47 protein-coding genes and 1 pseudogene are annotated in these 44,498 nt (G+C 68.3%); 10 read left to right on the top strand and 38 right to left on the bottom strand.

The window, feature by feature from the left end; all coding sequences use genetic code 11:
- From ACFWVC_RS32360 to ACFWVC_RS32345, 4 genes are all read right to left on the bottom strand, one after another.
- On the bottom strand, nucleotides 1-554 hold a 554-nt coding region (locus ACFWVC_RS32360), incomplete at its 3' end, for a hypothetical protein (RefSeq protein WP_384295881.1).
- Between the two features lie 64 nt (nucleotides 555-618).
- Nucleotides 619-1,764, bottom strand: a complete 1,146-nt coding sequence (locus tag ACFWVC_RS32355; RefSeq protein WP_384295878.1) for a hypothetical protein — start codon at nucleotides 1,762-1,764, stop codon at nucleotides 619-621.
- A gap of 61 nt (nucleotides 1,765-1,825) precedes the next feature.
- Entirely contained in the window at nucleotides 1,826-3,013 is a 1,188-nt protein-coding gene (locus tag ACFWVC_RS32350; RefSeq protein ID WP_384295876.1) for an AAA family ATPase, read from the bottom strand.
- A gap of 590 nt (nucleotides 3,014-3,603) precedes the next feature.
- Nucleotides 3,604-4,164: a hypothetical protein gene (locus tag ACFWVC_RS32345; protein WP_384295873.1), complete on the bottom strand. Its 561-nt coding sequence runs from the start codon at nucleotides 4,162-4,164 to the stop codon at nucleotides 3,604-3,606.
- A 417-nt stretch (nucleotides 4,165-4,581) separates the two neighbouring features.
- On the opposite strand from ACFWVC_RS32345, the gene ACFWVC_RS32340 reads away from it, so the two are divergent.
- Nucleotides 4,582-4,965 (top strand): hypothetical protein, encoded by a 384-nt coding sequence (locus ACFWVC_RS32340; RefSeq protein ID WP_384295870.1) that lies wholly within the window; start codon nucleotides 4,582-4,584, stop codon nucleotides 4,963-4,965.
- A gap of 115 nt (nucleotides 4,966-5,080) precedes the next feature.
- Here ACFWVC_RS32340 and ACFWVC_RS32335 read toward each other — a convergent pair whose 3' ends face one another.
- On the bottom strand, nucleotides 5,081-5,482 hold the full coding sequence (locus ACFWVC_RS32335; RefSeq protein ID WP_384295867.1) for a hypothetical protein: 402 nt from the start codon (nucleotides 5,480-5,482) through the stop codon (nucleotides 5,081-5,083).
- Nucleotides 5,483-5,758: 276 nt separating this feature from the next.
- On the opposite strand from ACFWVC_RS32335, the gene ACFWVC_RS32330 reads away from it, so the two are divergent.
- Entirely contained in the window at nucleotides 5,759-6,997 is a 1,239-nt protein-coding gene (locus ACFWVC_RS32330; RefSeq protein ID WP_384295885.1) for an IS701 family transposase, read from the top strand.
- 512 nt (nucleotides 6,998-7,509) lie between these two features.
- On the opposite strand, the gene ACFWVC_RS32325 is transcribed toward ACFWVC_RS32330, so the two are convergent.
- Together ACFWVC_RS32325 and ACFWVC_RS32320 are read right to left on the bottom strand one after the other, a co-directional pair.
- Complete coding sequence (locus tag ACFWVC_RS32325; protein ID WP_384295865.1) at nucleotides 7,510-9,474, bottom strand: RHS repeat-associated core domain-containing protein; 1,965 nt, start codon at nucleotides 9,472-9,474, stop codon at nucleotides 7,510-7,512.
- A gap of 113 nt (nucleotides 9,475-9,587) precedes the next feature.
- Nucleotides 9,588-9,806 (bottom strand): hypothetical protein, encoded by a 219-nt coding sequence (locus ACFWVC_RS32320; RefSeq protein ID WP_384295861.1) that lies wholly within the window; start codon nucleotides 9,804-9,806, stop codon nucleotides 9,588-9,590.
- A gap of 133 nt (nucleotides 9,807-9,939) precedes the next feature.
- On the opposite strand from ACFWVC_RS32320, the gene ACFWVC_RS32315 reads away from it, so the two are divergent.
- Together ACFWVC_RS32315 and ACFWVC_RS32310 are read left to right on the top strand one after the other, a co-directional pair.
- Nucleotides 9,940-10,122, top strand: coding sequence for a hypothetical protein (locus ACFWVC_RS32315; RefSeq protein ID WP_384295858.1), 183 nt, complete (start codon nucleotides 9,940-9,942; stop codon nucleotides 10,120-10,122).
- A 403-nt stretch (nucleotides 10,123-10,525) separates the two neighbouring features.
- Nucleotides 10,526-10,729, top strand: a complete 204-nt coding sequence (locus ACFWVC_RS32310) for a hypothetical protein (RefSeq protein WP_384295855.1) — start codon at nucleotides 10,526-10,528, stop codon at nucleotides 10,727-10,729.
- Between the two features lie 79 nt (nucleotides 10,730-10,808).
- On the opposite strand, the gene ACFWVC_RS32305 is transcribed toward ACFWVC_RS32310, so the two are convergent.
- A complete protein-coding gene (locus ACFWVC_RS32305; protein WP_384295852.1) occupies nucleotides 10,809-10,976 on the bottom strand; it encodes a hypothetical protein in 168 nt (55 codons plus the stop codon).
- Nucleotides 10,977-11,144: 168 nt separating this feature from the next.
- Here ACFWVC_RS32305 and ACFWVC_RS32300 point away from each other — a divergent pair, with 168 nt between their 5' ends.
- Nucleotides 11,145-12,092 carry a hypothetical protein gene (locus tag ACFWVC_RS32300; RefSeq protein WP_384295849.1) on the top strand — a complete coding sequence of 316 codons (948 nt, stop codon included), beginning with the start codon at nucleotides 11,145-11,147 and terminating at the stop codon, nucleotides 12,090-12,092.
- Nucleotides 12,093-13,902: 1,810 nt separating this feature from the next.
- Here the strand turns inward: ACFWVC_RS32300 and istB are convergent.
- Together istB and istA are read right to left on the bottom strand one after the other, a co-directional pair.
- Nucleotides 13,903-14,694, bottom strand: a complete 792-nt coding sequence (istB, locus tag ACFWVC_RS32295; protein WP_375822209.1) for an IS21-like element helper ATPase IstB — start codon at nucleotides 14,692-14,694, stop codon at nucleotides 13,903-13,905.
- On the bottom strand, nucleotides 14,694-16,199 hold the full coding sequence (gene istA, locus ACFWVC_RS32290) for an IS21 family transposase (protein ID WP_384295846.1): 1,506 nt from the start codon (nucleotides 16,197-16,199) through the stop codon (nucleotides 14,694-14,696). Before istA ends, istB begins: the two co-directional genes overlap by 1 nt.
- A 176-nt stretch (nucleotides 16,200-16,375) precedes the next feature.
- Here istA and ACFWVC_RS32285 point away from each other — a divergent pair, with 176 nt between their 5' ends.
- Nucleotides 16,376-16,807: a hypothetical protein gene (locus tag ACFWVC_RS32285; RefSeq protein WP_384295843.1), complete on the top strand. Its 432-nt coding sequence runs from the start codon at nucleotides 16,376-16,378 to the stop codon at nucleotides 16,805-16,807.
- A 204-nt stretch (nucleotides 16,808-17,011) separates the two neighbouring features.
- Here ACFWVC_RS32285 and ACFWVC_RS32280 read toward each other — a convergent pair whose 3' ends face one another.
- From ACFWVC_RS32280 to ACFWVC_RS32200, 17 genes are all read right to left on the bottom strand, one after another.
- Nucleotides 17,012-17,269, bottom strand: coding sequence for a hypothetical protein (locus ACFWVC_RS32280; RefSeq protein ID WP_384295840.1), 258 nt, complete (start codon nucleotides 17,267-17,269; stop codon nucleotides 17,012-17,014).
- Nucleotides 17,270-17,484: 215 nt separating this feature from the next.
- Nucleotides 17,485-17,721 carry a hypothetical protein gene (locus ACFWVC_RS32275; protein WP_384295838.1) on the bottom strand — a complete coding sequence of 79 codons (237 nt, stop codon included), beginning with the start codon at nucleotides 17,719-17,721 and terminating at the stop codon, nucleotides 17,485-17,487.
- A complete protein-coding gene (locus ACFWVC_RS32270) occupies nucleotides 17,721-17,942 on the bottom strand; it encodes a hypothetical protein (protein WP_384295836.1) in 222 nt (73 codons plus the stop codon). The genes ACFWVC_RS32275 and ACFWVC_RS32270 overlap by 1 nt, the downstream gene beginning before the upstream one ends.
- Nucleotides 17,939-18,829, bottom strand: coding sequence for a GH25 family lysozyme (locus ACFWVC_RS32265; protein WP_384295833.1), 891 nt, complete (start codon nucleotides 18,827-18,829; stop codon nucleotides 17,939-17,941). Before ACFWVC_RS32265 ends, ACFWVC_RS32270 begins: the two co-directional genes overlap by 4 nt.
- Nucleotides 18,830-18,888: 59 nt before the next feature.
- Nucleotides 18,889-19,251: a hypothetical protein gene (locus tag ACFWVC_RS32260; protein ID WP_384295830.1), complete on the bottom strand. Its 363-nt coding sequence runs from the start codon at nucleotides 19,249-19,251 to the stop codon at nucleotides 18,889-18,891.
- Nucleotides 19,252-19,349: 98 nt separating this feature from the next.
- The gene (locus ACFWVC_RS32255) at nucleotides 19,350-19,556 is read right to left on the bottom strand and encodes a hypothetical protein (protein ID WP_384295826.1); all 207 of its coding nucleotides are present in this window, start codon (nucleotides 19,554-19,556) and stop codon (nucleotides 19,350-19,352) included.
- Nucleotides 19,553-21,766, bottom strand: a complete 2,214-nt coding sequence (locus ACFWVC_RS32250; protein WP_384295822.1) for a hypothetical protein — start codon at nucleotides 21,764-21,766, stop codon at nucleotides 19,553-19,555. Before ACFWVC_RS32250 ends, ACFWVC_RS32255 begins: the two co-directional genes overlap by 4 nt.
- 6 nt (nucleotides 21,767-21,772) lie before the next feature.
- A complete protein-coding gene (locus ACFWVC_RS32245; RefSeq protein WP_384295820.1) occupies nucleotides 21,773-22,861 on the bottom strand; it encodes a hypothetical protein in 1,089 nt (362 codons plus the stop codon).
- A 2-nt stretch (nucleotides 22,862-22,863) separates the two neighbouring features.
- On the bottom strand, nucleotides 22,864-23,805 hold the full coding sequence (locus tag ACFWVC_RS32240) for a hypothetical protein (protein ID WP_384295818.1): 942 nt from the start codon (nucleotides 23,803-23,805) through the stop codon (nucleotides 22,864-22,866).
- 10 nt (nucleotides 23,806-23,815) lie between these two features.
- Complete coding sequence (locus tag ACFWVC_RS32235; RefSeq protein ID WP_384295816.1) at nucleotides 23,816-24,715, bottom strand: phage distal tail protein; 900 nt, start codon at nucleotides 24,713-24,715, stop codon at nucleotides 23,816-23,818.
- On the bottom strand, nucleotides 24,715-29,529 hold the full coding sequence (locus tag ACFWVC_RS32230; RefSeq protein ID WP_384295815.1) for a phage tail tape measure protein: 4,815 nt from the start codon (nucleotides 29,527-29,529) through the stop codon (nucleotides 24,715-24,717). The genes ACFWVC_RS32235 and ACFWVC_RS32230 overlap by 1 nt, the downstream gene beginning before the upstream one ends.
- Entirely contained in the window at nucleotides 29,530-29,835 is a 306-nt protein-coding gene (locus tag ACFWVC_RS32225) for a hypothetical protein (RefSeq protein ID WP_384295813.1), read from the bottom strand.
- Between the two features lie 26 nt (nucleotides 29,836-29,861).
- Nucleotides 29,862-30,473 (bottom strand): hypothetical protein, encoded by a 612-nt coding sequence (locus ACFWVC_RS32220; protein WP_384295809.1) that lies wholly within the window; start codon nucleotides 30,471-30,473, stop codon nucleotides 29,862-29,864.
- 16 nt (nucleotides 30,474-30,489) lie between these two features.
- Nucleotides 30,490-30,975, bottom strand: a complete 486-nt coding sequence (locus tag ACFWVC_RS32215; protein ID WP_384295804.1) for a hypothetical protein — start codon at nucleotides 30,973-30,975, stop codon at nucleotides 30,490-30,492.
- 145 nt (nucleotides 30,976-31,120) lie between these two features.
- Nucleotides 31,121-31,564 (bottom strand): hypothetical protein, encoded by a 444-nt coding sequence (locus tag ACFWVC_RS32210; protein ID WP_384295797.1) that lies wholly within the window; start codon nucleotides 31,562-31,564, stop codon nucleotides 31,121-31,123.
- A 23-nt stretch (nucleotides 31,565-31,587) separates the two neighbouring features.
- Nucleotides 31,588-31,992: an HK97 gp10 family phage protein gene (locus tag ACFWVC_RS32205; RefSeq protein ID WP_384295790.1), complete on the bottom strand. Its 405-nt coding sequence runs from the start codon at nucleotides 31,990-31,992 to the stop codon at nucleotides 31,588-31,590.
- Complete coding sequence (locus tag ACFWVC_RS32200) at nucleotides 31,992-32,375, bottom strand: hypothetical protein (RefSeq protein WP_384295784.1); 384 nt, start codon at nucleotides 32,373-32,375, stop codon at nucleotides 31,992-31,994. The genes ACFWVC_RS32205 and ACFWVC_RS32200 overlap by 1 nt, the downstream gene beginning before the upstream one ends.
- 337 nt (nucleotides 32,376-32,712) lie before the next feature.
- Between ACFWVC_RS32200 and ACFWVC_RS32195 the strand changes: the two genes are divergently transcribed.
- On the top strand, nucleotides 32,713-34,668 hold the full coding sequence (locus ACFWVC_RS32195; RefSeq protein WP_384295779.1) for a WD40 repeat domain-containing protein: 1,956 nt from the start codon (nucleotides 32,713-32,715) through the stop codon (nucleotides 34,666-34,668).
- Between the two features lie 195 nt (nucleotides 34,669-34,863).
- On the opposite strand, the gene ACFWVC_RS32190 is transcribed toward ACFWVC_RS32195, so the two are convergent.
- From ACFWVC_RS32190 to ACFWVC_RS32145, 10 genes are all read right to left on the bottom strand, one after another.
- Complete coding sequence (locus ACFWVC_RS32190; RefSeq protein WP_384295773.1) at nucleotides 34,864-35,283, bottom strand: DUF6093 family protein; 420 nt, start codon at nucleotides 35,281-35,283, stop codon at nucleotides 34,864-34,866.
- A complete protein-coding gene (locus tag ACFWVC_RS32185; protein ID WP_384295767.1) occupies nucleotides 35,283-35,723 on the bottom strand; it encodes a DUF6093 family protein in 441 nt (146 codons plus the stop codon). Before ACFWVC_RS32185 ends, ACFWVC_RS32190 begins: the two co-directional genes overlap by 1 nt.
- 37 nt (nucleotides 35,724-35,760) lie before the next feature.
- A complete protein-coding gene (locus tag ACFWVC_RS32180) occupies nucleotides 35,761-36,198 on the bottom strand; it encodes a hypothetical protein (protein ID WP_384295762.1) in 438 nt (145 codons plus the stop codon).
- A 46-nt stretch (nucleotides 36,199-36,244) separates the two neighbouring features.
- Nucleotides 36,245-37,069, bottom strand: a complete 825-nt coding sequence (locus ACFWVC_RS32175; protein ID WP_384295756.1) for a hypothetical protein — start codon at nucleotides 37,067-37,069, stop codon at nucleotides 36,245-36,247.
- Between the two features lie 76 nt (nucleotides 37,070-37,145).
- Nucleotides 37,146-37,277: a hypothetical protein gene (locus ACFWVC_RS32170; RefSeq protein WP_384295752.1), complete on the bottom strand. Its 132-nt coding sequence runs from the start codon at nucleotides 37,275-37,277 to the stop codon at nucleotides 37,146-37,148.
- A gap of 125 nt (nucleotides 37,278-37,402) precedes the next feature.
- Nucleotides 37,403-37,618, bottom strand: coding sequence for a hypothetical protein (locus tag ACFWVC_RS32165; protein WP_384295749.1), 216 nt, complete (start codon nucleotides 37,616-37,618; stop codon nucleotides 37,403-37,405).
- 68 nt (nucleotides 37,619-37,686) lie between these two features.
- On the bottom strand, nucleotides 37,687-38,505 hold the full coding sequence (locus tag ACFWVC_RS32160; protein WP_384295744.1) for an aminoglycoside phosphotransferase: 819 nt from the start codon (nucleotides 38,503-38,505) through the stop codon (nucleotides 37,687-37,689).
- An 81-nt stretch (nucleotides 38,506-38,586) separates the two neighbouring features.
- Nucleotides 38,587-38,781 carry a hypothetical protein gene (locus ACFWVC_RS32155; protein ID WP_384295740.1) on the bottom strand — a complete coding sequence of 65 codons (195 nt, stop codon included), beginning with the start codon at nucleotides 38,779-38,781 and terminating at the stop codon, nucleotides 38,587-38,589.
- Nucleotides 38,782-38,784: 3 nt separating this feature from the next.
- On the bottom strand, nucleotides 38,785-39,888 hold the full coding sequence (locus tag ACFWVC_RS32150) for a radical SAM protein (protein ID WP_384295738.1): 1,104 nt from the start codon (nucleotides 39,886-39,888) through the stop codon (nucleotides 38,785-38,787).
- A 264-nt stretch (nucleotides 39,889-40,152) separates the two neighbouring features.
- On the bottom strand, nucleotides 40,153-40,566 hold the full coding sequence (locus ACFWVC_RS32145; RefSeq protein ID WP_384295733.1) for an ATP-binding protein: 414 nt from the start codon (nucleotides 40,564-40,566) through the stop codon (nucleotides 40,153-40,155).
- A gap of 197 nt (nucleotides 40,567-40,763) precedes the next feature.
- Here ACFWVC_RS32145 and ACFWVC_RS32140 point away from each other — a divergent pair, with 197 nt between their 5' ends.
- Nucleotides 40,764-42,068 carry a hypothetical protein gene (locus ACFWVC_RS32140; protein WP_384295728.1) on the top strand — a complete coding sequence of 435 codons (1,305 nt, stop codon included), beginning with the start codon at nucleotides 40,764-40,766 and terminating at the stop codon, nucleotides 42,066-42,068.
- Here the strand turns inward: ACFWVC_RS32140 and ACFWVC_RS32135 are convergent.
- On the bottom strand, nucleotides 42,065-42,601 hold the full coding sequence (locus ACFWVC_RS32135; protein WP_384295723.1) for an NUDIX hydrolase: 537 nt from the start codon (nucleotides 42,599-42,601) through the stop codon (nucleotides 42,065-42,067). The two genes, ACFWVC_RS32140 and ACFWVC_RS32135, sit on opposite strands and share 4 nt — an antisense overlap.
- A gap of 343 nt (nucleotides 42,602-42,944) precedes the next feature.
- Here ACFWVC_RS32135 and ACFWVC_RS32130 point away from each other — a divergent pair.
- Nucleotides 42,945-43,283, top strand: a pseudogene (locus tag ACFWVC_RS32130) (aquaporin family protein); the annotation flags it as partial.
- A gap of 426 nt (nucleotides 43,284-43,709) precedes the next feature.
- A partial coding sequence (locus tag ACFWVC_RS32125; RefSeq protein ID WP_384295718.1) for a histone protein occupies nucleotides 43,710-44,498 on the top strand: 789 nt, incomplete at its 3' end.

Raw genomic sequence — 44,498 nt, 5'->3', positions numbered from 1 at the left:
CCCTTGGGGTTCCCCCCGTGGAACCCTTTGGGTTCCACCGGTGGAACCCTGCCCTCGTCGTCACCAGGGTTCCACGGGTGGAACCCTGGCCGCTTCACACCCTCGCCAGCGGCCAGCGCCTGCACGTCGAGGTCGTCCCGCGCGGAGAAGTCCTCACGTGTCATCGCGGGCCTGGACGGTGCCGCACGCGTGACGCCAGAACGGGCCTTGCGCGGGTTCTTCGGCGCGGCGTCAGCGGCCTGGAGGCGGGCGTCCAGCTCGTCGTTGGACGGGATCGACGGCACCCCCAGCGGGAAGACCCGGTAGGTCGCCCGGCGCCCGAGCATGCCGACCTCCACACGCTCGATCAGGCCCTTGGCGACCAGCTCGGTAACGATGGTCGTGCACCGCTTCTCTCCCACGCCGACCCACGCGCGGACACGCCGCATGCCCGGCCTGGAGATACCCGACTCGTCGTCGGCCGAGTCGCATATCTTCATCAAAGCCAGCTTCTGGCCCTGGTTCACGACGTCGTCCGGCAGGTACGCAGCGACGAGCATCAGGTGAATGGACAACGCACTTTCCTTCCTGCCGACCGCTGCCGCCCACCCGAACAAGGGGCGGGCGGCAGCGGTCCGATCAGGCCTTGTAGGCCCGCACGTTGATGGTCCTGGGCGTGGTCTGGGCGCTGCGCTTCTCCGGGACGGCCAGGCCAGCCGCCTTCAAGTTGGCGACCATCCGCTTCTCGTCGGGGACCATCGGCACCGTGATGCCCGCCTCCTCGTGCACGTCGACCATCGCCTGCACGTCGAGGTCCCACTTGGCGTTGCCGCCGCCCCACACCAGCTCGTTGGCGCCGTAGACACCCGCCGGCGAGGCGTCGATCTTCTTGCGCGCCAGGGTCTTGATGCGGTTGCCCTCGGTTGCCAGCTCGTGGCCGCGCACGTAGTCGGCGAGGGTCTGGGTGCGGTCGGCGTCGTTGTGGATGAGGACGGTCTGCACGGGCGTTCCGGGGGACTCGGGCAGGCCCCAGCAGGCCGTGACGAACGGGCAGTAGTCGCACATGGCGTCCACGCCCGGCCCGTCGAAGTCGCGGCGCCCCTCCTCCGGGCTGTTCAGCTCCCGTACCCGCTGGACCCACCAGCGGGCGCGGATGGCCTCCATCGGGTCGAACGCGAACTCCTCGATGTGCTCTTCGCCGTTGTCGCGGTTGACGAAGCGGAAGCGGATCCGGGCGACCTCCAGCGGGCCAAGCTTGGCCAGGTAGCGCTGGCCGCGCACGTCCTCGAAGCCGACCGTGCGCAGCAGATCCGCGTACAGGTACACCTGGCGCAGCTCGGCCGCGGTCGGCCCGTAGCGGCGCACCTTGTCCCACAGGAACGTCGTCTTCGTCTTGACGTCCTCCACCGTCACCCCGCCGGCGGCCGCCACCTTGGGGCGATGGCGGGAGGCGACGCGGGCGGAGGTCTCGGCGTCCAGCTGCACGGCATCGATGTGGCCTCGGATGGTGTCGTCGCCGACGGTGCGCTCCACCAGCCAGCCGTACTCGGTTCGCGCCGCGCCCAGCAGGCCTTCGTGGATGTACGTGCCGAGGATCGCGGCACGCTTGTCGGACTGATCGGTCGGGGCGGCCCCGGCCACGATGTAGGCGGCGCGGCGCTCGCACACCGTGTCCGAGGCGCCGAGCTGCCGCTGCAGGGAACGGGGCCGTCGGGCGTCGACATCGTGCGCGGCTGTCCACAGGGACGGTGTGGATACTGTGGATTCCGCAGGCTGAGCGGTCATCAGGTACTCCCAAGGTCGTGGGGCGGGCCGGGCCGCAGGGGGCCCGGCCCGCGGGGGCAGGTCAGCTCCGGGCGGCGGCCGGCTTGGCCGCGCGCTTGGCGGGGCTGCGCTTGGCGGCCGCGCGCTTGGCGGGGGCCTTGCGGACGGGGCGACGGTCCGGGTCGGGTTCGTCGTCGGGCTCCTCGCCGTCGTCCTCGTCCCGGCGCTCGACGGCGGCCCGCAGCCGCTCGGCGTCACTGACCGGGCCCTGGCCCATGTCAGTGGGCGGGTTCTCGATCTCGGCGACCATCCGCTCGATCGTGGCGCGGATCGAGACGACCTCGCCGCGACTCAGCCCGGTGTCGTCCTTGGCCGCGTCCCACCACAGCTCACGCAGCTTCTCGACGTCCCGCAGGTCCTCCACGTCGTGCTCGTCCAGCCACGCCTGCACCCGGTCGCCGACGAGGGCGGGCATCTGGCGGGGCTGGGACTCCAGCGAGCAGCCGAGCCGGTTGAACACCAGGTCCTCGATCGTGAAGTCCGGCAGTTCCAGCGGCTTGCCGTCCTCCACGCGCAGCTGCAGCGAGCGGGCCTTGATGACCTGCGGGACCCGGCCGCGGCGCATCCGCACCCACACCGAGCAGTCGAACGCCAGGTCCTTCTGCGCCTGGACCTTCCACTCCCGCAGCACGCGGCCGCGGTTGTCCTTGACCGGGTTGCCGCCCTCGTCGATGGCGGTGATCTGCTTGCCGCGGGCGGTGATGATCGCGATACCAGGGAAGGTCTGCAGGAGGTGGATGACTTCCATCCACCGCTCGGTGGCGTCGTTCCACAGGTTCATGCCGACGTCGATCGCGGCGTCCGGGTCCTCCTGCAGCCGCTGCGCATTGCTCCTGCCGCGCCGGGCCCGCTCGCTGGTCCAGGTTCTGAGCATCCGCCACAGCGAGCTGCCCGAGTCGACGGACAGAACCACCGGCGGTTCGCCGGCGGCCGCTACGCGGCGGGCTTCGAGGTACACCGCCCGGATCTGCTCCAGGATGTCGCGGTAGGTGCCGTCGTGGTCGATGATCTCGTAGTCGGCACCGGGGATCGCCGCGTACTCGTCGGCGCTGCCCTCCGCCAGGTCAACCCAGTACATCTGGCCGATGCGCTTCGAGGCGGAGAACTCGGCGGCGGAGTAAGTCTTTCCGCTGCCCTCTTCCCCTTCGATGAGGATCAGGGGCCAGGGGACGATGCCGGTGGGTCTGCGGGTCTTCAGCTTGATGGCCATTCGGGACTCCTCCAAGAAGTCGGTGTTCTCATGCGGTGCGCAGGGCTCTGCTCTCGAACAGCGGCGCCCACTCGGGGTGCTGTTCGGTCAGGAGCCGCACGTACCGGCTGAGGAAGTCGTTGTGAGCCGGAAGGCGACGCCTCGGGTGGCTTGTCCGTAGCGCCGGCCCAGGAGCTCGGAGAGCATCCCGGTGCCGACGCGGGGAGGGCCTCGGCGACGCAGTCGGTGGTCAGCGCCTCCAGGTGCCGCAGCACCCATGGGTTGAGGTGGTGGAACGCCTGGAACCGCTGCTGGATGGACTGGCCCGGGTGGCTGGAGGGCAGCTGCACGGGCTGGATGTCGTCCAGGCCGGGCAGCTGGTCCTGCTGGGCGGGCACGGAACCCCCGAAAGTGCGCTCACTCTTGAATGGTGTGGCACATCTTTACGGAAGGGCGTCGCGTGATCAACCCGTGAGCCGCCTCCGGGCCCACGACGGCGGGTCGGCGAACGGATCGCACCGGCGGTGGCGTGCATGTATTCCTCCCAAGAGCAAGACCGGCGCCGCTCCCTGCGGCGCTGGTCTTATTCTATTCGATTCGGGGAGGTGCGTCTAGCCGTTTGCGCTGCTCAGAGCACGTTTCGCGGCCAGTCCGCGCGGGACGATGACGGAGCCAGGGCCGGTGTACCGCTTCTGCCGGAACGCCGCCTCCACCTGCGGGTCGACCGCCCACGACACGGTGCGGGCCCTCGCCTGCATCATCGGCGCCGCGACATCGACCAGGGTGTCCAGCAGCCAGATCGGGGACCCCGACAGCGAGTAGTCCGGCGGCACGAACCCGCCCTTGCGGAACACCGCCGACATGTTCTGCTGGCTGCTCAGGCCGAACAGTTGCGTCGTCTCCTGCAGGCCCAGAAGCGGAGGCACCTCGGCGACGCTGGTCGCCCACTCGCCGGGCTCCTGCTCGGCGAGGATCTGCTGCACCACCCTGTCGTCCGTCTGCTTGGGCCGCGGCATCCTCTTCCCAAAGTCCCGCACGAACGACATCAGCCAGTACGGAGACCCCGACACGATCACCGCATGGTCGTAGTTCATGACCCCACGGCCCAGCCACTGCGTGATCTGGGTCCCCTTGACCCCGTACACGGCAGCGAACTCCTGCCTGCCGGCCAAGAACGGCTTCTTCGGCATCGCCGGCCCCCTCATCCCTTCCACGCTTGCCCTTAGATTCTAACCAGCGTGGTCGGGCGCCCCCGGGGCCAAGCTCTCCATCTGGGACGACGGAACGGGGCTGGGAAGAGACGTCTGAAGTGTCGCTTCGACGACGCTCGCCGGCTCCCAGGTGCACCGCTCGATGCCGTCGTTCCATTCGTAGAGAGCACCTTGGCCGTCGCGGAACCTCCTGTGCGCCCTCCCTGCCGCAAGGCAGCGCCATCACCGCTGTTCCCCGTGACTCCCCGCTCGGCACCGCCTCACATTGCACGACTGTGACACTCAGGACGAAGTTCGGCTCCGCCGGGCACGGCTCGTGACCAGCGGGGATTCAAGGGCGGGGCATACACCGTTTCGAGCGGCCGCTAAGCTCTCGGCGTGACGAGAAAGCAAGGCCCCGAAACGTGGGGCGTGGTCCTCTCCGTCGCCTTGCGCGCTCTGCTCGGCCTTGCTGTCTGGGGAGTCGTAACTCTGGCGCTTTGGCACTTCGAAGACCACGGGATCTACAGGACACTCACCCTCGCGGTCGCGGTGTTCGCCGCTGCCCCGATGCTCGGGCTCTACATCACCGAGCCACCGCGCCGGCGCGTTGGATGCGCCATCGCTCTCGCAGCCGTGCCCGTGATGGCGGTGATCGGCTTTGCAGTGCAGCTGTGGCTCCGCCCCACGCTCGATGTGGGATTCCCGGTAGGCGAGATTGTGGGGGTACCCGTTGGGGCAGCCCTGTTCGCTTTGATCGTCACCCGGGCAAAGGCTGCCTGAGCGTTCACCCGGGCTGCACCTGCCCGCAAAGCCTGCGGGCGCGCGGTCGCGGACGGCGCGCCAACTCCGCCGAGCTCGGTCGGCGCGACACTGCCGGGTCTCCGTGCCGGGTGCCCTAGTGCAGCGAGTGACGCTGGTAGCGCGACTCCGGTGGCCCGAAGGTCAGCTCATTCTCGTCGAGGGCGTTGGCGATGGTCAGTTGGCTGTGGGGAAAGCGGAAGCTGACGGCGACTGCTCCCTGGGCCATGTCGCTCCCGGTCCACTCGAGGAGCTCTACGTCCTGAAGGATCTGGCCCTGGAGGGCGTGCAGTTCGGCGCGCATGGCGTGGCGCCACTGGAGATCGAAGTCGGGCCACAGGACCGGCTCGTGGGGGTCCACCGTGTTCCAGGTGATCGAGAGGTCGTTGAACTTCTGGTGGTTGATCTCCACCTGTTCGCCGGTGAAGTCAAGCAGGACCGGGCAGTCGGAGAACCACTCGTTGTCCTGAACGTCCCAGACCAGCCAGACATGGGTCAACGGACGGCCGATGAGCGCATGCAGTTGCTGGCCGTGGCCTACCACGACCGCGGAGCGACCGTTAAGCCAATCGGGCCGGTAGCTTTCGATCCCGAAGTTGAACACGCCAGGATTCTCTCAGAACCAGACATCACGCGCTGTTGCCGAGGCTCCGGGGCCGGTCCGGGAATGGGTGCGGCCACCGGTGATCATCGGTGTGTGAAGACAGAAGATCAGACGGTGGCCGCAGGTCACAGCATAGATCTTGCCCGGTGGCAGGACAGGTTCGAGGTCCTGATGGGCCGCATCGCGGGGCGGTTCGCCCGGGTAGAACCGCGGCGCCGGGCGAGGGCGCTGGTGCTCGGTTTGCTGTCGGACCTGCCACGCAAGAATTGCTGGACGCTCGCCGAGTACGCCGGGGACACGACCCCGGACGGTATGCAGCACCTGCTGTCCAGGGCCAGGTGGGACGCCGACGCCGTCCGCGACGACATCCGCGGCTTCGTCGTCGAGCAGCTGCACCACCATGACGCGGTGCTGGTCGTAGATGAGACCGGCGACCTGAAGAAGGGCACCGCCACGGTGGGCGTACAACGTCAATACACCAGCACCGCCGGACGCATCGAGAACAGTCAGGTGGCCGTCTACCTCGCCTACTCGACCCCGAGAGGGCACGCGGCGATCGACCGGGAACTGTACGTTCCGCGTTCCTGGACCCAGGACACGACCCGCTGCCGCGTGGCAGGGATCCCTGACAACGTCGGCTTCGCCTCGAAGCCCGCGCTCGCCGCACGCATGATCGGCCGTGCGCTGGACGCCGGCGTCCCCGCCTCCTGGGTAGCCGGAGACGAGGTCTACGGAGGCAACCCCCATCTACGGACCGCGCTGGAGGGACGGCAGGTCGGCTATGTGCTCGCCGTTGCCTGCGACCACCAGATCACTACCCGCGCGGGCAAGTTCCGCACCGACGTCCTGGTCAAGAAGCTGCCGAAGCGGGCCTGGCAGAAGCTCTCCGTCGGCGCCGGAGCCAAAGGGCACCGGTTCTACGACTGGGCCCTGGCCGACATCGCCGACGACCGGCCCGGCCGCCGCCACCTACTCGTCCGCCGCAACCGGCGCACCGTAGAACTCGCCTTCTACCGCTGCTACTCGGCGGCGCGAGTGCCGCTGTCCACCCTGGTGAGAGTGGCAGGACGCAGATGGACAGTCGAGGAGACCTTCCAGTCCAGCAAGGGCCTGGCTGGGCTCGACGAACACCAGGTCAGGCGCTGGACGTCCTGGCACCGCCGGGTCACCCTCACGATGCTCGCCCACACCTTCCTCGCCGCAGCCACCGCCGATGAACATGCGCAGGAGCCAACTCCGGACGAGTTGACCCCGCTGACCTGCAACGAGATCCAGCACCTGTTCAGCGCACTCGTCGCCCAGACCGTCCACACAGTCATCCACAGGCTCCGTTGGTCCGAGTGGCGACGACGCCACCAGGCCCGGGCCCGTGCCTGCCACTACCAGCGGCGGACCGCCCAACAACCATAAAGATCACGATCTACGGCTGGAGTACTAGAATCTTGAGATGTCTTGGCGGACTCCCGAGGTATACCAGAGATCCCCTCGCCTCACGCCAGGATCTTCAAGGCCCTTTTGACCTGCACCGACAAGCCTTAACTACGCGGCCTTGCACCGAACCCGGAACGGTTCACACAGCCGAGTGGTCCTTTCGAGTACACCGGTCTCCGACGATTCACGGCATCCCGTTATGAGCGCTTGCGTAGGCGCTCAATTTTGACTGCGATCATCACACAAATAGACGCTCCGAGGAGCGTGACTCCCTGAAGAATGGACGAGAGCAAGTCGCGCCGCACCCCTCGGAACATCAGCAATACGAAAAGTGTGAGCGTGAGGGTTGTAGAAATAAATCCGGCAGTCCGTAGTTTCTTCGGTGTCTCGTTCATATTGCCTGGTCCAGTCGGGTGATAGATGTAGGCTGAGCCGATTCTGCCGTTAAGGGCGGCCAGGCCTTGCAACGCCCAGCCGCCCCCATATGCCTGCTATTGATGCCAGGTGTAGCTGTAGTGGGTGACCCGCATGATCTTTATATACGTTCCCTTGGTTGGATAGTACTTAAGAAGCCATGTGAGAGCTTGGACAACCGCATAGGAGATCGCGGCCAACACGATAAGCAGGACAGCTGCCCACCCTGCGGAAACCACAGAAGCCCAGACCCCTACACCCAAGGCGGTGGCAAGCATCCCCTTCGTAATGGATGCCGCATTGAGAACGTCGATGAGCATATTGGTACGCCTGCGGCTCATCTTGAGCGTACAGCTGAAATAGCCACAGCCGAATGAGTTTTTATTGTGCTTTTTGTCGATCGCTAGGCCGTTCAGATCGAAATGATTGACTGGATCGGCGGGGTAGCTATAGGGGTTGGCATTGCCTCCGTACACCGGGTCGGGGCTGAGAAAGCGGCCTGTTGTGGGATCATAGAGGCGCGCTCCCATCAAGGTCACACCACTCAAGGTCTGCGCGGAACGCTGGTAGCCGCCGAGGGATCCATATGGAGTGGGTGCCGTCTGGTCGGACAGGCCGCCGAATTCATCATAGTGCTGAACGGTGACTGACTGCGTGGTGTCCGTGGGATACTGCACGGTGATGTCACCGTGCAGGTTGCTCAGTTGAAGAACTGTACCGCCGGTTGCTGCGGTGGTAGCAGTGAGCGTTCCGGTCAGGTCGATGACATTTCGGCTGATGCCGCCAGTGTTCGTCTTCGTCCAGCTGGGGCTATCGCAGTCACACGCGTAGTGGTTAGTGGTGATGTTGTTCGTGCTCCAAGTGCCATTGACCTGAGTCTCAGAAGTGCGCACGGCAAGCCGTCCGGCGGCATCGAGAGTCCAACTGTTGCGGCTCGTTCCGAGTGTCTCGGACGCAACATAGTCGTTGACGTAGTAGGTGAAGGCTGCAGCATTGTTGCCGTTGGTGGTCGTTCGCCCCAGGGCATCGTAGGTGTAGCCGGCACCCACAAGTCGGTCGGCGCTGTCGTAGGTACGGGAGGTGGTCACCTTCTGGATGTCTTCTGTACTGCTGTCGCAGTCATCCAGAGACGTGGTCTGCACAGTGCGGTTGCTGTTGGCGTCAAGGGTGTACGCACGTGTGATGCAGCCGTTGGGGGTCGAGTCCACGGCTTGCGTGAGCTGTCCGTCATCGTAGGTGTAATCGGACTGCGTGGTTGTCCCGGTCGTCTCGGTATGTCCAGCGATTTTGCCGCGGATCGTGTAGCTGGCCGCGTCGGCGGCAAGGGGAGTGCCGTCGGCGGCTGAGTAGTTCCGACTGCTCTGCTGCCCGGCAGGATCGATGGTCAGAGACAGAGTGGTGTTGCCCGGCAGGGTTTCCGTCACCAGTCGGCCGTTTGCGTCATAGGTGCCGGTGAAGGTACCTGCGATCGAGTCTGTCGTGGACTTGAGGTTGCCAGCGGTGTCATAGGCGAAGGTGACGGTCGACGGAGCAGAGTCTGTGATTTTCACCGTACGGTCGTTCTCGTCGTACGCGGTAGAGACGGTGTTGCCGGCTCCGTCGTCGTAAGAAAACCGTCGTCCGAGGTTGTCGTAGGTGTATGCGACGGTCTTCCCGTTAGACGCGCGACTCGCAATCTGTCCGTTACCGGGGTTGTAGGTGATGGTGGTTGCAGGAATGGCCTGTCCCGAACCGCCGGTGATCGTAGATTTGGTAGGTCGTCCAGCCGTGTCGAACACGTATGTGCTCGTTCGTGTGACGCCATTGGCGGTCTCAGCCTTGGTGGCCACCTGACCCCAGCGGTTGTAGGTGTCGACGGTGGTGATGCCTTCGGTGGGGTTCCCCAGGCCACCGGCTATTGCGCCGGCGGGAGTCGCCTTGCAAAGCAGTCCGGCCCATTCAGGGCGGACACCACAAGTGCCGGAACCATCGGCGGTGTAATAGGTGTAGTGCAACGTTCCCGCGTCAGTACCGGAGGAACCGGCAGTACGGGTGGCGACCACACGGCCGGAGGCGTCATATGTCGTTACGGCTGCTTGTTGTCGTAGGGGCCGTTGACCGCGTCGATGAGGAAGATGCCCTGTGGTCCGGGCGGGAGGGGGCGTGCGTCCGGGGGTCAGGGCTGCTCGCGTCGCGCGAACAGGGGCCGGAGGAGCATCTGCCAGTTGACGGCGGCGCCGCCCAGCGCGACGGTGCCGATCGCGAGGTAGCCGAGCTGGGCCATCCCATGGACTTCGGTGATCTCCAAGGCGATGGTCCGGATACCGATAACTGTAAAGACCACGGCCAGGATGAGCCGTGAGAGCGTCGTGACGAACCGCTGGACCCATGTCATGCCCGCATGATGCCCATGTCGGGAGAGGCTCACTGCACCGTGAGTGCAAGCGCGATGCCGACTGCACGCTGCCCGGGTACCCGAACATCATCGTCACCCCTCGCTGCGGCTGCTCCTGCCACGGAGGTGCGCGATGATCCCTCGCGAGCACGAGCGGATCGCCGGCACCTGTGCCCGCTGCCAGAAGTACACCGAGAACGGCGTCTCGTACCTGGTGGAGACCGGGTCCGGCCCCGGCGGCATCATCGTCGTCTGCGCCGACGCGGCCGCGTGTGTCAGCCGGGCTCCGGCGCCCCGCTGGACCGCGCCCAGCTGAGACTGTCGGCTGCCTCCGTCGGCGAAGCTTCACGGGAGGCAGGCGGCACGGGCCCCCATCGCTTTGACAGGCGGTGGGGGCCCTCCTCTGTGTCGGACAGACCTCGGCCCCCGCCGCTTACCGTGGCGGGGGCCGATCCAATGGCGCGAGGTCCTGGCGGGTTCCGGACCGGCCCTCGGGCTCGCACCCCCAGCCTGCCCCGCCTTTCCCGCAGTCGCACGCGGAGCACGCTCTAGGAGTGATGGGAGAGTCCGACGCGTCCCCGCCGTGGAGGACAGAAGGCCGCGCCGGACCGCTTCTCCGGGCGACCCCGCTGCGCGGGCAAGGACTACTTGCTGGGGTGTTGCGAGCGGGGCCGCACCTCCAGGATGCGACCCCTCATGCTCCGGGGCATCCTGGGCGAATGGACCACCGCGTGATCGTCATGCCGGTCTCGCCGAGCGGCGGCCGGCAGGTGCGCGTGGACGAGGAGATCCTCGGCGTCGCCTTCAACGCGAGCGACCTGCTGGAGTTCCTTCGGCGCGCAGGCCTCGACCCGGACACGGTCGACGTCACCGACCCCGAGCTCATCGACTGGCGCGGCAACGGACCCGAGGCGTGGGAATGACGAAGGCCGGCGCCTGTAGCGAGCGTCAGCCTCAGACGACACGAGGCCCCCACCACGCAAACAGGCGGTGGGGGCCTCGTCATGTCTTGGACCCGCTCGACGCAACTTGGGTGCCGGTAAGAACCGCGTCACCAGCCACAAACAGCGGTTGGCTGTTACAGGCGTCCCGTCTTGCCACCGGGAGAGCCTTGAAGTGCTCGAACTCCTCGTCGCTGAGACGGCCGTTTTCATTGGCTATTTCAGTCATGGTTGCAGAAGGTACCGCGCGGTCGGTGGAGCCGCTTTGGGTTGGAGTTTCACTGAGCCCTTTCCAAGCTGAGCCGAGCTGGATCGGACGGCTCGTCGTCAAGGGCCGACTGCCGTTGAGCTAGGATGCGCGCAGGATGGCGGCTGCAGGGCCTTTGGAGACAGCACGATGGTGAATACGACGCCGCGTCGGCGCGCGTTGCTCCTAAACGAGTACCCGGAACTGGCCGACTACGCACGGACGGCTCTGCGCTTGCATCCGCGCCGCGGTATGCCCACGGCACATCACAGCTCCGTGGGCGGACCCCTGCTGTGGCCTCTCGACGAGCCCTGGCCGCTCTGCCATGAGAAGCACTACGGCGACGGCCCCACTGGGCCGGCAGAGGGTGTCGTCCTGGCCTCGGTCTTCCAGCTCTTTCGACACGACCTGCCGGACGGTCTGCTGAGCGCGCCAGAGTGGATGTTTCCCGATGACAGCGACGTGCTTCAGGTGCTGTGGTGCCCGAACCCCCACGTGGACACTGACGACCCGAAGGCGACCCTTCGCTGGCGACAGCAAAGCCAGCTGACAGAAGTCAGGTCCAGCAACCCCGCTCTCAACGTGTTCACCCCAGACGATGCCGACAACCTCGTTCCGCGCACCTGCGTCGTCCACCCTGAGCTGGTCCAGGAGTATCCGCCCATCAGCATCGAGGAGCCCCAGGAAAGCGGCTTCGCCGAAACGATGCTGGGCATCCTGCCGCCCCACCTTGAGCTCGCCTGTGCCTTGTGGACCGCCACAGGCCGCCCGCGCGAGAACTTCGACCAGCACGACTACCTCGACCACTGCCGTGTCCCAGGATGGAAACTGGGCGGCTGGGAGCCTAAGGTCGGCTTCTGGCCTACACCCGCCAAACACTGTGAGTGCGGCGCTCCCACCTTTCTGCTCCTGGGAGCCACCTCAGAAGATCTCTTCGGTCCGTGGCAACCGGTGGATCCCCCCGGCTTCCGCTGGGGCGACCCGGATGACTGGGACGACAACCGACCAACCGACATCTGGCCCGGACGCAACGGCCTCCTGTGGCTCCTGGGATGCGAGGCAGATCCCACGCACCCTGTCCTTGTCTACGCCGAGTAGACACATGACGGCCTTTCCAACCTCAGGTTGAGGTGGAGTGTGAGGACGGCCTGCACGAGGGCGGTGATGCGGGTGGTGCTGCACCGCAGCTTGCGCAGGAGCCGCCAGGTCGGGATAGAGGTTGGGGTCCATCCCCGTAGTCTGACGTCACAGCACCATCAAGGAAACGCGCTCATGCACGCTGGCGACCTCAGCGATCAGTTCTTCCTCAACTGACCTTCGGGGATGAGCACCTGCGCCGATGTTCGGAGCACCGCCCCTGAGCAGGGGAAGGGGAGTCGGCGACCGTCGTCATCTGACGTCGTTGGCCTCCGTCGGACGGCCCAGCGACGGCCCGAAAGCGATCACTCGGCAGACCACGTCCACTCGTCGCCTGTCTTGCTCCGTATCACGCCGTGCAAGCCAGCATGGTGCAGCATGCGCGACCGTCCCGCGCGCCACCGTGTCCCACGCCGCATCAGCGCGGAGTAGGCACCTTTGACTTTCCTTTAGAGATCTTTTGCGCTTAGATGGCAGGGCATGCCCCAAGACGTAAGGGGCCTTGGGGCAATTTGGGGAGGGAATCGTGATTCCCTATCGGGATCACTCAATAGCACTGTCAGCGCGTTTGCGATCCAGACGGGCCCATCGGATTTCTGGCACTCTGATTTTGGCGCTTGCGCTGCACGCCGCAGCGATAGTAGAAATGCCGAAGTCAGCGTTCCTCTGGGTCGTCAAGAACGGCAAACTGGCACAGGGAACTGCGGGATGAGAAGACTCCTTTTTCTTACTGCCTCCGTGCTGGTGGCATTCGAGGCAGTAGCAGGGCTCTGGTTCATATGGCCGGCTATCGGCGTTGGCCAGGTGCTGTGCAAGGGAGAAGCGGTCGAGACACACGCAGACTGCTCGACCACGCCGTACCAGTACGGGTTGTACGCCACAGCCGCGATAACCGCTCTACTCATGTTGGGCGCCGCCGTTGTCTTGGGCTTCCCGCGCATTGAGGCCCGCACGCCTCGCTGGATGACTGTGGCGCTCCCGGCGATCGTGGCCGCCCTGAACGTCTGTTACCTGGCGACCTGGTCTATTGCCACACCGTATGACAGCACGCTGCAAGACACAGCAAGCCGCATCGTTGCTGTGTTCATCGGGGTGGCATGTCTCGCAGCAATGCGACGTCGCGTCGACGTCATGGCCACCCGCCGAGGGCAAGCAACGTAGTCCTGCGTCCTTCCTGATTCTTGCCATGCCTGAGTTCCCAGCGTCTGCGACAGCCGCTTTTCGAGTTGCTGGACGCGGGCCGCCAGGCACCCGTGGATACCGTTCCCCTGGGTTCCCGACGATGTCGAAGGGGAGTGGATCGAGTAATCCGGTGGTGGGTGCCAGAAATCACGCGCTGCTGTTGGTGGCACCAGTTTGGAAGACTGAGGCTCCGGATAGCCCCTGAGCTGCACCGACGTGGAGCTGGACGAACGCCGGATTCTGTCCGTGGTTCCCCGCCGCTCCGCTCGGCCTCGTCGTGTCTGGCACGGCTGTGGCACGTCGATGCGAACCGGCACCCGTCTGACGCGCAGCGCCCCGGCAGATTGCCCGCGAAACGCGTCATGCATCATTCTTCGGGCGGCGCTGGACGGCGCTGCGGAACGAAGGACCAGAACATGCCCGATCGACTCGGACCCCTTGCGTTCACCGACGGGGAGTGGGTGATCGGTGATCCCGCTTGTCAACGGCCATTCAATTCTCCCCGGAGGCGGCCAGTAATTCTCCCCACTGGCGGCCAGTGAATCTTCCCCAACCGCGGCCAGATATCTCCCCGCTGTTGGTGGCTGGGTCAGCGCAAGGGGATCACCCCCTGACCGCTGGTGGCCTGGTTGAGCCGGAATGAATCACCCTGGGTGACCACGACGTGAGCGTGGTGGAGGAGCCTGTCGACGGTGGCCGTGGCCAGGGTCTTGGGCATGATCTCGTCGAATCCTGACGGGTGGAGGTTGCTCGAGACGGCCAGCGCCCGCCGTTCGTATGCGGCATCGACCAGCCGGTAGAAGCCCTCGGCGGCGTCCGGGGAGACGGGCAGGAGCCCGATGTCGTCGACGATGATCAGGTCCGTCCGGATCAGCCGGGACATCGCCCTCGCCAGGGAGTCATCGGCCCGGTGGCGGCGGACGAGGGCTCCGAGGTCCTCGATGGTGAACCAGGCGACCGTCATCCCGGCCTCGATCGCGGCCTGGCCGAGGGCCTCGGTGAAGTGACTCTTGCCCGTGCCCGAGGGCCCGCAGATGCAGAGATTCTCCTTGCGGGTCACCCACTCGAGCATCTTCAGCGAGTCCTGGGTCGGCCGCGGGATCGACGAGGCCGTCTCGTCCCAGTCGCCGAAGGTCTTGCCCGCCGGGAAGCCGGCCCGCTTGCGTCGAGTACGGAGATTCGCGGCGTCCCGGCCCGCGGCCTCCTCGGAAAGCAGGACGCGGACGACCTCGGCAGGATCCCATCGCTGGGCCTTCGCGGTGGGGATCAGATCGGTCAACGCCCGCCGGATGTGGGGGAGTTTAAGCCGCTTGGTCAGCTCGATGGCTTCGGCCAACGGGTCGCCGTGGGTGCCGGAGACGGTGCGGATCGGGGTGGCCATCAGTGCTCTTCCTTCTCATCGGCGATGCCGAACTTCGACCAGGCGGAGGTGCCCGGCTGCAGGCTGTGATCTTCGGAAGCCCGGGTGGGCTCGACCGTCTCGAGGCCGGACTGGTAGGTGAGGATGCGGATCAGGTCGTTCTCCGCGAACCGCCCGGCGATCGCCGCGGTCCCAAGAGCCCGGTCGACGTCGGCGACGGAGTGGAGCTTGGCCAGGGCAACGGCCTCGGCCATCTTCGGCTTGATCCTGCGGGCCCCGGCGGCCCCGGCCTCGATCAGCCAGGACGCCGCCCCGGGTCCGAGGGCGAGGAAGGCCGCCTCCTCGGCGGAGTTCGCCCGCGGGGTCCGGTCCGCTTCCTTGTTCTCCCGGGGCGGGTAGTGCTCGTCCTTGATCGCGGGGTTCCCCGGGGTCGAGCGGTCATGGCGGGCGACCTCGGCCGGCCCGTCCTCACCGACCGCAGTGACGATCAGCTCGTCGCCGTTGAAGCGGGCCCAGACACGGGTGTCGACCAGCTGGTGCGGAACCGAATACCGAACTCCTTCGACCGAGATCGTCGCGTCCCAGTTCACCCGCCTCGTCGTCCCGAACGCGACCGCGAACGGCTCCTTCGGCAACGGGTGCAGCCGCTGCCGTTCCTCCGCGAGGACCTCGACGGGCTTGCGCCGGGTGGCCCGGTGGACCCGGTTGTTGACCTCATTGCAGAAGTCGCGGCAGGCCGCCTCGAGGTGTCCGAAGGTCGGGTACTGCTCGAGGAGATTGGCGTCGGTGGGAACCAGATCGGCCTTCGCAATCCGCACCGTCGCCTCCGATCCGCCCTTGGTTTCCGGGTCTGCCGGCAGGCAAGTACGGATCGTCAGCCCGTAGCGCCGGGCAACCTCAACGATCTCCGGGTTGCGGACCGCGATGTTCGCGACGTGCGTCGTGGTGACCGTCTTCTCGTTGTCGGTCAACGCATAGGCCGGCACCCCTCCTATTCGACGCAACGTGGCATCGAGGCAGGCCACGATCGTCGGCAGCGTCTTGTCGAACACCGGAATGACGATCCGAAAGCGGGACCAGGCCAACCACGCGCACCACAGCTGCGTCTGTCGCCCGCCGATCTTCGGACCATGGCCCCAGTCCCACTGCAGCCACAGACCCGGCTCGGTGATCCACGGCCGATAGACCCGCCGCGAACCCGCCCGCAGACTCGCTTTCACCTCCGCGACGACCCGCCGGGTGGTCCTCTCTCCGCCCGTGAAGCCCATCGCCGTGATCCGCCGGTGCACCACATCGGCCCGGATCCGTCCGTGGGAGTTCACCACCAGTTCCTCGATCTTCGACAGGTACTCGTCGATCGGACGGGCCCGGTGCTGCCTCGCCGTCGGGCTCGCGCCCTCGGCCCGCATCTGCACATACCGGGCCACCGTGTGGTGGTCGCAGCCGGCCAGCTCGGCCGCCGCTCGGTAACTCCCCGTGAGGTCGTATGCCTCCAGGATCTCCATGATCTCCCTGCTGTTCTTCACACCGGCCAGCTTTGCCGACCGGCATCGGTCCAGGTCCGGGGAGATATCTGGCCGTCCGTGGGGAAACCATTGGCCATGAGTGGGGCGCTAAGTGGCCGCCTACGGGGAGTATCTACTGACCGCCGTCACCCGCTGGGGACCATGTAAGGCTGAGGGGGGACGGTTTCTCGCAATGGGTGGAGGGTGTCGAGGCTCAGCAGATTCCGTGGGCGCGCGTGATGGACATCGCGCTCGACGTCCAGCCTCACCGGCGCGACCACTCGAAGAGGCTGCGGAAGGTTGCGGTGATCCTGTCTTGGCTTGGCCAGCCGACCGAGCACGTGGGGCTCCCCGCTTCCATCGGGGGGCTTGCGCGCTGTCCCTATGAAGAGTGGAGCGCGAACTTCACCCACCATGCCTACCGGTACCCCCGGCGTGAGATCACCGCAGCTTGCAAGCTACTCGACGAGGTATCGACCAGCGGCCGAGTCGCGCAGCTCGGCGACCCCGAGTGGCTCACCGCAGTCATCCAAAACCTGAGCGGCCACCGGTACGGCTCACGCGCACTCTTCCCCCGCAAGCGAGCAATCCGAGAGGTCCTGGAAGCCGGCCCGGACCGCCGCCTGTGACCGTCATTTGCTCGCAGCCCCTACGGCCGGCACCCGGCAGACCTCCTTCGGACCGCCCGGAGGTCATCCACCAGTCAGTTCTTCTGGAAGTGATACGGCCGCCCGCTGACCAGCACACACGACAGCGGCCGGCTCCCTGACCTGCGGCCGCTGTCGTCTCCTGTCACCGTTGGCCGCTCTGGCACGGCCCCACGGCGGCCCCAGTCAGATGAACCGAAAGACTTCGTCGTCCTCGTCGAGCATCTCGCCCCACTGGATCTTTACGTAGGCCACGTGTCCCGTGTCCGTCTTGACCTTCCATGCCGCCCACTGGTCGAGGTCGTGTGCACAGAAGCGGCGCAGGAGAGCCTTGAAGTGCTCGAACTCCTCGTCGCTGAGACGGCCGTTTTCATTGGCTATTTCGCTCATGGTCGCAGAAGATACCGCGCGGTCGGCGTAGCGGCTTTGGGCTGGAGCTGCCATGGGGCGAGAGGGTCGCGGGCCCGTAGGCTGCTGCGACTCGGGCGGTCTGTGGACCTGCCAGGCATACGACGGCCTCTTACTGGCGGGAAATTCGCTGTCGGGGAGCCTCTTCATGACCCGGGAATACGAGTTCTCCGGGTGCCAGTCTGGTGCTTCAAGAGATCGAGACCCCCACCGCGTGCGGTGGGGGTCTCGATCATTCCGCGCCGGCCGGACTACGCGGCCAGGTCGTACTTCGGCGGCCGGGCGTAGCCCAGGAGCCACCCGAACTTCGGCGACACATGCTGCTCCGCCAGGCGGAACACCGCGTAGTAGCAGAATGCGGCCAGCGGGCTCAGGACGCCGGCCAGGGCCTCCGCGTCCAGGTCGAGGCCGCGGCGGGCGGCCAGCGCGACCAGCCAGCCCACCAGCGCCGGGACGCCGGTGCGGATCAGGGACAGGAACAGGTTCATCAGGACTCCTTGGGTTGGCGGGCAACTGCGGCGTCGGCCCAGAACATGACCTCTTCGAGGCGGAAGAGGGCGGCTTGCTTCTCGGCGCCGGCGGGCAGCAGCTGGTCCAGCGTCAGCGCCGTTTCCAGGCACACCGACCCGACGTCCTCGTGGGCCTGGCGGTGCTGCGAGGTGCCGGTCGGGCGGGACGTGAACCGGTGGATGATCTCGTCGGCACTCACTTGCGGCCGTAGGCGAGGTTGTGCAGGTAGGCCCAGCCCTTCGGCCCGATCGCCGAGTCGTTCGGCTTGCCCTTGGCACGGAACTGCGGGTGGGCGGCGAAGAACTTGCGCACGCCGCCCTCGGTTCGCGTCCCGTAGTGGTCGGACAGGTCCGCGTCGGTGATCGTCAGGAACTTGGCCGCGCGCAGGGCCCTCTGCAGACCCTTCGCCGACGGCCGCGACTTGCCCGGCGCGAGGCCTGCGGGGAACGCCGGCGGCACGTACGGCTTGGACGTGGGCGGCTTCGGCGTCGACGGCGGCTTGGGGGTGCCCGGCGGCTTGGGCGCCGCGAGCCCGGCCGCCCACGTCTTCCAGTCGGCGACCGTGGTGAAGTGGCAGACGTTGACGTCGGTGTGGTTGTGGATCCCGTACTGGTGGATCACCCACGAGTGCTGGATGCGCGGGTGTCCGGCCGGGGCGTTCGGGTCGGCGATCCACAGGCCGTCGCCGCACTTCCCGGTGGTGTCGCGGTTCTTCCAGTAGTCGAGGTTGCAATAAAGGATCACCCGCAGGTGCGGGCGCAGCTTCTTCACCGCGGCGATGAACGCGTCCTTGTCCGCGCACGACGGGCGGGTCCCCGAGGTGGTGGTCTCCCAGTCGCAGGCCAGGACTTCACCGTCCTTGGGGTTCGCGCAGCGGATGAACCACTCAGCCTGGGCCTGGATGTTCCCGGGCCACAGGAAGTGGTACCAGCCGAGCGGCTTGCCCTTGGCGCGCACGGCCTTGGCCTGCTGGGCGCGCTCGGGGTTCGCGTAGGTGCGGCCCTCGGACGCCTTGATGAGGACGACGTCGACGCTGTCCAGGTCCGGGTGGGGCTGCAGAGAGCTGATGTCGATGGCCTTGAGCATGTTGTTGCCCGGTGCTTCTCCCCCGCGCCGGACGGATGGTGCTGTGACGGCCCAGGCCCTTACGGGCCTGCGCCGAGCCTGCTGGTGACCCACAGCTGCACCAGGCCCAGCAGGAACGGGGCGACGAACACGGCCACCAGCCACTTGCGGGTGTTGACGGCCTGCTGCTGGTCGCTCTCGCGCTGCCGGACCGCAGCCGCCTGCGCCTCCTCGATCGCCACCAGTCGCTGGTGCACCAGGCGTTGATCGGCCTGATAGACGTCCTTGGTGACCATCTGCTCGAAACGGGTGTTCATCCCGGCAAGGTCGGCACGCAGGTCATCCCGCAACTGCTTGATGCCGTCGTTCTGGTCCTCGCGCATCTGCTGCAGTGCGCGATGCAGCTCCCACAAGGTGGGCTCGGCGCTCGGCGGCTGTGTCACCGCGCACTCCTAGGTTGGCGTGCCCCGCGCCGTACTAGATCTTACGGGCACGAGGCGACGCCGCGTCAGTCAGCGATCACCGAGGCTGGACAGCAGGGTCACGACATCTCGGGCTGCGGGTCCATGAGGGTCGCCGAAAGGACCTCCATGCGGTGCTGGCACAAGCCGCACTCGATGCCGGGCGTCCCGCCGTTGGAGTACAGCTCGGTGACGTCGATGGCCTTGAGGTAGTTCTCGCACATCTCGGTGAGGCACTGGACCACCGCGTCGTAGAACCGGCTCGGCTCGAAAGCAATGCCACTCATGCTCCAACCACCAGCCAGTAGACCGTCGTGGGGTTCGTGCCGACACGGTTGAGCCACACCGTCAGGCCGGCGCTGCTGACATTGCTGACGGTCACACCGGTGACGCCGCCCGATCCGGGAAAGCCGCTGAACACGGTGACGAAGGCGCGGAAGGTCTTCCCGGCGACGTGCAGGCCGGTGACCGTGACGCTCGTCGGGGTGTTGGAGGCGCTCGGGGTGATGGTCACGGACCCCAGCACGATGTTGTTCGCGGTCAGGACTCCCAGCGCGTCGACCGCGTCCGCGTTGAGGTCGATCGCGGAGTTGCCCGCCGCTGGCGCCGTCTCGGAGTACAGGTTGACCTGGGCGGACGAGCTCCCCAGGTCACATCCGCTCGACAGAAGCAGCTCGTACAGGCCTCCGCCCAGGGACGAGTACGAGATGCCCGCCTCTTCCTGCGGGGCGGTCTGTCCGACGATGCCGAAGCGCACATCGCCGGCGGTCAGGGCGCCGTAGAAGTTGTCGCCGAGGCGGGTGTCGTACGTGCGGAACGCGCTGCGCCCGGTGCCGTCGTCGGGCACGAACTCGGCGAGGACTTTGCCGCTGTTGTCGACGGCATAGAGGTGGTTGCCGGACAGCAGCAGCCGGGGACCGGACTTGGCGGTCTGGACGGTGGCACCGGTGATGGTCTTGCCGTCGATGGCGTCTGCCGCCAGCAGGGCTGCGGTGATCGCCTGTGCCTTGATGTGGGTGGCGTCGATGGAGCCCGCCACGATCTTCGACGCGGTCACGGAGTTCACGGCAAGCCGGTCGGCAGTGATGCCCAAGGCCTCGATCTGCGCCGCGGTGATGCTGGCGGCCGCGATGCGGTCGGCGGCCACGGAGCCGACCGCGAGCCGGTCGCCGTTGATCGATCCAGCGACGATCTTCGGTGTGGTGATCGCCCCGTCGGCGATCATCACGCCCGGTAGGACCGGGCGGACTGCGGCGTTGTCCCACCACACGGTGCCCGCGGTGCTGTTGAAGGTCTCCACGATGATGGCAGCCCGCAGGGCCCCCGGCGGCGCCGTGACGGTACCCGCCAGGCGCTGCCACGTCGGGCCGAGGACGGGCGGCTGCGCCACCACCGTGCCCCAGGAGAACATCGCGCCGCTGGCGTCGATCCAGCCGGCGTAGAACTTCAGCGACTGCCCGACCCAGTTCGAGGAGGCCATGTAGTCGACGGCCAGGTACAGCTGGTCACCCGGCAGCACCGCGAACGACGTCAGGGTCAGGTTCCTGGCGATCGGCGTTGCCGAGGTGGCATCGACCTTGAGCGACTTCGCCGACCCGTTGCCGATGGCGTCGACCGACCACCCCGGGCGGGCGGCGGCAGCCGCCGCGGTGACCGGCCCCTCGAAGCTCGGGTCGGGCAGGATGTTGGAACTGCCGACCACGGTCAGCTTGTCGGCCGTGACCGCACCCGCCGCGAGCTCCACCGCGGTGACCGCACCGGCGGCAAGCTCCCTGGTGGTCACAGCGTCGGCGGCGATCTTCCCCGACCTCACCGCGCCGTCGGCCAGCTTGCCCGTCGCAACGGCCGCGTCGTGCAGGTGCTCCTGCAGCACGGCATTGTCGGCCAGAGCGACGCTGCCGACCGCTCCCGCCTCGATCTTCGCGGCGCTGACCGCCCCGTCGGCGAGGGCGAGTTCGGTGATGATCCCGTCCAGCACGGCCTGAGCGACCACGGGGCGAGGCCCGGCCGGTCCCGCCACGGCGGACGGCTCAGACGTCACGCCCGAGGTGGACACACACACCAGGCGTACCCACACCGGCCCGTCAGCGGGCACGACCAGGGTCCCGCCGACGGGGGAGTAGAACGCGGAGTGCAGCGTGCCCTCGTCGGTGAAGTCCTCAGAGGCGGAGAAGCGCACCTCGACGTAGGCGAAGTCGGCGAGGGCCTGGCTGCCGTCGGCGAAGGCGCCGTTCCAGCCGACGGCGACACCGCCGAGGACGGAGACGATGGTGGGCGCGGACGGTACGGGCGGGGTGGGGCCGTTGACGGCCGCGACCGCCAGCGTGCCGTCCGGCTGCAGTCCGATGCTGCCGCGCACGGTGCCGGCGTTGTCGTACACGGCGATGGCGCCGTTCTCGATCGAGGAGTTCGCCAGGCGGCTGGTGCGGGACAGGTCCCGCACCAGCCGTTCCAGATTGGCGATCCGGGACGCAAGGACAGCGAGGGTGTCAGCCAATGGGGTTCATCCTCCGTAGATGAAGGAGTCGGCGCGCGCGAGGCTCACCGTCATCCGTTCCTGCTGGTCCCCCTGCGCCGGCGTGAGCGTCCATCCGGTCACTCGCGCCCAACCGTCGTAGTCGGTCCACTGGTCGTGGACCTGCACCCGCACGTCGTCGCCCACCTGGAAGGAACCGAAGCGGGCCGCGGGGTGGTCGATGATGTCGACCTGGTCGACCGAGCCGCGGGCCTGCCCGGCGACACGCCCGGTGCGGGCCTTCGCCGCAAGCTGGTCCTGGCCCTTGATCGTGGGCAGGTCCAGCACGCCTTCCAGGCGCAGCCGCCCATCCCGTACGGCGTCGATGGCACGCAGCCGGGCCTGTCCCTCTCCCGATCCGAAAGCGACCATGACCTGCGCGTACGCATCGCCGTCGTAGACCACTTGCTGGCTGGTGGCGATGTTCACGCCGCTGGTGAACGACACGTCGGTGCGACGCGTCCCCAGGCGGGGCCAGCCGAGGCGGATACGGCGCTCGGGCAGCCCGTCCACCCACGCCACCTGCTCGGTCCACTCCGGGCCGCCGAACACGTTCACCGCGTCGTCGACGAGCTCGGCGAGGGTGCGGGACTCCCACCAGGCCGACGCGTACGGCTCCGCCGGCGTGCCGATCGTCGCCTTCGACGTGGTGCCGTCGACGACGACACCCAGGTTGCCGTCCGGCTGGGCCTGGCAGTACGCCCACACGTCCCGGATCAGCTTGCACGGGTCGCCGTACGTGTAGGGGCCGCGCCCGTCGAGGTTGCCGTGCACGTCGTGCCGGCGGGTCAGGTAGGAGCTGAACCCGGCCGCCTCGATGGGGTACTTGCCGCCCTCCGGTTCGGCCCGCCAGATCAGGCCGCCCCACATCAGCTTGGAGTCCCGCTCGGCGAAGATCAGCGTGTTGCCGGGGTCGACCATCGAGCCCAGGACGTGCGCGAGGTGCGGTTCCAGCGTGGCCTGCAGCGCCCCGGACCCGTTGCGTTCCGGGCCGTACGTGACGTCCGACAGCGGCAGGTCCCACGCCAGGACCTGCCCCGTCAGGGCGCTGCACGTCAGGTAGCGGTAGGAGTGCACCGTTAGAACACGCCTTCCTCGAACTCCACGTCGGCGATCGCGGTCGTGGCCCCGTCCGCCTGGAGCGTTCCGGCGAGCGAGCTGTCCAGGGAGGCCAGGGACTGCAGGAGCTGCGTGGTGCCGCGCATCGCCGCCGGGATGCTGATCGTGTCGGCGCAGATCAGGTTCGCGCGCTGCGAGCGGTCACCGGTGGTGAAGGGGCCGGTGTCGTAGTTGACGCCCTGGCCCTGGACGGTGCCCAGCTTGAACGCGGCGTGCCCCCACGTAGCGCCCGACAGGATCTCCGCCGCGGCGATGGTGAGGGTGATGCGGGCCCGCACCGCCCACACGGGCACGGCGATGTTCCAGCGGGCCGCCGCCGGCCACGACACGTACGTGCCGTCCTTGTTGCCCGCCCAGTTCTGTTCGCCGCTCGCGGAGGCGGTGTAGAGCTGCCGGTCCCGGCGCGGGTTGGCGATACCCCGCAGGTCGGTGATCATCGCGTTGGTGATGGTCGCGGTGTTCGGCGGGATGGTGATCCGGGCCAGCGGGATCGCGGTCATGCCCGCCGGCGGCTGGGTAGCGGTGCCGCTGACGTTGGAGACGACGTGGAAGTAGCCGATGTCGTCGATGGCCGGGTTCAGGTCGCCCTCGTACTCCGGGTCCAGGACGCGCAGCACCACCATGTCGGTGCGGCCGGTGGCCCCAGTGGGGGCGATGTCCACGGGCGCCGTGCCGACGTTGTACTGCGTGTAGGAGCCCTGGCCCGGCGCCGCGCCCCGCACCACACCGGAGCCGTCGGCGACCTGCACGCCCGCACCGGGCGTGGACTGCTGGGAGACCTTGAGGTCGTTGAACTCGGTCACGCCCTGCGACCCGCGGGACAGGTCGCGGATCATCATGCGCATGGTGCGGGCGGGGTGGATACCGCCGTTGACCATCATCGGGGGCTGGAGCAGCGTCATTGAAGTGTCCTCACAGGGCGGTGTAGGCGTCGCGCCACGACAGGGTCAGGCGGCAGGTGTTCGTGTAGTCGGTCGCGGTCCAGCGGATCTCGCTCCTCTTGGGCGGGATCTGGAACAGGTCCATGCGGCTTCCCGAGGTCAGTGCCGTGGCCGCGTTGCCGGACCCGTTGCGCAGCACCCAGCGCGTGCCGGGCCGGGTGTCGATGTCGATCCACTCGCCGGCGCCGAGGGTGATCTGCAGCTGCAGGTACCGGCCGGTCTCCACCACCCACACCTTCGGGTTGGTGACGGGCCCGTCGATCCGCACGGACGGCCAGCCCGCCTTGTCGCCGTTATTGACGACCCAGCCGGGCCGCTCGTCGGGGTTCGACACCCCCGTGGTGATCGGGGCCGTGACGGGGGCGGTGAAGCCCTCGTCGTCGTTGGAGATGTCCAGCGGCAGCACGAGGGCCTGCGAGTCGTCGGCGTGCCAGCGCGGGTCCAGCGCCGCGAAGTCCAGCGTCAGCGGAATCCACCCGTAGACGGCCTGCGCCATCGTCACGGCCTCCACGCGCCGCCACCGACCGTACAGGCGCTTCACGTCCCGCCCGGGCCACTTCACGCGCAGCACCGCCAGAGCACCCGCGGTCCTGCGGATGCCGTCGACGTCGGTGACCTGCTGCAGGCGGGCGAGCAGGTCGAGCGCGGCCGCCGGATCGTCCGGGGTGCGGATACCGGCCTCGATCGTCACCGCCCGCGTCCCGTACAGGTCCACGCCCGGGAAGCCGCCGTCGTCGGTGGGATTGTCCACGTCGGCCGTGCGCAGCTCGGGCGCGCCGAAACCGGTGACCTCGCCGACCGGCAGCAGCGTGCCCGAGCCGATCACCAGGCCCCCGCCGACGTCGAACTGGTAGTCCTCAAGGGCCGTCATCAGAGCTTGCCTCCTCGCTGCGCGGCACGAAGGCGCCGCATCACCTCCGCGCCCATCTCCTGCGCCACGCCGTGGCCGCCCGCGCCGCCGGTGACCGTCACCGGCATTTCGCCGATCAGCGGCGCGGCCGACTCCTTGACCACCACGACCTGCACGCCGCCGGCGGGACGCGCGTCGACGGGCATCGGGCCGGTCACGCCCTGCGCGGTGAGGGCGTAGCCGAACCGCTGCGCGACGTCCTCGAGTACCGCCGTCGCCGAACCCCGCTTGGACTGGCCGAGCGGGATGTAGGCCTCGCCCCCGGTGGAGGGCTCCGCGAACCTGACCAGGCCGTTGCTCGTCGCGTACAGGCCGGGCGTCAGGACACCGCCCCCCGCGTACGACAGGCCCTTGTTGGCCCGCCCCAGGTCCGCCAGGAACTTCGCGGCCCGCGACCCGAGGGCCTTCTGCAGCTGGGCCTTGCCGGCGTTGGCGACCTCGATAATGCGGTCCTCGCCGAGCTCGGTGGCGGCCGCGACCTGGTGGATGCCCGTCTTGCTGGTCTTGACCGCGCCGATGATCGCCAGCAGGTCGGCCAGGTCCTCATCGGACAGCGTTGCCGACGCGGCCTTCGACGCCTTGTTGGCCTTCGCCGCGGCGCTCTTGCTCTTAACGGCCTGCGCCGCGAGGTCCTGCGCGGCCTGGTCGCCCTGCGCGGCGAGCCGCGCCGCCAGGTCCCCGTAGCCGGAGGCCGCTAGCTTCGCAAGGTTCTGCTGGAACGCCGACGTCTGCTTGGCGGCGCCGCCGAGCTGGCTGGTGAAGTCCGACAGCGACGCCTTCGCGGTCGCGGCCAGCCTCTTCAGGTCGCCGGCCATGCTCTTGACGTACTTCGAGGTGCCGGTGGCCATCTTGTGGGTCAGGTCGATGCCGTCGGCGCCCATCGCCTCCAGGGCGTCGGCGACGTCCTGCCCGGCGCGGCGGGCCACCGTTGCCAGATCGCGGCGCCACCGCTGCGCCAGCGCCACGGAGTGGTGCAGGTTCTTGCTGAACTTGCCCAGGTCCAGGGCGGTGCCGTTCTTGTTCATGGAGTCCGACGCGATGCCGGACAGGGAGAACAGGCCCTCCATGCCCCCGGCCGCCGTGTACGACCAGCCCGACAGGCCGCCCTCGGCGTGGTACGTGACGCTCGCGCCGAACCGGTGCGCCACCTCGTCGAGGATCTGCTTGGAGCGGTTCCTCTTGGACGGGGCCAGCGGAATGTACGCCTCTCCCGGGTACGTCTCGGGCTCGGCCCACACCCGCCACGACCCCGCCGGCGCGATCTGCGCCACATGGTTCTCCCGGCGCACACCGCCGTCGGCGTAGAACGACAGCAGACCGCCGTCGGCCTGCGGCTGCGGCTTGTTCGCCCACGGCACGTTCGACCCGGGCGCGATGCGCGGAATGACCGTCACCGACACCGGCGCGGGCGGGTCGACGGTGACGGAGATGTTCTTGGAGCCGGGGATCTCCCGCACGCTCGCGCCGATCAGGTCCAGCTGGGCCTGCACGGCCTTCATGTCGCCCGACAGCAGCGCCGACGTCAGGGACTGCGCCGCGGCGGCGCCCTTGGTCTTGGACACCTGGGCGATCAGGTCGAGCATGCCCGTCCACTCGACCTTGGCCTGCCCGCCGACGGTCTCGAAAGCCCGCACGACGCCTTGCAGGTCCTGCGCGCTGATCGGCAGGTCCGCACCCCAGATGTTCTGCAGCTGGGTCATCGCGTCAGTCACGTTCCCCGACAGCAGGGCCTGCTGCAGCGCGGTTGCCGCTCCTGCGCCGCCCTCCCGCGCGACCTGCGCCAGCAGGCCCATGCCGCGCTGCAGCTCCTTCTTCGCCGAGGCGCTGCCCTTCTTCACCGCGCGGGACAGGTCGGTGACAGCCATCTCCTGCATGACCTGCGCGAACTTGCCCGGGTCGTTGGTCGCGGCGGCCTCCGCCCACTTCTGGGCGGTCTTCTTGCCGTACCTGCTGGCGATCGCCGGCAGCTGCTCCAGACCGGCCCGGAACGTCTCCTTGGAGCGGGACGAGGACTCCGAGATGATCGACTGCAGTTCCTCGGCGACCTTCGTCTCGCCCTTGCCGAGCTGCTTCACGAGCTCGTCGAGGATCGGCGCCGAGGACACGCCGAGCTCGGCGAAGTGGTCGGTCAGGCCGGTGTAGCCGGACATGGCCAGAGTCGACAGGTTCTTCTGGAAGTTCCGCTGCGCCTTCAGCTGCGACTGCAGCTGGTCCATGTAGTCCTTGAGGGACGCCTTGGCGTTCTTGTTGGCCTTGGTGACCTTGTCCTGCGCGTCCTGCCACGCCTTCGCCGGGTTCACGATGTCGCCGAGGGCCTGCGCCATCGCCTTCATCTCGTCCGTGTACTGCGGCAGGCCGTCCTTCCCGATCGGCAGCAGCTGGTCCAGGCTGAACAGGTCGCCAACCTTGACGCGGGAAGAGGAGATTCTCGCGTTGACGATGGCCAACTGGGCGGCCAGCGACGCCTCGTCCTTGACCGCCTTGGACCAGATGCCGTGCTGCTTGTCGAGGACCTTCTTCGCCGCGTCCCACCGCGTGTCGTGCGTGACGACCGGCGAGCCGGGCGTCGTGAAGAACGACGCGTCGCGGCCCTCCTTGAGCTTCGCGTACAGCTCGTCGAGCTTGGTCCCGCCGGCGGTGATCGCATCGATGGCGGTGGTGGTGGAGACCCCCAGCTCTTCCAGCTTCTTCATGTCCTCGCTGTTGGTCAGCTGCTCGGTCAGCTTGCGGACACCGGCGCCCGCGTCGCCCTCCTCGCGTTCGGCCCGCAGCGCCTCCACCAGGTCCGCCGTTGCGGCCTTCGCCCTCTCCTTCGACGCCGAGTACGCCGCGTACGCGGTCACGCCGATCAACAGCACCGCCGACAGGGCGGAGACGGCCAGACCCGCGCCGCTCAGCACGGCAGGAAGCAGGGCCCCTCCCGCCCTGAACTCGACCATCGCCAGGCGGAACGCCGCGATCTGCACGCTCATCTGGCCGATCCCGGCCCGCAGCAGCAGCGTCGCGGCCAGAAGACCCAGCAGGGCCCCGCCGGCCGACTTCACCGACGAGGGAAGGTCGCCGATCGCACCCGCGAACACCGACAGCGCCTCACCGACGGCCTGCAGCGCCGGCAGCAGAGCCCGGCCCAGGTCGACGCCCACCGCCTGCACCCGGTTGGAGAACATCGCCCACTGCCCCGAGGTGGTGTTCATCTGCAGCTCGAACGCCTTCTGGGTGGCCCCGGCGCGCTCCACCTGGTTGGCGATGCCCTGGTAGGTGTCGGCGAAGTTCTGGCCGTCGTTGGCGGCCAGCGACAGCACACCCCGGACGGCCCGCACGTCGACGAACAGCTTGCTCATCGCCTCGGACGAGCCGCCCGTGGCCTTCGTGACCTTGTTGACGACCACGAACAGGCCGTCCTGCTGCAACGCGGACGCCGCCGACTCGTACCCGAGCATGTGCATCACGTTGGTCAGCGCGGTGGTGGGCGCCATCATGCGCGTCATCACCTGGTTCAGCGAGGTCGCGGACTCCGCTGCCGGAACACCGGACAGGGTGATCGCCGCGAACGCCGCCGACAGGTCATCGAACTTCACGCCGGCGGCCGCCGCCATCGGCACCACGTCACCAAGGTTCTGCGCCAGCTCCTCGAAGGAGATGACGCCCTTGTTGACGGTCTGGAACATGACGTCCATGACGTCGCCGGCGTCGCCGGCGGTCAGGCCGTACGCCTTGAGGACGCCCAGCAGGGCCCGCGCGGACGTCTCGGTGGTCGTCAGGCCCGCGCTGGCGCCCTTGGATGCGGCCTGCAGGATCTGCATGGCCTCCGCGCCGTCGAAGCCCGTGGACACGATCTGGTACAGGCCCTCGGCGAGCTGCGTCGACGACTGCGTCAGGCCCGTCGACATGCGCACGATCTGGTCGGTGAAGCCGCTCACCGAACCGGCGTTGATCTCCTTGGAGATGGTCATGACGTTCGCCATGCGCTTCTCCAGCTCCACGGCCTGCAGCACGCCGGCACCGAGGACCGCCGACAGGATCACCCCCGACCGCAGGTAGCCGCTGTTGCGGGCCTGCGTCGCAGCGCGGGTCTCGGCAGCGGCCGCCGCCTCGGCCTGCCGCACCGCGGCCGCGTTCGCCGCCGCACGCTGAGCGGCAGCACCCTCCACCTGGGACTGGGCGGCAACCGCCTGCAGCGCCCGCCCGTCGGCCACCTCCCGCGCCCGCACCGCCCGCGTGGCCACGCCCTGCGCGCGAGCCGACGCGGCCGCCGCGGCGGCCGCACGCTGCTCCTGCAGAGCCTGCGCCTGCGCGGCCCGGGTCGCCGCAGTGGCGGCAGCGTTCGCGGTGGCCTGCGCTGCCGCGGCGCCCCGCCCCGTGGCAGCCGCCGCGCGGGTGGCCATGCTCTGGGCGAGGGCCTGGGCGCGCAGCGCCCGCTCCCCGGCCGTGACCGCAGCCGTCCGCTCGACCTCCGCCCGGGCCGCCAGGTTCGCGGCCAACGCCGCAGCCCGGCCACTGCGTTCGGCCGCCGCCCCGGCAGCCGTCTGCGCGGCCGCCGTGCGCTCCACAGCCGCCGTGACCCGGGTCTGGGCCACGACGGCGTCAGCCGAGGCGGAGGCCTGCAACCGGGCCAGGCGCTGCGTCGCCGTCCCAGTCTCCATCAGCGTGCGGTTGACCTGCTGCAGCTGCCCGTCGAACTGGCGGAGCTGCGTGGCACCGGTTCGCAGACCGCTGGTCAGTCCGGCCGTCGTCGCCTGCAGGTTGACGTACAGGTTGTAGCCACTGGCGGCCACCTACTGCTCCCGTCTGGGCTTGAGCCCGATCTTGACCCCGCGCCCATCCGGTCCGTCCGGAACCTGCTCCCGTTCCATCTCCACCAGCTCGCACCCCGGGCATGTGTGCGAGTCCGGCACGTACGCGAACCGGTCCCCGCCCAGCTCCGGCCGCCACTCGTCCATCCGCGTGCCGCAGCCCGTGCACACCGCCCGGGAGTACGCCAGCCACGCCAGCGCCTTCGACCGGTCCAGCGCAGTCCAGCGGCCCTCCCCGGCCCCCGTGAACTGCGAGTGCGGAATGCCGTACGTGTGGCACAGCTCCATCTCCGCCCGGAAGCCGGGGTCGGAGATCAGCCTTTTCCCAGGTCCGCTCGGAGCGTCTGGTTGATGACGAGGGCGGCCGTGAACAGGGCCTTCGCGTCGCCGTCCGACCAGGTGTCCAGCAGCTCCTGCGCGTCGGACCCGCTCATGCTGTCGACCTCGGCGCCGCCGGCGTCACGCTCGACGTGGCACGCCTCGATCAGCGCGGCGGGGAAGGTGTCGACGTTGTACTCCATGCCCTGGTCGGCCTGCGCCTCGGTGGGCGCGTGGTCGCGCAGCAGCTGCTCCCACACCGGCCGGGGCAGCGCCCGGAAGGTCAGGGTCAGTGTCGCCTCGGCCAGGGCGTCCTGCGCGGCCGTCAGGCCCGCATCGGCGGTGAGGACCTGCGGGTTGGACGCCACGAAGGCGTCGCGCTGATCCTCGCGGATGCCCTGCTCGGTGCACTCGGCCAGCGCCGCGGCGCGGGCCTTCGCCAACGTCACCGCCGCGTCGGTCACAGCGGTCTTGACGTCCTGGTCGTCGCAGATCGACACGGTGCGCTCGGCCAGCTTGCGGGCCCGCAGCCGGGACATCTTCGCCGCCCAGTGGGCGTCCTTGGCGACGGCAGTCGCCGGCGGCTCGGTGGTGGTGCTCGTGGTCATGCGGATCCCCCCAGGATCAGACGGCGGCCGGGACGGCGGCGTCGAGCGTCGGCTCGTCGGACACCGCGAACGTCACGGTGAACTTGGCCGGGTCGGAGCCGGCGGAGTAGGCCGGGGCGCGCGAGGCCACACGCACCGGGAAGACGTCCATGGACTTCGACTGCGGGACGTCGCCCTTGCGGAGGATGACGACGTAGCCCTCCTCGCCCTTGGTGAGCAGCGTCTCGACGGTGTCGCCGGCCTTGTCCTCGTAGAACGTCAGCGTCGAGGCGTCGGCCTTGTCCTCACCGGGGATCGACGTGGTCAGCGTCGAGCCCAGGTCGGGGGTGTCGATGGGGGAGTTGCCGAGCGACCAGCCCGCGATGTCGGAGATCGCACCGGACAGGTCGGTGCCGGCGGCCAGCTCCTGGCGGGTCGGGGTGTTCGTCACCGCGGCGATGGTCGACAGGAAGTAGAACTTCGTGACGCCGCGGCGCATGAACCTCTGCTGGGTGGAACCCATGAGGGTGTCTCGCTCTCCGGGGACCCCGGCCCCCGGAACACGGAGGCCCGTCCCCAACAGGTCGCAAATGCGAGCCAAGGGGTCAGCCCGTGCCATGTGGCCGGACGTCCGCGAGTGGGCCTCCGCGGTGAGGTGCGATCAGGCGTCAGCTGTTCGGTGTCGAGACCGTCAGGACGAATCGCTGCACGTAAGTGTAGGTGGAGTTCACGACACTGGTCCCTTCCTCCCGGTCCAGCTCCCGGCCGATCACGGTCCCGCCAGACACGTTGATCGGGTTGAGGTACTGGCCGCTGCCCGGCACCCGGGCCAGAAACGCCTGGCGGGCCTTGTCGGCCTGCAGGCTCGCCTGCTCGGCCGTGGTGCCCACCGACGACACCTGCAGCAGCACCCGCGCATCGGCGTCGCTGTCACCGAACGCGGGCCCCAGGCCGGCGACCTGCCCCAGCTCGTACAGCACGCAGTACGGGATGGTGACGCCTGTGGGCAGCGACGCCGCAGTGGGCGCCGTCCCGTACCCGCACGAGCGGCCCGTGGCCGTCTGCAGCATCGCCTGCGACGCGAGCGCCACTTGGCGCCCCGACACGCTCATCTACTTCTCCTCGTTGTCGTTGCTCACGGCCTGTCCCCCTCGGCGACCCGGCCCAGGGCGGCCACGAACAGCGGGCCCACCCTCTCCACGGCCGGGCCGACGTGCGCGTACGGCGGCTGGTTGAACACGCGGCCCAAGCTGTCCGGACCGACGTACCCGTACTCCAGGCGCGCGGCCTGCGGCTTGTTGGTGCCGACGACCGCGGTCACCCCATCGAGGCCGATGTGCACCTCGTGCGTCCACGACCGGCGGTAGTCGCCCGTCGGCGCGTTCGGGCCGGGCCTGCCCGACGCGTTGGCCTTGATCTGCGTCTCCAACAGCATCGCGTAGTGCCGTACCACCGACACCGTCGACGGCAGGACCGTCACGGCGCGGGCCTGCAACTGCGCGGCGACCTGAATGCCGTTGCTGTAGGCGCCCGCAACCACTAGCCGCTCACCTCCGGCTGCCACAACCCGGACGCCCACTCCTGCAGCAGCCGCAGCATCGCCCGCGTCAGCTCATGCGGCCCGCCATCCATCAGGTCATGCCGGGCCAGGGCGTACCGCTCCAGTTCGCCGGCGTCGATCGCCGACAAGAACGCCGCGGCGGCCGGTCCCGGGTCCGGGTCGACACCGACAACGACGCGGGCCAGACCGTCGAACTCGTCCTTCACCAGCGGGGACAGGCGCAGCATCAGCTCCGCTGCCTGCCCGGCGCGCTGGCGAAGCTCGTAGCCGGACACGTGGCGAGAGATGTCGAGGCCGTCGAGAGCCACCGACCCGGTGGCGTGTTCAGCGGTAATCCGCACCTGGTGCAGCTCGTCATCCATGCCGATCAGCCTACGAAGACGCGCGGACAGTTCTACGAACTCCCGCAAGGAGACGCCGGGACCCAGGAGCGGGCTGCGGCCTTCAGCATCGTGATCTGCCTCAACGACCGTCGATGGTCGAGCCGGCGCGTTCGGTGAATGGAACGCTCGGGTACGCGGCCGAACGGAGAACGGGCCCGCCACCCATCAGTCGGCGGGCCGGCAATCAAACGGCTCAAGGGTCTTCGACTGGCCAGATTGACAGCGGACTTGGAATGCGTGCCCCCTCACTCCTGCCGTCGAAATCCGCCCACTACAGTTCTGCTCACGATCAAGAGCTGCACCAGGAGGCCAAGGCATGAGACTTGCCAGGATCGCGCTCGCTGCAGCGGTATCGCTGGTCGTTCCCGTGATGGGGCCGGCCACGCCTGCCACCGCGACGAACGCCGACTCCGGTACGCCTCTTCCGCTGACGAACTTCTCGAGCATGCTCGTGGACGCGAGCCACGACCACCTCATCCTCGGTGACTGGGGGCATGGCGTACTCGTCACTGATCTCGCAGGACACCCGATCGCCGAGGTTCCCGAGCCTGGCACAGAGGGCATCGCCCTGTCGCCCGACAACCGTACGCTCTACGTCGCCATGGGAACGTCGGACGCCATTGCGGCCATCGACATGAACACACTGACGGAAGTGGCCCACTACGAAACCGGCCAGGGAATCCAGCCCCATGCCGTCGCCTTCAGCGCAGGAAAAATCTGGTTCGGCTACTACCGGGACGCGTGGACCGGGGGCCTCGGATCCATAGACCCGGCCCAGGGCGCTCCTTCCGAGACGCTTGAGGAGATCGGCCGGGCCGGTGCCCTCGCAGCCAGTCCCGCCGCGCCGGGGACGCTGGTGGGCTCCTTCGACGACGGCAACGGCGAACTGGACACCTTCGACGTGTCGAGTGGTACGCCCCGCGTCGTCGCCCGCAGATCCACCTGGTCGTGGGAACTGGCGATTTCGCCCGACGGCAAGTACGTCGCCACCAGCGTGGACGGAGTGCTGCGAGTCGACGATCTCGCCAGGAGCGGGCTGTATCCGTCCTTCCACTACGGGCAGGCAGAGTCTGCCCCCGCCTTCGCCGCCGATGGCACGTTGGCCTTCGCGGAACAGGACGGGGAGGGTCCCTTCCTTCACTATGTGGTGCGGACTTTGGGGCCCCAGGGGGAACCGCTCCGCACCTACACTTTCGGTCCTGAACAATCGGGCGAGGGCGTGATCGCAGGACTCGGCTGGGTCCCGGACGGCAGCAGACTCCTTGCAGTCGACGCCCAAGGGAGTCCGTACTCGCTTCACGCACTCGGTGATCCGGAAAAGGCCGACATCGAGCTCGCCCCGCTCGAGACTGACCCTTGGCTGCCTGTCGCAGAGAAGTCGTTCGAGCTGACGATCGCTGCCAGGTCGGCCAAGGAGTTCGACCGAAACACGGTCTTGCATGTCACTCGTACCGATGCGAACCATCCCGGCGTCGTCGTCCTCCCCGACGTCCCTGTACGTCTCCAGGCTGCCTACCCGCCCGTCGGTTTCGTCATCCGCGACACGGCGCCCGCCGGCACCTACACCTACCACGTGACACTCGACGGGGATGCGACCCACATGGCCGCCGACAGCCCCGCGCCGATCCTGGTCCATCACCCCACGGCACTGACCGTCGCCACTGACGCCACCACCTACAGCTACGACGCCACGGCCAAGGTCACAGCCCACCTCGGTACAACCCAGGACACACGTAAGGTGTCGATCTACGCTCAGCCCTACGGCGGCAAGAAGACCCTGATCAAGACCGCAACGGTCGACAGCCACGGCAACCTGGCGACGAGCTACAAGCTCACCCGCAGCACCACCTTCACCGCTGCCTTCGTCGGCGACTCCGCCTACCCCCCGGCCACGGCCACCCGCACCGCCGGTGACCACGTGAAGGTCGCGGTTTCTCTGAGCAGTTACTACACGAGCACCCACTACGGCAGCACCCTCTACCGCGTCTACCACCACACCGACAAAGCCAAAGAGAACGTCACGGTCACGCCCAACAAGGACGGCCAATGCCTCCGTTTCGAAACGCAGCGCTACTACAAAAGCGCCTGGCACACTCTGAGTACCTCATCTTGCTCCACCCTCAGCCGCACCAGCACCGGCTCCGGAACCATGGCCCTCAGCCATGCGACCAACCAAAGGCTCCGGATGCGCGCCGAGTACGTGCACAGCTCCAAGGACAACACCAACCTCGACACCTGGGGTGCCTGGCAGTACTTCACCGTCAGGCGATGACCCGCGTCGGAAGACCCTGGTCCTCCCGACGCCACACCGACCTCCTCGCGCCGCCGACGTGCTGTGGACGGCGGACTCCCCACAGGCGCGGCCACGTACGTCACCTCTGGATTGTGCTCGCCCAGGGCTACCTGACCGTCGCGGCACACGACTGACGTCGCCCGGCACCGCGCGAGGCCGCCAGCGGTCCGCAGCTCAGATGGCGCTGGACGCGGTCGTGATGCGTTCTATCAACCGCGTGGAGCGGCAGATCTCCACCGTCGACGCCTCGGTGAGGTCATCGGCCAGCCAGGTACGCCCGGCCAGACCGCCCGTCTCGGTGACGACCTCCACCAGGTCACCGGGCAGCGCGATCGGCGCCGTCACAGGCGTGATGAGCCGGTACCAGGACGAGCCCTCCGACACCCAGTCGGTGCCGAGGACCTGCCCGAGCACGATCTGCCCGTGCGTGGACAGCACTGCGCCCGGGCCCTCGTACACCGTGCTGGTCGGGGTGTGGCCCGGCTCCCCCGTCTCCGGGTCCAGGACGGGTTGGCCGGCGGTGCGGGAGATTCGCACCGTGTCGGTCAGCAGCGCCTCCAGGTCAGCCTTGGCCTGCGCGATGTCCAGCCCCATCACGCCCCCGCGGTCTGCGTGATCTCGGCCAGCCAGGTCGTGCGGACCACGGCGAGACTGTTGGCGTCGGAGATGTCCATGACCCGCCACACCCTGTTGGCCAGACCAGGGTCCTGCGTGGCGTGCGTGACGCGGACGTGGTCCTCGCGGGAGGCCAGCGGCACGTCCAGCGGCGTCAACAGCCGGTACCGGTTGCGGGTGTCGTCGGCATACGCCTGCCCCTCCAGGGACAGGACCAGGCCAGGGCCACCGGCGGCGAACACCGCACCTGATCCCGAGTAGACGATCGAGTCCGGACCGGGGTGGTACTCGCCGGAGTCCGGATCAAGCACCGGCTCCCCGGGGCGGTAGATCTCGACAGTGTCCACGAGGATGCGCGTCTCGACGATGGGGGCGACGGCTGCAAGCGAAAGCCCCTCGGAGGGCGGAGGAGTGCTCATACGTTCGAGCGTAGGGGGGCGTGCGGACAGCCCAGCCCTAGGAACTGTGGGGCGGCACAGGCTTGCTGAGGAACATGAATAGGAAGATCGACACGGTGTACACGGCGACCACGATCACGGTGATCACCACGAGGACCGCCACGCTGGCATGCGTGAGGCCCTTCCCCCAGATGAGGCCCAAGCCCACGCCCAGGCACAGACACCACCAGCCCATCAGGATCCACCACGCCCTGAGCTCCTTGCGGTACTCCCCCCACTTGTAAGCCCGCTCCTCAGGAGTGTCGTTCCAGATCCGGCGATGCCAGGCCATGTAACGAGCCTGCTGGTCCCAATCCATCGCGCCCCAGTCGGACGTCCGTAGCGGGATCTCCAGGCCGATCCGTTGGAGGTACTGAGCGCGTTGTTGGTAGCTCAGGTCCCGCCAGCCCATCGGCGGCTGCCACGTCATGAGCTCCGCACTGGTCCTCAGCCTCATGGCCGCCACGGTAACGACGACACCGGCCGCCTCGCAGGGGTACGGCTCAGGTGAGGGGCGGCAGGACCTCGTACCAAAAGAGCATCGACGCGTCGTAGCCTGCACTACCGAAGCGGTGGTACTCACCGTCGCTGCTCAGCATCAGCAGCAGGTTGGCCCGCGCGTGGACGTCTGTCGGCTGGATTAGCCAGGTGATCTCCAGATCGCCACCCTGGTGGTTGAGGCGACGGTTGTCCGGGGTCTGCAAGGTCCAAGAAAGGGCTCGGTTCTGTGGGTCGACGCCCCGGCAGGTGAAGGTCACTACGTCGCCGGGGCGCAGTGTCATCTTGGTCTCCAGGGCCAGCATCTGCTCCTGGACGACGAGGGCATGTTCACTGCTGTTGCCGAAGCTGTCTCGCACCAGTTCGATGCGAGGGAAGTACGCGCCGGCTGGGTCCTGACCGCTGATGTGTATGGTCACTCGGTTCCTGATCTCTCCAGCGATGGCGCTCAGCAACTCCTGCTCGAAGGGCAGGAGTTCGCGGCTGTGGGCGACAGTGTTGCGCAGGGCCTCGAAGCGGTCCAGGAGGACGCTCATCTCCTTCTTGGCTCCCAGGGCCCCGTTGAGCGCCTCCCAGTACGTGTTGATCAGCCGGTTGAGCTGGGTGAACTCGGCGTACTCAATGAGGTTGGCCGAGACGGCGACGACGCCGCGTCTGGTGCGGCGCTTCTGCTCAACCGTCTGCTTGTCGCGGAGCCTGATCACGTCGTCGGGGTCGAAGACGCGGTCAATCCAGGCGTCACCGAACTTGCTCCGCAGGACGACGGTCAGCAGGTCTCGCAGCGATCGTTCACAGCTCGCCAGAGCTGCCGACGGGTCCATCAGGGGCATTCGGCTTTCCTCCGGGGGACGCAAGGGCCCCGTCTCCCGGACGGGGGTACCGGGAGGCGGGGCAGTCAAGGGTCGGTCAGACCTCGAAGTAGGCGACGATGACGATCGCGCCGAGCACGGTCACGTGGTAAAGCACGCGGGTGGTGCCCTCGGCGTACTCCCGCAGCGGCACGTGGCCCTCGCGGGTCGGACGCTCACTGCCGATCATCGGGTCCATGGAAGATGGTGACGATCGCCCGGTCCAGGCGCACCAGGTCCGACACCGACAGCTTGGTCAGGCCGGGCTCACACTCCGGGGTGAACGCCACCTGCGCACGCCGGCCGGGGGTGTGCTTAGGCGACACGGGCGTCGCCACCGCTCCCGGTGACGTCGACGCCGTGCGCAGCGAACAGCTCCACCCGCATGGTCTCCCAGTCGCGCGACAGGTCGATGCCGTTCTCGGCGATGCCGCGCAGCGACGCCGCCAGCAGCGGCTTGCCCGCCTCGTCGGCCTCGTCGGCCTGCTCCAGGATCGGCGGCTTCTCGTCGTCCTCGAATACCAGCCGCATGGGTATGCCCTCCATCTGCCTCGTCTCTCTCTGTAAGGTACGCCCGCCGTGGGGCGCGCGTCTGTTCTTCAGTCCAGGGCCGCCCAGTAGCGGCACCAGTGCTTGGCCATGCGGGCCATGTGCGTCTTCCACGGGGCGGCGGGTTGCTGCTCGGCGATGCTCGTCCACAGCCGGGCGCTGGCGGCCGAGAACAGCGCCACCTCCGCGCGGTCGGCGTTCTGCCACGCCGGGAGGGCCCGGCACACCGCGTCGGCCTCCGCCGGCGTGTGCCCGGCCTCCAGCAGCCGCAGGATCAGCACCACCGGGTCGACCCACGCGGGACCGACCGTGGGCCACGCCCAGTCGACGAGCCAGTCCCGCTCTTCCCCGAGCAGCACGTTGTGCGGCGCGAAGTCGGTGTGCAGCAGCGTCCGGCCGGTGCTCCAGCGTGCGGCCGCGTCCGGGTCGGTGAACTCCGACATGCGCTGCCCGATGTTGCGGACCACCGACGCTGGCGGGGTGTCGAGCTGCGCCAGGTCGCCGGCCAGCCGCAGCACGCGCGGCAGGTCGGGCGAGCCCGGCGCGTAGTTGGCGTGACGGCCGTCGGCGAACTCGTACCCGAGCAGGTCCCACCCTGCCTCCTGCACGCGCCACAGGATTCTGGGCGCCAGGCGTGGGGCGACGTACGGGTTGATCGCGGCCTCACGCTCCTGCGCCCGGATCTGGGAGTGACCGGACGGCATTCCCTTGACGAACAGGCGAAGCTCGGACGTGAACACGACCGCGGCGATCTGCGAGTTCAGCCCGCCCGCCACGGTCTCGGCTTTCAGGACCGGCCCCGTGTGGGCCTCCACCGCCTGGTGGACCGTCTCGGGCAGGTGGTCCCAGTCGATGCGCGACATGGACATGTGTGGCGCCGTTCCTTCTCGGACGAAACGGGCGGGGCCGCCCCGGCGGAACGTACCACCGGGGCGGCCCTCTCCGGCCTGTCAGTAGGCGTTGTCGTCGCCTGCGGTGCAGCTGCAGCTGGCGGCGTCCAGGACCTTGTCCAGGTCGCCGATGAAGATCACCTCGTCGTCACCGATGGCGCCCGGCAGCTGCGCCCCCAGGGGCGGGGTGGTGGTTCCCTGCGGGTCCGCCTCGGGGGGCGGGCCCGGCATGATCTCGACGGCTACGGCAGTCATCTCTCAACCTCCTGCGTGCTGGCAGTAACTGGACAGTGGTGCCTTGGCCTCCTGGTAGAGCTTGGCCAGGGGCCTACAAGTCCGGCAGGAGCCGGACAGGGCGCAGCCGGAGCAGCCTCCGGTGCGCAGCTGGAGCGAGTCCGCGATGCCTCCGAGGCGTCGCAGACCCTCCACTCCTTCGGCCATAAGGTCGATCTGCGGGTCTCGCCCGATCTTGCAGATCGACGCCTTGCCGAACGGGTCGGAGTGGAAGAACGTGTGGCCGGCGTTGCAGCCGGTGAAGACCTCGCGGGCCCGCTGGTAGCGGATCGACTGCGTGGCCAGGCCCGCGCCGTCGCCGCCGATGGTCGGCGACATGTTGGGGAAGACGTGGTGCGGGCCGTACCGCTCGGCCAGCGCCTCCATCTCGGCGACCTCGTGCTCGTTGTCCTTGGCCACGACGACGTTCATGCGCAGCGGCAGCCCGGCCTCGCGGGCGGCGTCCAGGCCGCGCATGAACAGCTTGAAGGCGCCGCGGCGGCGGGTGGTGGCGTCGTAGGTCTCCTCGGTCGCCCCGTACACGCTGACCGTCACCCGGTACGGGCGGCGCCCCCGGAACAGATCCATGATCGCCGGGGAGTGCAGGCGCGAGCCGTTCGTGGAGACCTGCAGCATCATGCCCAGGTCGTGCGCGTAGGCGTACACCTGCGGGAATCGCCGGTCGATCAGCGCCTCCCCGCCGGTGATCTGCAGGTACAGCACGCCCGCGTCGGCCATGATGTCGAGCAGCTGCTTCTGCTGCTCCCAGCCCAGGCCCTCGAACTTCTTCTCGCCGAGGTAGCAGAACTCGCAGTCGAAGTTGCAGCCCAGGTTGATCTCGTACGACGCGCGGACGTACCCGTACGGCGACGGCCTGCGGACCAGGATCGACTGGCCGCGGGCGCGGCCGGTCAGGTCCAGGCCCCATGCCTGCCGGGCCGCGTCGACGGCCCACGCCGGGACCGGGCTGTCCGGGCGGGCGTCGGCCAGCTCCTTGAAGCGGCCTGCGCCCACGCGGAGCCCGCTTTCCTGCCCGGGCCGCAGTAACAGGTGGCCGTCCATGAACGGGCTGGCGATCAGGTCGTGCATGTTTCCCCCTCTCCAAGTGGTTCCCGTCCGGCCGCCAGCGGGGAGGCGAAGCGGCCGGACGGGAGCGGAAGGGAGGGGGTGGTCCCCCCTCCCTCGTGCCCTTATTCTAGCTTCATTCGGGATGGAGCGCCAGCGATTCTCGGGAAAAATCGCAGGTCAGAGCCCTGCTGTCCCTACCGCGACCGGACTACTCACAGTCGAGGAGGCAGGGGATGGAACCGGCCCGGCAGCGCGCACGGGAAGACACGCTGCCGGGCCGGGGCTTCATATGGCCGGGTACCGGGCCACGGTCGCCCACACGGTCTTGCCGACCGGATCGCGGTCCCTGGCACCGAAGTCGGCGGCCGCCGCCCGCACGAGCATCAGCCCACGGCCGCTCTCGGCCTCGGCCGGCGCGATCACCGGACGGGGATGCTGACGGCTGGGATCGGACACCTCCAGCAGCAACGTCGCCCCGTCGTCGGTGACATGGACGTGCACCAGGTGCTCGGTGTCGCAGTGACGGATCGCGTTCGTGACGAGCTCGCTGGTGATCAGGACCGCGGTGTCCACCGCATCGCCGGGCACGTCCCAGCCGGCCAGAACCCGGCTCACCTGTCTACGGGCGACGTACACCGTCTTCGGGAACGGCGTGAACCACATCTGCCACGCCTGCGTGGCCGCATTGGGTTGCGTCATCACGGGGAAACAGCTCCCCCTTCGAGGGGCAGCACGCCCCATTCGAGTTCCAAGAGGTCACACCACACAAGTGGTGTGTGGGAAGAGTCCCGCCGACCCATAACCCGCGTGCAGGCCCACGTGATTACCCAACATGGATAAGATTCCGGTGCGTCAGATTCCTTCACTCTGCGCAACTGAGGCGAGGGGGATCGCCGATGGCCAGAACCGACGGACCGCGTGAACTACCAGCCGCGCTGCTCACCGACCCCGACATGGTCAACGCCTGCCGAACGCGCGACTTCTCCACGATCTTCGCCCTCGTACGGCGCCGTGCCGGGATCTACCCCTCCCGCGTCGCCGCCCTATGCGACATGACCCCCAGCCGCGTCGGCGAGATCATCGCAGGGCGGCGCAAACTCGCACACATCGACGTCATCGAACGCGTCGCCGACGGGCTGCGCATTCCCGGCGCGATGCTGGGACTCGCCCAGCGCCCCTGGGAGATCCCACCGTGGGCCACAGTTACCGAACCCGATCCGCAGCCGCAGGCAGCCCCTACCGTCGCCCCCGCGGCCCCCACCGCCGAACTCGACACCATCCTCCACCTGGTCGACGCCGGCGACGTCACACGCTCGACCCTCACGGCCATCCAGTCAGCCATCGAGGACTACTGGAAGCGCGACGACCAGCACGGCGGCGCGGCACTGCGCCCCGCAGTCGTCGGCCACCTGCGCTACGCCCAACAACTCATCGACGGCACCCGAGAAGGCCCCCTGCGACGCGGCCTGATCGCCCTCGCCGCCGAACTCGCGCGCATGGCGGGCTGGGCCTACTTCGACGCACGCCAGTACAGCACCGCCCGCACCTACTTCACCCAGGCCCTGCACCTCGCGCAGAACCTCGGCGACCGGCAGTTCGTCGCCAACGTCCTGTCTTGCATGAGCCTGCAGGCCACCTACGAAGGCGACGCCGGCGAAGCCGCTGCACTCGCACGCGCCGCCCAGGACACCGCCCGCGCCACCGAGGCCCCGGAACTCGTGATGGCCATGCTCCACATGCGGGAAGCATTCGCCCACGCCACGCTGCGCGCTGCCGACGACTGCCACCGGGCCCTCGCCCGGTCACACGCCGAGTTCCAACGGGCCGACACCGCCAACGCGCCGCAGTGGGTGCGCTACTTCGACGAGACCAAGCTGATCGTGGACACCGGCATCGCCCGCGCACAGCTCGGCGAACACCGGCAAGCCGAACCGCTCATCGCCGAAGGCCTGCGCCGCGAGAACCGCGACCAGCAGCGCGGCCGGGCCTTCCACGCCTTCTGGCTGGCCACCACCCAGCTGCACAACGGCGCCCTCGACCGCGCCTGTTCCACCGCCGGCCTGGCCCTGGACCTGGCCACCAACGTGGACTCCCCGCGCATCGCCGGCCACGTCCGCGAGTTCCACGCCCGACTGGCCACCAGCGCACGCGAAGCCCCGGTGATCGCCTTCGAGGCGAAGATGCGAGCGGCCTACGCCTAGCCCTTCGTCGCCTCATCCAGCAGCAGGTACAGCACCCCGATCAGGGAACCACTGGAGACGATCTCCCGCCGGTCGATCATGCCCCTGACGTCAGCCAGGGGCATCCACTCGATCCGGTCGGTCTCGTTGACCTCCGTCGGCGGCCCCACGTAGGTGCCCGCCTCCGCGCGGAAGACGAAGTGCTCCGAGTCCGTGATGCCGTTCGCCGGCTGCCCGTAGATCAAGGGCTCGACCGCCTTCACCCGCCAGCCGGTCTCCTCCTCCACCTCACGAACCGCAGCCTGCTCCGGAGTCTCCCCGACCTCGACCAAGCCCATGGGAAGCTCCCACGCCCACGTGTCGGTGATGAAGCGGTGCCGCCACATCATCAACACCCGCTTCTGGTCATCCACAACAGCGGCCACAGCCAGGTGCCGCAGCTTCACCACGTGGTGCTCCCAGCGCCGTCCGTCGGGCTGCTGCACGTCAACCAGCCACAGGTTCACCCACGGGTTCTCGTAGATCGGCCTCTCACCGTGGACCTCCCACTGCATGCCGCCCCGCCCCTCTCGCCGGTGGAGTCCACAGCATGTCAGCCGCCACCGGGGATCCGCCCCGAAGCTTGCCTGGCCACCGGACCGACTCCAGGATGCGGCAGAGAGCTCACGCGCCGACACCGGCCCGAAGCCCATCCACCGCTGCACCGAGGGTGCGAGATCAGCCAATAGCGGCATCTTCACCGGGCGCGTCCCGCCCAGAGCTATGGGTCATGCCCCCATGGGCAACGTCTCCAGGAGCCGCCACGCCGTTTCCTGTTGAGGCCGTTACGGCCGAGCCGTCGGCTAACGAACCCCGCCTTGGCGGCGCCCCGTCCTTGTCCTGGATCTCAGCGATCTGTGGTCTACGCACGACCGCTCGGCCGGACATCTGCTGCTCGGCGAGGTCGTCGCCACCGCAGGCCTAGTGCTGCTGATCTTCGGACTCGGCCCGCACACAGCGGCTGCACTTCGCGCCGGTCGCTGTCGCGTCCTACATCGGCGCCGCCTACTGGTTCACCTCCTCCACTTCCTTCGCGAACCCTCCCCGCCACCATCGGCCGGACCTTCTCCGACACCTTCGCGGGAGTCGCCCCCCGGCTCGTTCTCCGGCTTCATCGGCATGCAGATCATCAGCGGCATCATCGGCCCTGCCCTGGTCGCGCTGATCCTCGCCCGACCTGAGAAGCCGGCTTCCTGACACAGGCAGTCGTCAGCAGTGCGCAAACGCCGTGGGGCCCGAGTATCGCGGGCCCCACGCGCTTCGTGGTTCGCCCGATGAGCGAAGCCGGTACGCGCTAGTTATATGCGCACATATACGAATGCTAAGAGCGTGTCCATGCCGCGGCCCGGAGACCCTTCGGCGACACGGTTGCCGTTGGCCTGCATCGACTATGTGGCGTAATCACTCCGGCGTGAGGCGGGGCTGCGGCGGCGCGGTAGCGCTCTCTACTCTCCGCGTGCGCCCGCTCACGTCGACGCCCAGACTGGAAGGAGGGGAGGGACTAGCGCGGCCGCTGCCGGCTACTCCGTACGGATGCCTCCCTCCTGCGAGCGGGCCCTGACACTGCCGGGCGTCGCTCCCGAGCCGCAGTGCCGGCTCGGCAGCCCTTCGAAGGGAAACCTGATGGCTGATGTACCCAAGATCGCCCTCGCCGCCGCAGTTGCCGGGGGGTATGTCCTGGGCCGGACCAAGAAGGGACGAGTCGCCTTTGCGATGGCGACCTACCTGGCCGGCCGTCGGGTGGGCTTGGAACCCCAGCAGCTGCTGACGGAGGGGGTCAAGAGGCTGCGTGAACTTCCCCAGTTCGCCGACCTCAACGAGCAGCTGCGAGGTGAGGTATTCGACGCTGGGCGCAAGGCGATGGGCGTGCTGGCCGATCGTAAACTCGCCGACCTGGCCGAGTCCCTGCATAAACGTACCCAGCGCATCGGCAGCAAGGCCGACGACGAGGAGGAGGAGGAAGAGCCCGAGGACGAGAACGAGCCGGAAGAGGAGGAGGAAGAGCCCGAGGACGAGAACGAGCCGGAAGAGGAGGAGGAAGAGCCCGAGGACGAGAACGAGCCGGAAGAGGAGGAGGAAGAGCCCGAGGACGAGAACGAGCCGGAAGAGGAAGAGGAGGAGCTGTCGGAGCCTGCCCCCCGGCGTCGCGTGGCCGCCGCCAGGAAGCCGGATGAGGACCGGGGTTCCCGGCAGGGACGCGGCAGCGCGCGTCCCGAGAAGTCGTCCGCCGCTCGCAAGGCACCGGCTAAGAAGGCGCCGCCTGTGAAGAAGACCGCAGCGAGGAAGGAGGCGCCCGCCAAGAAGGCACCGGCTAAGAAGGCGCCGTCTGTGAAGAAGACCGCAGCGAGGAAGGAGGCGCCCGCCAAGAAGGCACCGGCTAAGAGGGCGCCGTCTGTGAAGAAGACCGCAGCG

Source organism: Streptomyces sp. NPDC058691 (genome assembly GCF_042714775.1).
Classification (GTDB): Bacteria; Actinomycetota; Actinomycetes; order Streptomycetales; family Streptomycetaceae; genus Actinacidiphila.
The sequence above is the reverse complement of the archived record's forward strand: the minus strand, read 5'-3'. Positions and strand labels throughout refer to the sequence as shown.

Excerpts from the sequence above, each read along its gene's own strand:
- ACFWVC_RS32355 (WP_384295878.1), bottom strand. The coding sequence starts at position 1,764 with ATGACCGCTCAGCCTGCGGAATCCACAGTATCCACACCGTCCCTGTGG.
- ACFWVC_RS32350 (WP_384295876.1), bottom strand. The coding sequence starts at position 3,013 with ATGGCCATCAAGCTGAAGACCCGCAGACCCACCGGCATCGTCCCCTGG.
- ACFWVC_RS32330 (WP_384295885.1), top strand. The coding sequence starts at position 5,759 with ATGGGCCGCATCGCGGGGCGGTTCGCCCGGGTAGAACCGCGGCGCCGG.
- ACFWVC_RS32320 (WP_384295861.1), bottom strand. The coding sequence starts at position 9,806 with ATGACATGGGTCCAGCGGTTCGTCACGACGCTCTCACGGCTCATCCTG.
- ACFWVC_RS32315 (WP_384295858.1), top strand. The coding sequence starts at position 9,940 with ATGATCCCTCGCGAGCACGAGCGGATCGCCGGCACCTGTGCCCGCTGC.
- ACFWVC_RS32310 (WP_384295855.1), top strand. The coding sequence starts at position 10,526 with ATGGACCACCGCGTGATCGTCATGCCGGTCTCGCCGAGCGGCGGCCGG.
- ACFWVC_RS32305 (WP_384295852.1), bottom strand. The coding sequence starts at position 10,976 with ATGACTGAAATAGCCAATGAAAACGGCCGTCTCAGCGACGAGGAGTTC.
- ACFWVC_RS32300 (WP_384295849.1), top strand. The coding sequence starts at position 11,145 with ATGGTGAATACGACGCCGCGTCGGCGCGCGTTGCTCCTAAACGAGTAC.
- istB (WP_375822209.1), bottom strand. The coding sequence starts at position 14,694 with ATGGCCACCCCGATCCGCACCGTCTCCGGCACCCACGGCGACCCGTTG.
- ACFWVC_RS32280 (WP_384295840.1), bottom strand. The coding sequence starts at position 17,269 with ATGGCAGCTCCAGCCCAAAGCCGCTACGCCGACCGCGCGGTATCTTCT.
- ACFWVC_RS32275 (WP_384295838.1), bottom strand. The coding sequence starts at position 17,721 with ATGAACCTGTTCCTGTCCCTGATCCGCACCGGCGTCCCGGCGCTGGTG.
- ACFWVC_RS32265 (WP_384295833.1), bottom strand. The coding sequence starts at position 18,829 with ATGCTCAAGGCCATCGACATCAGCTCTCTGCAGCCCCACCCGGACCTG.
- ACFWVC_RS32255 (WP_384295826.1), bottom strand. The coding sequence starts at position 19,556 with ATGAGTGGCATTGCTTTCGAGCCGAGCCGGTTCTACGACGCGGTGGTC.
- ACFWVC_RS32240 (WP_384295818.1), bottom strand. The coding sequence starts at position 23,805 with ATGACGCTGCTCCAGCCCCCGATGATGGTCAACGGCGGTATCCACCCC.
- ACFWVC_RS32235 (WP_384295816.1), bottom strand. The coding sequence starts at position 24,715 with ATGACGGCCCTTGAGGACTACCAGTTCGACGTCGGCGGGGGCCTGGTG.
- ACFWVC_RS32225 (WP_384295813.1), bottom strand. The coding sequence starts at position 29,835 with ATGGAGCTGTGCCACACGTACGGCATTCCGCACTCGCAGTTCACGGGG.
- ACFWVC_RS32220 (WP_384295809.1), bottom strand. The coding sequence starts at position 30,473 with ATGACCACGAGCACCACCACCGAGCCGCCGGCGACTGCCGTCGCCAAG.
- ACFWVC_RS32215 (WP_384295804.1), bottom strand. The coding sequence starts at position 30,975 with ATGGGTTCCACCCAGCAGAGGTTCATGCGCCGCGGCGTCACGAAGTTC.
- ACFWVC_RS32210 (WP_384295797.1), bottom strand. The coding sequence starts at position 31,564 with ATGAGCGTGTCGGGGCGCCAAGTGGCGCTCGCGTCGCAGGCGATGCTG.
- ACFWVC_RS32200 (WP_384295784.1), bottom strand. The coding sequence starts at position 32,375 with ATGGATGACGAGCTGCACCAGGTGCGGATTACCGCTGAACACGCCACC.
- ACFWVC_RS32195 (WP_384295779.1), top strand. The coding sequence starts at position 32,713 with ATGAGACTTGCCAGGATCGCGCTCGCTGCAGCGGTATCGCTGGTCGTT.
- ACFWVC_RS32190 (WP_384295773.1), bottom strand. The coding sequence starts at position 35,283 with ATGGGGCTGGACATCGCGCAGGCCAAGGCTGACCTGGAGGCGCTGCTG.
- ACFWVC_RS32185 (WP_384295767.1), bottom strand. The coding sequence starts at position 35,723 with ATGAGCACTCCTCCGCCCTCCGAGGGGCTTTCGCTTGCAGCCGTCGCC.
- ACFWVC_RS32180 (WP_384295762.1), bottom strand. The coding sequence starts at position 36,198 with ATGAGGCTGAGGACCAGTGCGGAGCTCATGACGTGGCAGCCGCCGATG.
- ACFWVC_RS32175 (WP_384295756.1), bottom strand. The coding sequence starts at position 37,069 with ATGCCCCTGATGGACCCGTCGGCAGCTCTGGCGAGCTGTGAACGATCG.
- ACFWVC_RS32170 (WP_384295752.1), bottom strand. The coding sequence starts at position 37,277 with ATGATCGGCAGTGAGCGTCCGACCCGCGAGGGCCACGTGCCGCTGCGG.
- ACFWVC_RS32165 (WP_384295749.1), bottom strand. The coding sequence starts at position 37,618 with ATGCGGCTGGTATTCGAGGACGACGAGAAGCCGCCGATCCTGGAGCAG.
- ACFWVC_RS32160 (WP_384295744.1), bottom strand. The coding sequence starts at position 38,505 with ATGTCCATGTCGCGCATCGACTGGGACCACCTGCCCGAGACGGTCCAC.
- ACFWVC_RS32155 (WP_384295740.1), bottom strand. The coding sequence starts at position 38,781 with ATGACTGCCGTAGCCGTCGAGATCATGCCGGGCCCGCCCCCCGAGGCG.
- ACFWVC_RS32150 (WP_384295738.1), bottom strand. The coding sequence starts at position 39,888 with ATGCACGACCTGATCGCCAGCCCGTTCATGGACGGCCACCTGTTACTG.
- ACFWVC_RS32145 (WP_384295733.1), bottom strand. The coding sequence starts at position 40,566 with ATGACGCAACCCAATGCGGCCACGCAGGCGTGGCAGATGTGGTTCACG.
- ACFWVC_RS32140 (WP_384295728.1), top strand. The coding sequence starts at position 40,764 with ATGGCCAGAACCGACGGACCGCGTGAACTACCAGCCGCGCTGCTCACC.
- ACFWVC_RS32135 (WP_384295723.1), bottom strand. The coding sequence starts at position 42,601 with ATGCAGTGGGAGGTCCACGGTGAGAGGCCGATCTACGAGAACCCGTGG.